The sequence below is a fragment of the Psychrobacter sp. bablab_jr014 genome, from assembly GCF_016464015.1.
In the GTDB taxonomy this organism is placed as follows: Bacteria; Pseudomonadota; Gammaproteobacteria; order Pseudomonadales; family Moraxellaceae; genus Psychrobacter.
In genome coordinates this window covers 1-57,671 of record NZ_JACDXT010000010.1, presented here as the reverse complement: position 1 = coordinate 57,671, position 57,671 = coordinate 1, and the positions used below count along the sequence as shown (strand labels likewise).

The 57,671-nt window shown below is 46.8% G+C and carries 52 protein-coding genes and 2 tRNA genes (1 of these 54 running past the window's edge); 39 read left to right on the top strand and 15 right to left on the bottom strand.

Annotation, left to right across the window (positions count from 1 at the left end):
• A protein-coding gene (locus tag JIE71_RS03070) for a DMT family transporter (RefSeq protein ID WP_199507261.1) crosses the window boundary here: on the top strand, nucleotides 1–784 show its 3' portion. It extends 149 nt beyond the left edge of the window; only the last 784 of its 933 coding nucleotides appear in the window; its start codon lies beyond the left edge, outside the window; its stop codon occupies nucleotides 782–784.
• 39 nt (nucleotides 785–823) lie between these two features.
• Here JIE71_RS03070 and nudC read toward each other — a convergent pair whose 3' ends face one another.
• The 3 genes from nudC to dnaQ form a co-directional block, all read right to left on the bottom strand.
• A complete protein-coding gene (gene nudC / locus JIE71_RS03065; protein ID WP_199507260.1) occupies nucleotides 824–1,726 on the bottom strand; it encodes an NAD(+) diphosphatase in 903 nt (300 codons plus the stop codon).
• 206 nt (nucleotides 1,727–1,932) lie between these two features.
• Nucleotides 1,933–3,615, bottom strand: coding sequence for a hypothetical protein (locus JIE71_RS03060; protein ID WP_199507259.1), 1,683 nt, complete (start codon nucleotides 3,613–3,615; stop codon nucleotides 1,933–1,935).
• 205 nt (nucleotides 3,616–3,820) lie between these two features.
• Nucleotides 3,821–5,368, bottom strand: coding sequence for a DNA polymerase III subunit epsilon (gene dnaQ, locus JIE71_RS03055; protein WP_228284512.1), 1,548 nt, complete (start codon nucleotides 5,366–5,368; stop codon nucleotides 3,821–3,823).
• Between the two features lie 195 nt (nucleotides 5,369–5,563).
• Here dnaQ and JIE71_RS03050 point away from each other — a divergent pair, with 195 nt between their 5' ends.
• From JIE71_RS03050 to JIE71_RS03040, 3 genes are all read left to right on the top strand, one after another.
• Complete coding sequence (locus JIE71_RS03050) at nucleotides 5,564–6,214, top strand: hypothetical protein (RefSeq protein WP_199507258.1); 651 nt, start codon at nucleotides 5,564–5,566, stop codon at nucleotides 6,212–6,214.
• A 144-nt stretch (nucleotides 6,215–6,358) separates the two neighbouring features.
• The gene (locus JIE71_RS03045; protein ID WP_199507257.1) at nucleotides 6,359–6,661 is read left to right on the top strand and encodes a hypothetical protein; all 303 of its coding nucleotides are present in this window, start codon (nucleotides 6,359–6,361) and stop codon (nucleotides 6,659–6,661) included.
• 140 nt (nucleotides 6,662–6,801) lie between these two features.
• Nucleotides 6,802–7,968, top strand: a complete 1,167-nt coding sequence (locus JIE71_RS03040; RefSeq protein WP_228284511.1) for an LD-carboxypeptidase — start codon at nucleotides 6,802–6,804, stop codon at nucleotides 7,966–7,968.
• A gap of 90 nt (nucleotides 7,969–8,058) precedes the next feature.
• On the opposite strand, the gene JIE71_RS03035 is transcribed toward JIE71_RS03040, so the two are convergent.
• The 3 genes from JIE71_RS03035 to JIE71_RS03025 all read right to left on the bottom strand — a co-directional run bounded on the left by JIE71_RS03035 (nucleotide 8,059) and on the right by JIE71_RS03025 (nucleotide 12,889).
• Nucleotides 8,059–9,549: a PepSY-associated TM helix domain-containing protein gene (locus tag JIE71_RS03035; RefSeq protein WP_199507255.1), complete on the bottom strand. Its 1,491-nt coding sequence runs from the start codon at nucleotides 9,547–9,549 to the stop codon at nucleotides 8,059–8,061.
• A 303-nt stretch (nucleotides 9,550–9,852) separates the two neighbouring features.
• Nucleotides 9,853–11,664, bottom strand: coding sequence for an NAD(P)/FAD-dependent oxidoreductase (locus JIE71_RS03030; protein WP_199507254.1), 1,812 nt, complete (start codon nucleotides 11,662–11,664; stop codon nucleotides 9,853–9,855).
• Nucleotides 11,665–11,953: 289 nt separating this feature from the next.
• Complete coding sequence (locus JIE71_RS03025; RefSeq protein WP_199507253.1) at nucleotides 11,954–12,889, bottom strand: LysR family transcriptional regulator; 936 nt, start codon at nucleotides 12,887–12,889, stop codon at nucleotides 11,954–11,956.
• A 109-nt stretch (nucleotides 12,890–12,998) separates the two neighbouring features.
• On the opposite strand from JIE71_RS03025, the gene JIE71_RS03020 reads away from it, so the two are divergent.
• Nucleotides 12,999–13,433 carry a DMT family transporter gene (locus JIE71_RS03020; protein WP_199507252.1) on the top strand — a complete coding sequence of 145 codons (435 nt, stop codon included), beginning with the start codon at nucleotides 12,999–13,001 and terminating at the stop codon, nucleotides 13,431–13,433.
• Nucleotides 13,434–13,438: 5 nt separating this feature from the next.
• Complete coding sequence (locus JIE71_RS03015; RefSeq protein WP_199507251.1) at nucleotides 13,439–13,921, top strand: DMT family transporter; 483 nt, start codon at nucleotides 13,439–13,441, stop codon at nucleotides 13,919–13,921.
• A 122-nt stretch (nucleotides 13,922–14,043) separates the two neighbouring features.
• Here the strand turns inward: JIE71_RS03015 and JIE71_RS03010 are convergent, their stop codons facing one another.
• Nucleotides 14,044–14,841 carry an IclR family transcriptional regulator gene (locus JIE71_RS03010; protein ID WP_199507250.1) on the bottom strand — a complete coding sequence of 266 codons (798 nt, stop codon included), beginning with the start codon at nucleotides 14,839–14,841 and terminating at the stop codon, nucleotides 14,044–14,046.
• A gap of 334 nt (nucleotides 14,842–15,175) precedes the next feature.
• Between JIE71_RS03010 and JIE71_RS03005 the strand changes: the two genes are divergently transcribed.
• From JIE71_RS03005 to JIE71_RS02940, 14 genes are all read left to right on the top strand, one after another.
• Nucleotides 15,176–15,487: a non-heme iron oxygenase ferredoxin subunit gene (locus tag JIE71_RS03005; protein ID WP_199507249.1), complete on the top strand. Its 312-nt coding sequence runs from the start codon at nucleotides 15,176–15,178 to the stop codon at nucleotides 15,485–15,487.
• Nucleotides 15,488–15,525: 38 nt separating this feature from the next.
• Nucleotides 15,526–15,825, top strand: coding sequence for a recombinase-like helix-turn-helix domain-containing protein (locus JIE71_RS03000; protein WP_199507248.1), 300 nt, complete (start codon nucleotides 15,526–15,528; stop codon nucleotides 15,823–15,825).
• Nucleotides 15,826–15,852: 27 nt separating this feature from the next.
• Entirely contained in the window at nucleotides 15,853–16,896 is a 1,044-nt protein-coding gene (locus tag JIE71_RS02995; protein WP_199507247.1) for an aromatic ring-hydroxylating oxygenase subunit alpha, read from the top strand.
• 51 nt (nucleotides 16,897–16,947) lie between these two features.
• Nucleotides 16,948–17,706 (top strand): SDR family oxidoreductase, encoded by a 759-nt coding sequence (locus JIE71_RS02990; RefSeq protein ID WP_199507246.1) that lies wholly within the window; start codon nucleotides 16,948–16,950, stop codon nucleotides 17,704–17,706.
• A 50-nt stretch (nucleotides 17,707–17,756) separates the two neighbouring features.
• Nucleotides 17,757–18,689, top strand: coding sequence for a VOC family protein (locus tag JIE71_RS02985; protein ID WP_199507245.1), 933 nt, complete (start codon nucleotides 17,757–17,759; stop codon nucleotides 18,687–18,689).
• A gap of 50 nt (nucleotides 18,690–18,739) precedes the next feature.
• Complete coding sequence (locus JIE71_RS02980) at nucleotides 18,740–19,969, top strand: NAD(P)/FAD-dependent oxidoreductase (protein WP_199507244.1); 1,230 nt, start codon at nucleotides 18,740–18,742, stop codon at nucleotides 19,967–19,969.
• 131 nt (nucleotides 19,970–20,100) lie between these two features.
• Complete coding sequence (locus JIE71_RS02975) at nucleotides 20,101–21,339, top strand: MFS transporter (protein ID WP_199507243.1); 1,239 nt, start codon at nucleotides 20,101–20,103, stop codon at nucleotides 21,337–21,339.
• 78 nt (nucleotides 21,340–21,417) lie between these two features.
• The gene (locus JIE71_RS02970; protein WP_199507242.1) at nucleotides 21,418–21,939 is read left to right on the top strand and encodes a cupin domain-containing protein; all 522 of its coding nucleotides are present in this window, start codon (nucleotides 21,418–21,420) and stop codon (nucleotides 21,937–21,939) included.
• A gap of 64 nt (nucleotides 21,940–22,003) precedes the next feature.
• Nucleotides 22,004–22,813 (top strand): alpha/beta fold hydrolase, encoded by an 810-nt coding sequence (locus JIE71_RS02965; RefSeq protein ID WP_199507241.1) that lies wholly within the window; start codon nucleotides 22,004–22,006, stop codon nucleotides 22,811–22,813.
• The gene (locus JIE71_RS02960; RefSeq protein WP_199507240.1) at nucleotides 22,810–23,604 is read left to right on the top strand and encodes an SDR family oxidoreductase; all 795 of its coding nucleotides are present in this window, start codon (nucleotides 22,810–22,812) and stop codon (nucleotides 23,602–23,604) included. The genes JIE71_RS02965 and JIE71_RS02960 overlap by 4 nt, the downstream gene beginning before the upstream one ends.
• A 22-nt stretch (nucleotides 23,605–23,626) precedes the next feature.
• Nucleotides 23,627–24,418 (top strand): aspartate dehydrogenase, encoded by a 792-nt coding sequence (locus JIE71_RS02955; protein WP_199507239.1) that lies wholly within the window; start codon nucleotides 23,627–23,629, stop codon nucleotides 24,416–24,418.
• A gap of 24 nt (nucleotides 24,419–24,442) precedes the next feature.
• A complete protein-coding gene (locus JIE71_RS02950; RefSeq protein WP_199507238.1) occupies nucleotides 24,443–25,912 on the top strand; it encodes an aldehyde dehydrogenase in 1,470 nt (489 codons plus the stop codon).
• 96 nt (nucleotides 25,913–26,008) lie between these two features.
• Nucleotides 26,009–27,649 carry a thiamine pyrophosphate-binding protein gene (locus JIE71_RS02945; RefSeq protein ID WP_199507237.1) on the top strand — a complete coding sequence of 547 codons (1,641 nt, stop codon included), beginning with the start codon at nucleotides 26,009–26,011 and terminating at the stop codon, nucleotides 27,647–27,649.
• Between the two features lie 61 nt (nucleotides 27,650–27,710).
• Nucleotides 27,711–28,910, top strand: coding sequence for a hypothetical protein (locus JIE71_RS02940; protein ID WP_199507236.1), 1,200 nt, complete (start codon nucleotides 27,711–27,713; stop codon nucleotides 28,908–28,910).
• Between the two features lie 250 nt (nucleotides 28,911–29,160).
• Here JIE71_RS02940 and JIE71_RS02935 read toward each other — a convergent pair.
• From JIE71_RS02935 to JIE71_RS02925, 4 genes are all read right to left on the bottom strand, one after another.
• Nucleotides 29,161–29,247: transfer RNA gene (locus JIE71_RS02935), tRNA-Leu, on the bottom strand.
• 126 nt (nucleotides 29,248–29,373) lie between these two features.
• Nucleotides 29,374–29,447, bottom strand: a tRNA-Cys gene (locus JIE71_RS02930).
• A gap of 142 nt (nucleotides 29,448–29,589) precedes the next feature.
• Nucleotides 29,590–29,724 carry a putative transporter small subunit gene (locus tag JIE71_RS12390; protein WP_213017893.1) on the bottom strand — a complete coding sequence of 45 codons (135 nt, stop codon included), beginning with the start codon at nucleotides 29,722–29,724 and terminating at the stop codon, nucleotides 29,590–29,592.
• 133 nt (nucleotides 29,725–29,857) lie between these two features.
• Complete coding sequence (locus tag JIE71_RS02925; protein ID WP_199507303.1) at nucleotides 29,858–31,510, bottom strand: sodium:solute symporter family protein; 1,653 nt, start codon at nucleotides 31,508–31,510, stop codon at nucleotides 29,858–29,860.
• Nucleotides 31,511–31,985: 475 nt separating this feature from the next.
• Here JIE71_RS02925 and folD point away from each other — a divergent pair, with 475 nt between their 5' ends.
• Both folD and JIE71_RS02915 read left to right on the top strand, forming a co-directional pair.
• Nucleotides 31,986–32,888 (top strand): bifunctional methylenetetrahydrofolate dehydrogenase/methenyltetrahydrofolate cyclohydrolase FolD, encoded by a 903-nt coding sequence (gene folD / locus JIE71_RS02920; RefSeq protein WP_199507235.1) that lies wholly within the window; start codon nucleotides 31,986–31,988, stop codon nucleotides 32,886–32,888.
• A 92-nt stretch (nucleotides 32,889–32,980) separates the two neighbouring features.
• Entirely contained in the window at nucleotides 32,981–33,481 is a 501-nt protein-coding gene (locus JIE71_RS02915) for a phosphate-starvation-inducible protein PsiE (RefSeq protein ID WP_199507234.1), read from the top strand.
• Between the two features lie 82 nt (nucleotides 33,482–33,563).
• On the opposite strand, the gene corA is transcribed toward JIE71_RS02915, so the two are convergent.
• Both corA and JIE71_RS02905 read right to left on the bottom strand, forming a co-directional pair.
• Nucleotides 33,564–34,610, bottom strand: coding sequence for a magnesium/cobalt transporter CorA (gene corA, locus JIE71_RS02910; RefSeq protein WP_199507302.1), 1,047 nt, complete (start codon nucleotides 34,608–34,610; stop codon nucleotides 33,564–33,566).
• Between the two features lie 264 nt (nucleotides 34,611–34,874).
• Nucleotides 34,875–35,264: a DUF2237 family protein gene (locus JIE71_RS02905; protein WP_199507233.1), complete on the bottom strand. Its 390-nt coding sequence runs from the start codon at nucleotides 35,262–35,264 to the stop codon at nucleotides 34,875–34,877.
• A 520-nt stretch (nucleotides 35,265–35,784) separates the two neighbouring features.
• Here JIE71_RS02905 and JIE71_RS02900 point away from each other — a divergent pair.
• The 12 genes from JIE71_RS02900 (at nucleotide 35,785) to JIE71_RS02845 (ending at nucleotide 51,299) form a co-directional block, all read left to right on the top strand.
• Entirely contained in the window at nucleotides 35,785–37,059 is a 1,275-nt protein-coding gene (locus JIE71_RS02900) for an ATP phosphoribosyltransferase regulatory subunit (RefSeq protein ID WP_323126907.1), read from the top strand.
• A gap of 136 nt (nucleotides 37,060–37,195) precedes the next feature.
• On the top strand, nucleotides 37,196–38,485 hold the full coding sequence (locus JIE71_RS02895; protein WP_199507232.1) for an adenylosuccinate synthase: 1,290 nt from the start codon (nucleotides 37,196–37,198) through the stop codon (nucleotides 38,483–38,485).
• 343 nt (nucleotides 38,486–38,828) lie between these two features.
• Nucleotides 38,829–39,260 (top strand): nucleoside-diphosphate kinase, encoded by a 432-nt coding sequence (gene ndk / locus JIE71_RS02890; protein WP_199507231.1) that lies wholly within the window; start codon nucleotides 38,829–38,831, stop codon nucleotides 39,258–39,260.
• Between the two features lie 337 nt (nucleotides 39,261–39,597).
• Nucleotides 39,598–40,854, top strand: a complete 1,257-nt coding sequence (gene rlmN, locus JIE71_RS02885; RefSeq protein WP_199507230.1) for a 23S rRNA (adenine(2503)-C(2))-methyltransferase RlmN — start codon at nucleotides 39,598–39,600, stop codon at nucleotides 40,852–40,854.
• Between the two features lie 168 nt (nucleotides 40,855–41,022).
• Nucleotides 41,023–41,946 (top strand): type IV pilus biogenesis/stability protein PilW, encoded by a 924-nt coding sequence (pilW, locus tag JIE71_RS02880; RefSeq protein WP_228284509.1) that lies wholly within the window; start codon nucleotides 41,023–41,025, stop codon nucleotides 41,944–41,946.
• A gap of 8 nt (nucleotides 41,947–41,954) precedes the next feature.
• Nucleotides 41,955–42,755 carry a helix-turn-helix domain-containing protein gene (locus JIE71_RS02875; protein WP_199507228.1) on the top strand — a complete coding sequence of 267 codons (801 nt, stop codon included), beginning with the start codon at nucleotides 41,955–41,957 and terminating at the stop codon, nucleotides 42,753–42,755.
• 74 nt (nucleotides 42,756–42,829) lie between these two features.
• Nucleotides 42,830–43,948: a flavodoxin-dependent (E)-4-hydroxy-3-methylbut-2-enyl-diphosphate synthase gene (ispG, locus tag JIE71_RS02870; protein WP_199507227.1), complete on the top strand. Its 1,119-nt coding sequence runs from the start codon at nucleotides 42,830–42,832 to the stop codon at nucleotides 43,946–43,948.
• 166 nt (nucleotides 43,949–44,114) lie between these two features.
• The gene (gene hisS / locus JIE71_RS02865) at nucleotides 44,115–45,392 is read left to right on the top strand and encodes a histidine--tRNA ligase (RefSeq protein WP_199507226.1); all 1,278 of its coding nucleotides are present in this window, start codon (nucleotides 44,115–44,117) and stop codon (nucleotides 45,390–45,392) included.
• 109 nt (nucleotides 45,393–45,501) lie between these two features.
• Nucleotides 45,502–46,290, top strand: a complete 789-nt coding sequence (locus JIE71_RS02860; protein WP_199507225.1) for a YfgM family protein — start codon at nucleotides 45,502–45,504, stop codon at nucleotides 46,288–46,290.
• Nucleotides 46,291–46,382: 92 nt separating this feature from the next.
• A complete protein-coding gene (gene bamB / locus JIE71_RS02855) occupies nucleotides 46,383–47,576 on the top strand; it encodes an outer membrane protein assembly factor BamB (RefSeq protein WP_199507224.1) in 1,194 nt (397 codons plus the stop codon).
• Nucleotides 47,577–47,834: 258 nt separating this feature from the next.
• Complete coding sequence (der, locus tag JIE71_RS02850; protein WP_199507223.1) at nucleotides 47,835–49,262, top strand: ribosome biogenesis GTPase Der; 1,428 nt, start codon at nucleotides 47,835–47,837, stop codon at nucleotides 49,260–49,262.
• A 243-nt stretch (nucleotides 49,263–49,505) separates the two neighbouring features.
• Nucleotides 49,506–51,299 (top strand): sensor histidine kinase, encoded by a 1,794-nt coding sequence (locus JIE71_RS02845; protein WP_199507222.1) that lies wholly within the window; start codon nucleotides 49,506–49,508, stop codon nucleotides 51,297–51,299.
• 43 nt (nucleotides 51,300–51,342) lie between these two features.
• Here the strand turns inward: JIE71_RS02845 and JIE71_RS02840 are convergent, their stop codons facing one another.
• Both JIE71_RS02840 and JIE71_RS02835 read right to left on the bottom strand, forming a co-directional pair.
• Complete coding sequence (locus JIE71_RS02840; protein WP_199507300.1) at nucleotides 51,343–52,449, bottom strand: D-alanyl-D-alanine carboxypeptidase family protein; 1,107 nt, start codon at nucleotides 52,447–52,449, stop codon at nucleotides 51,343–51,345.
• A gap of 378 nt (nucleotides 52,450–52,827) precedes the next feature.
• The gene (locus JIE71_RS02835) at nucleotides 52,828–53,232 is read right to left on the bottom strand and encodes an MCR_0457 family protein (protein WP_228284507.1); all 405 of its coding nucleotides are present in this window, start codon (nucleotides 53,230–53,232) and stop codon (nucleotides 52,828–52,830) included.
• A gap of 371 nt (nucleotides 53,233–53,603) precedes the next feature.
• Between JIE71_RS02835 and surE the strand changes: the two genes are divergently transcribed.
• From surE to JIE71_RS02810, 5 genes are all read left to right on the top strand, one after another.
• Nucleotides 53,604–54,410, top strand: a complete 807-nt coding sequence (gene surE, locus JIE71_RS02830; protein WP_199507220.1) for a 5'/3'-nucleotidase SurE — start codon at nucleotides 53,604–53,606, stop codon at nucleotides 54,408–54,410.
• Between the two features lie 120 nt (nucleotides 54,411–54,530).
• A complete protein-coding gene (locus JIE71_RS02825) occupies nucleotides 54,531–55,307 on the top strand; it encodes a LysM peptidoglycan-binding domain-containing M23 family metallopeptidase (RefSeq protein ID WP_199507219.1) in 777 nt (258 codons plus the stop codon).
• Nucleotides 55,308–55,594: 287 nt separating this feature from the next.
• A complete protein-coding gene (locus JIE71_RS02820; protein WP_199507218.1) occupies nucleotides 55,595–56,200 on the top strand; it encodes a 6-pyruvoyl trahydropterin synthase family protein in 606 nt (201 codons plus the stop codon).
• Nucleotides 56,190–56,693 carry a tRNA (adenosine(37)-N6)-threonylcarbamoyltransferase complex ATPase subunit type 1 TsaE gene (gene tsaE / locus JIE71_RS02815; protein WP_199507217.1) on the top strand — a complete coding sequence of 168 codons (504 nt, stop codon included), beginning with the start codon at nucleotides 56,190–56,192 and terminating at the stop codon, nucleotides 56,691–56,693. The genes JIE71_RS02820 and tsaE overlap by 11 nt, the downstream gene beginning before the upstream one ends.
• Before the next feature lie 380 nt (nucleotides 56,694–57,073).
• Nucleotides 57,074–57,370: a GNAT family N-acetyltransferase gene (locus JIE71_RS02810; RefSeq protein ID WP_199507216.1), complete on the top strand. Its 297-nt coding sequence runs from the start codon at nucleotides 57,074–57,076 to the stop codon at nucleotides 57,368–57,370.
• Nucleotides 57,371–57,671 lie beyond the last annotated feature (301 nt).

The following is a 57,671-nucleotide window of genomic DNA, read 5'->3' as shown; positions in this document are numbered from 1 at the left end:
TATTGGTTTATACATCCTATGGCGGCGCGTACCGATACCGAAACTGAGTGCCAAGCAATGGCTGGCGGCAATCGCGGTATCCATGGTGGGTATTGGCGGGTTAAACCTGTGTCTCTTTACAGGACTTGAGCTGACCAATCCTAATAATGGCGCGCTGATTATGGCGCTCAGCCCGCTGATGACTTCCTTGATTGGTAGTGTGGACAAGCGCCAGCCGCCGAGTATCGCGGTATGCTTGAGTCTGGCAGTCAGTTTATTCGGTGTTGTACTGGTATTAACTCAAGGAGATTTAACTCGTCTATTGGCGTTTGAGTTTAATCGCGGGGACAAGATTATTGTGGTGGGCATGCTGTTTTGGAGCTTTTATACCCATTTTAGTCAGTACATCAGCCGTTTTGTGCCGATGGTGGTTTATATCTTTGTTGGTATGCTCTCTGCGGTCGTGATGACGCTATTGGTTTTGAGCGTTAGCAGTGGCACGCATCCGATACAAGAGAGCCTTGCTATCAGTCCTATGGTGTTTACGGACTTGGTCTTTATCGGTATTTTTGGTACGGTTGCGGGGTACTTTCTTTGGATATCAGGTGTTAATCAATTAGGTGCACCTAAAGCCGCGCTGTTCTTTAACTTTGTGCCTATTTTTGCCGCCTTAGTCGCGCTGGCATACGGTCAACACACCAGCGCATTACAAGTAGTGGGTATGGGCGTGGTCATCGTTGGTTTGCTGCTGCCACAGATTGCAGCCCGCCTTCGCTTTAGTACGCTCAAACCGTGTAACTCATAATAATAGCCTTACCAAGGCCAGTACAAACGCCATCGACTGCTAAGGGTGATGGCGCAAATCAATAGTGTGTTCAGCGGCGACTTGTTCAATCAAGTCGCGCGCGATGCTACCGACAGGCGGTATTTGCGGCATATCACTCACATCAAAAAAGGCCGCTTCGGTCAGCTCTTCTTCTTCAATCACAATATCGCCCTTAACATAAGTGGCGCGAAAACCCAGCATCAGATTGGACGGAAACGGCCACGGCTGGCTACTGACGTAGCGAATGTCGGTTATCTCAATCGCTACTTCTTCGCCCACTTCGCGCACGACCGCGTGCTCTAGACTCTCGCCAACTTCAACAAAGCCTGCAATCAAGCCATAGCGCTTGAACTGACTGTTTTGACCATAGCGGCGATGATGCGCAAGCAAAATCTGTATTGCGCCTGTTTCTGGATTGGGGCGGGTAATGGCGGTAATAACGCATGGCTGAATACGTGGGTATTGATGCAGGTTGCAACTGCCACAGACCATGGCGCGCTCACCTGCTGGGTGCGCGTGTACGCTATGTCCGCAGCGACTACAAAACTGGGTATCTGACTGCCAGCGCAATAACTGCAAAGATTGATTAAGTAGTGCCACATCAGCTGCGGACAAATGGCTGATCAGCTCACGATAGGCGATAAAGGCATATGCATCGCCATACTCGTCACGCGCGTTATCACCAGCGGTCACAATAGAATGGGGCAAAAGATGATGCGCTTTGGAGAACGCGCGACTGAGCGCAGCTGTAGCAATGATGGTTTGCGTATCCTGCTTGTCGTTTGCTAAAGGCACTGCGCCTAAGGTTTCGTAACCCTCAATAGACAGTGACTCAGGCAAATCAAGACAGACAGGCTGCCAGCCTAATTTGGTATGACGACAAAGTAAGGTATCCGCATCAAAAACGAGAGCAGTAGGCATAGTATTAACATCCTGCATGACGTGCCCAGCGCACCGCACGCACAGGTCACACGATAAAAAGTAAAGAAATAAATAGGATCAGAAAAAGACAATAAAAAAGAAGCGATAGGCGACTTCATGCGGGTCATCTATCGCTCTTTTGGTCATCTGGCACTAATATAACGCGCAGGTACGCATCATTCTATAGGCATTAGGCAGATAAACCATTATGCTGCCAATAAATGGCTTAAGCTGTTTTGGGCGACATCCAGTGATTGGTTACTGATAGGACGATTGTGCTCAAAGCTGTCTAGACGATAGTCAACTGACATCATCACGTCAGCAATATAGCCCAAAGTCTTGTCATCAAGCGGAGTATCCATAGTCAGGCGACGGTCAAGATAGACAGACAGCTGACTCAGTAGACTTGCTGCGACAGGCAGATTTAAAAAGCGTATTGCACCAGAGACTTGACGCAGCATCTCTGGAATATTGGTGATGTTAAAAATTTCACGGCTGTCATCAGCAATATAATCAGAAATTGCCTGCTCTGCACTAGCGATAGTGGTACGGCTTTCTTCAACGAGGGTGTCGTAGGCCGTATTTAGCTGATGGAGTGAAATGTTGTTATTGTGCAGCGGTAGACTCACGGCACCTGGTGTGTGCTGGCGTGTCATCGCGATGGTGGCGTTTTCTGCGCCCATCAAGGCGATCAGTAACATATCAAAGTCACTTGGCGTTGGGGTTTGCCAAGTCACAATGGCATGTGCGGCAGATTGTAGCGCGTTTGCTGTTGAACCAAGACCGAGCAGCTGTAGCGTTGACTTTAGGACAATCATCTCATCTGCGATTTGTTTGGCTTGCATTTGTGGATCATGAATGGACTCGCCGCGTGCGTATTCATCGACCTTATCTTTGATCTCATTAATCTGGTGCTGAATCAGCTCGTTTAGGGTATCTGTAATTTGACGATTGGGGCCAAACAAAAAGCTGCGTAGCTTATCACGCTGCTCAGCCTCTAGCTGATTGTGCGCGTACTGGTCACGAATTGCACCTGCAAGTGCGTTACGACGTTGACACGCCAGTGTCACTAAGTCCGCAAAACGTGTGTCCATGACAGGCATATAGTTGTGGAACTGCTGCTCTAAATACACCAGCGTATGCTTTTGGGTCGGCGTTAATGGCAAAATCTGCTCGATGTCCATCACAGCAGCGGCAGCGGCTTGCCAAAATAGACTGCTGGTCTGCGCGGTGACTGCCATACAAGCAGCGCTCATCGCTTTTAGCTGTCGCTGTTCATCATCGCTAAGCGTTTGACCTTTACAGGTGAGCGCAATAAATAGACCACTGCGATAGGCGTGGCTCAATAAGTCACGATCGAGACTCAAATCGTCAAGCGATTGAAAGTTTTGTTCAGGATTGGCAATCACCACACTGCTGCTACCAAAATTAGCAAAGACATCTTTTTCGAGTTCAGGCTGACCAGTCGCTTTATGCAAGGTGTTGATAATCGGCAAAAGTAGTGATGGCTCAATAGTCTCAGTGAGCAGTACAAACTCAACATAACGATCAAGTGTCATGATGGCCTCTGATAAGTCCATAATCAGTGCGCTGTCATTATTGTCGCCATTGTCATATAGCTTTTGTAAGCCGCCAGCAATGGCTTTGCTGAGCATCTGTGCGCCCGTTAGGGATATCAGCTCAAAAATACGTGATAGCTGCATTAAAACGCTGGCAGAATCGAGAAGTAGGCGCGCTTGTTCGCTATCGTCATTAAATTCACTTAAATGCGTTTCAGTGTCTTTTAGGGTAACAACAATCTCATCACGCAAGACATGCAACGATGGCAAGCCAAAATTGGTGATACTTAAGTTTGGAGTGTGTAGAGTAATGGGGTCAAGCTGACTCATAGCGATTCTTCCATAAAGTGCCAATTATAAAGATAGAGTTATTATTAAGCGTGTCTTTTGCCGTCAATAGTAGGCTTTAGGGTAGCAGAAATTTTGTTCAAAGACAGAATTTCTGCAACGCAAACATTTATTTTCGTTGTCTGTCGGCCTTATTGCAACGCAAACGTTTCAAAAATGGTCGTAGAAAACAGATAACATACAACATCTATGAGTCAAGCGCCACTGACCATTGTGGCATTGCTGCTTTTAATTCAGGATAATCGTCTGAAAGTTTGGCAAACCAGTCTTGATGCGCTTTGGTATCGAAGGATGAACGAATCAATTTGTCCGCAAGCGCAGCAAAATGATGGTGGCTGCCTTGTCCTTGTTCGTTTTGGGTGTCGTCCTCGATGGCAAGCGACACCTGTCCGCCTGTCATGGCAAGGTAAACCTCGGCAAGAATCTCCGAATCGAGCAATGCGCCGTGGAAAGTACGGTCTTGCTTGCCCACATCGAGGCGGCGCACTAAGGCATCTAGGGTGTTTTTTTGCCCAGGATACATCTGCTTTGCCATGACCAGCGAATCGGTCACTTTAACGCGCTGCGCAAAGTCGTGCAGACCCACCTTGTCAAACTCCATAGATAAAAAGGTCATATCAAAGGGCGCGTTGTGCGCGATAATCTCTGCGCCGTCCATAAAGTCGTACAAGGCTTGCGCGACATTGGCAAACACAGGCTTGTCCGCCAAAAACGCTTCGCTAATACCGTGAATGCGAATGACTTCTTCATCCATACCGCGCTCAGGGTTGATATAGACGTGTAGCTTTTCGCCCGTAAAGCGGCGTCCGACCAGCTCAACGATACCCACTTCAATCACGCGATCGCCTTTTTGTGCGTCAAGCCCCGTGGTCTCGGTATCCATGATCAGCTGACGGTTGCTCTCATGGCGGTGCTTAGGGTGCGGTAATGATGGCTGAAAGTTGGGGTTGGCGCGGCTCGTGTCACCATCAAAGGGCATGCTGTCGGTGTCGTCATTATGAACATCCACAGGCGCATTATGTATTGGCGTGTCCATCATAGATACCTCTGTGCTGGCAGGTTGGCTGGTTGCTGTGCTGTCTTCGTAGTCGTCTTCGGTGGCAGTGTCCATCGGTATATCATCCATAAAGCTGTCAGACATCACATTGAATCCTAAAGGGTCATTCGCCAGCCAATCATCGGTTGCGGGCGCGTCTATGGCATCAGCAGGCGGTTTTTTTTTAGTATCTGTGGCATCTGCGCTTGAACCGTGTACCCCAAGGTTGGCGAGTGCGTCCGCCTTTTCATTGCCTGCATGTCCTGCGTGCCCTTTGACCCAGTGCCAGCTGACATCGCGTTTGCTGCACAAGTCATCGAGGCGTTGCCACAGGTCTTGGTTGGCAACAGGCTTTTTGCTCGCCGTTTTCCAGCCGCGCGCTTTCCAGCCTGCCACCCATTCGGTAATGCCTTTTTGTACGTAGCTAGAATCCGTCCAAATCTCAAGCGTGTGCGCCGCTGGGCTATTTTCAATCGCCTGAATCGCGCCCATCAACTCCATACGGTTATTGGTGGTGTTCTTTTCGCCGCCGTACACATCTTGGGTGCTGCCATCGCTAAATATCAGATGCGCGCCCCAACCGCCCGCGCCAGGATTGCCTTTACACGCGCCATCGGTGTAGGCAACGGTGGTGGCAGCTTTCGCCGCTAAGGGGTCACGGGATACCGTATTGGCGGGCATATCAGAAATAGAAGACATAAAAAACCGACCTAAAATAGCAAAAGAAAAACGCCATTGTGCAGCCTGATAAGGGTGCACTGCTAGCAAGGACAAATTATAACAAATCTCGCCATCAATAGGGGCAATGTACAAATATCCTTGGTATTTCATCAGCGTAAGCGCGGCGCTTTTCTGTTAAAATAAGCGCGTTTCTGACAGCGATAGGACACTTTGATGACGCGCATGAGCATAAAGGGTACGGGCAAAGGCTTTAAATATTTAATGTTAAGTGTGGTTATGGGCGGCATGCTGAGCGCAGGCTGTAGCGAATCTAAGCAAGTGGTACGCGATGACAGCACGGACTTGTCTGTGTTTGCAGGCTGCTACACCGTCAGTCACGATGAGCCTGCACAAATACGCATCAGCGAACAGGCGGGTAAGTGGGTCATGCAAATGAAAGAGCCTGTAGGCGCAGCCAAGGTGTGGGATGAGCCGACCGAGCTTGAAGAACTTACAAACGGTGATGTGCCAAACTATTTTTCGATTGACCCGCAGCATGTCGATGCCATACTCGCGCGCCCTGATAAAGTAATGGTCATGGCACACGTCAAAACAGCGTATGCCAATATTGACCCGCTACTCGATAGCGAATATCTGGCGTATATCTATCGCGGCGCGAATACCATTTTTAAGGTCGATTGCGACAATGTAAATGTTGATTTGACCAATCCGCACGGCAAGTCCAACATCGTTATTGACCATATCAATGCCCCGCAAAGTGCGACGACAGGGGAGATGCCAAATGATGACATACACCGTCAGCTAAACCAAGACGCCGCGAGCACCGATAATGGGTCGGATATGGCTAGTACACAAAAAACATAAACCAACGCGCCAGCGCAATAATGCGCGCAGCCTATATATCTTGATAGATGATCACTACAAGGGCGCGCGAAAATCAGCGTGCCTTTTCTTATTTTTTATTGTATTTTTTGATGTTGTTTTATCACGTCTTATTGAGTGTTTGTTATGAATTTTTTGAGTTACCTTATCTTGGGCGGACTGTCGTATGCCGCAGGCTGGGCAACGCGTAAGCATATCTTGCCGCCTGCGGATGTGGACGCGCCTTATAGCTTTACCCATCCCAAAATCGTCATGTGTCTACTGGCGTTTTTTATTATCATGCTGGCGATATCGTTTTTGCTCGGTCGCTATGTGCTTGGGCATGGCAGTGTGGATATGCTGTTTATCTTTGTGAATAGCGCGGCGGCGACCTTTGTCTATTCGTTCGGCGTCAATCCTGACCAAAAAAAATACGACTTGCCTGATTAAGCCCTGTCCCAAAGCCGTGCCAATAATATGCTGGCAAATTATATTTTTCCTACAAAGCCGTTAAAGTTGCTATAGCCTGCTGTATAAAAATAACGCTAACGCTGATTTTCGCGCCTCACATATCAATGCTAAGGAATACCATGTCGCAGTCCAACGCCAATACACCCGCCAATCTTACCAATCGCCGCCAGTTTTTGGGGGCGCTTGGTGCGTGTCTTGGCGTCGGTGCGCTGGGCAGTGTGGGCATACGCCGCAGCTATGCTGAAGCCAATAGCAGCACATTGGCGGCAACTTGCCATAACCCAGCGATTGAGACGCGCCTGTTTGCCAGCTCCAATGTCAGTGAGCAGATGGCGCGCAGTACACTGGCGCTGGCACGGATGCGCTGTGCAGGCTTTGATGTCAAAAATCCTGAGATTGTCAGTCGTCAATATTTGCGCTTTGCAGGGACAGATGCCCAGCGCGCTGCCGATTTACAAAACATTGCGACAGGGGCAATCGCTGCGCCCAAGTTGCTGCTCGGGGTGCGCGGCGGCTATGGCGCAATGCGCATTTTGCCCAAGGTCGATTGGCAGACGCTCGGGCGCATCATGCAAGAGCGCGGCACGATATTGGCAGGCTTTAGCGATGTGACCGCCATCCAGTGTGCGCTGCTCGCAAAAGGTGGCATGAGCTCGCTCGCTGCGCCGATGCTGTACAGCGAATTTGGCAAGACGCAGCCTGATACGATTAGTAGTCAAGAATTTGTCAGCGCCTTAACCGATAAGGCATTAACGATTGACGTGCCTGCGCTAGATACGAATAGCGCGCCCGACACCTTACCGCGCATCATGGCAAAACAGACCCGTGATTCCATTACAGGTATACTATGGGGCGGCAATCTGAGCGTAGTGTCTGCGCTGGCAGGTAGCGACTATCTGCCGCGCATGGATGGCGGCATGGTGTTTTTGGAAGACGTGGGCGAGCAGTCGTACCGTGTCGAGCGTATGCTGTATGACTTGTATTTGGCAGGCGCGTTCAAAGGACAGCAAGCGATTGTCTTTGGGGCGCTCTCAGGCACAGGCGAGGACAGCTATGACAAGCGCTTTGACGCGCGAGCGGTCATCGAGCAGCTACACGAATTAACAGGCTTGCCCATTTATACAGGTATGCCGTTCGGTCATGTGGGCAAAAAACGCAGCTTCCCTTTAGGTACCCAGTGTCGTCTGACAACGGACAGCTTAGGTGGCTATCAGCTTAGCTTTAGCGGCTACCCGACGCTTGATGCCTCGCAGATTCACCCGCCTGCACTGTGGCAAAAGGCTTAGCCATGATAGCGCAATAAAAAACGCAGACAGGTGACTGTCCGCGTTTTTTTATTATTTAAATTAGGGACACGCCCTAACATTTTTCAGTGCTTATTTTAATAAACGCTTGAGCGAGGGCACACGCGATATCAGAATAACATCCAGCAGTGTCATCACCACAATCGCAATGATGGCGGTCGGAAAAATACACGCCACGATTAATAATACAGCAAGTAAGGGCTTGCTTATGGCTAGGGGCTGATGGGAGGCAGGCGCAGCCAGTGTGCCTGCTGCCGCGCTTGGACGGCGCTGCCACCACATCACATAGCCGAGCACCGACATGGCAATAACTGCTAAGCAAAAAAGCACGTTCGCGAGCACGCTCCACCAGCCGAGCGTCCCCATATGCAGGGCGATACCTGCCGCCATAAATTTACCAAAAGCATTGTAGTCGGCAAAGCGAATGTCTGCGAGCACTTTACCTGAGTAGCGGTCAAGGTGCAGGGTACGGTCAGCAAAAGGGTTCTTGATATCGTGGCTCATGGAGTCTTGGCTCATGCTCCAAACGCCAGTTGCCCCTTGCGGGAGGCTGAGTTGATAACGCCCGACAAAGCCGCTTTCGCGCGCGAACTTATCGACCGTATCCAGTACAATCGGCACATCTGCTTTGATACCGTCTGTGCCCATCGTTGTACCTGATTGCGGCATCGGCGTCAGCTCTAGCACCCATGGCACATCTTTTGAGCTGCCATGATTGAGTGCTTCGCCGTGCGTTGGCGCTGGCATCGGTGCCGCACCTGCGCCATGAACGTGTGGCGCGGCGGCGCTCATATCCATATCGTGCATATCATGCGCGTTGGGGTCGATTGACATTGGCATCGGCGCGACACCCCATTTTCCCGCAGGGAACTGACTCCACGACTGCACCACTTTACCGCCCCAAATGCCTGCCCACGCCATACCAGAGACGCAAAAAAACAGCAGCACTACAGACACCCAACTGCCGAGCGTCGCGTGTATCAGGCGCAATTTGTGCCGTTTGATGCTTGGCTGCGGGGCAGTGGGCACCAGCATGCGCGCTACCGAACGGCGCTTTTGCCACCATAGATACAGACCGCTTAAAATCAGCAAAATCGTCAACGCTGCCGTGGTCTCTTGAATATAATCGCCCACCGTTCCGAGCAGCAAATCCCCATGAATATCATCAAAAGTATGATACAGATTGCTGTCTGCGGCAAAGGATTTGACCACGCTTGCATCATAGGGATTGACCGCCACCATGTAGCTGACATCGGTATTCTGCACACGAAACAGCGCCACTGTCTTATCATCTCGCGGCGCGATATATTGAATGAGTGTGCTGTCAGGCAGTGCTTGCAGGGCGGCTTTTGCCTGCACAGAGACAGGCTCGGTTTGTGCGGTATCCGTTGGCGCGTCAATCGCCATTCTGTCCAAGTCGCGCCCTGTGGTGTTGGCAGTCAGCAGCATGCCAAGCCCTGTCAGGCTTAAGACAATCAAAAACGGCGCAACGAACATTCCTGCATAAAAGTGCCAGCGCCAAACCTGAAAATATTTGGCATTTTGCTTATCTGATGTTGCCATCGCCCATGCTCCACAGCCCAAAAAAAGTGGCTATTAAAGCACAAGCTTGCCTTATCCGCTAATGGTTGTTATTAAGTGGTTGTTTTTATGGGAAATGAGGTGTAACTATAAAAAGGAATAGAGTAAAAAAAAGATGTTGTTAACAAATACTAAGCTGTGCCTGTAAACAACGTTAGGCAGTACATAAAAATAGCGGTACTCATGGCATCAGTACCGCCATCAAAAATTTTTATATTAATAATGAAGCTAGGGCGTGTCTTCATTTTTATCACCATTTTTGAATTGAAGACACGCCCTAAAACCCTACGTCAAATGATGCACTTCTTGCAGTCCATATACAGGCGTGTCCAAACCCTCCATACGCGCCTTTAATTGCAAGGACAGATACTGCGAGTAGTGCCGCGACTGATGCAAGTTACCGCCATGGAACCATAGCGCCTCCTGCTGCGTGGGCTTCCACATGTTTCTAAGCTCGCCTTCCCATGGACCGGGGTCTTTTTTGGTCTCCGAGCCCATGCCCCAGCATTTACCGACCTTATCCGCGACCTCTTGAGAGATGATTTTGGCCGCCCAGCCATTCATGGAGCCAAAGCCTGTAGCATAAACGATTAAGTCGGCTTCCAGCTCCGTGCCATCGGTCAAGACCACCGAATGCGGCTTGATATGGTCGATACTGACGCCTGATTTTAATTTGATTTTGCCATCGGCGACCAGCTCGGAGGCACCCACATCAATATAGTAGCCTGAGCCGCGGCGCAGATATTTCATGAATAAACCCGTGTAATCATCACCAAAGTCAAGCATAAAGCCTGCGTCTTCTAGGCGCTGATAAAAATCGGCATCCAACTCGGCAACCTTACGGTATACAGGCTCATGAAACTGCGGCATGATTTTAAAAGGAATCGAGGCAAAGGTTAAATCCGCCTTGTAGGTGGTCATGCCGTTCTCAATCGCTTCTTCTGAATACAGCCCGCCCAAGACCTCTTTCATTAAGGTATCCGACTTAATAATATGCGTCGATGAGCGCTGAATCATAGTCACGTCTGCGCCATTTTCCCATAATGCCGCGCAGATATCGTGTGCCGAATTGTTTGCGCCAAGCACCACACATTTTTTACCGCGAAACGCTTCGCCACCTGGATGCTGGCTAGAATGGTGCTGCTCACCCTCAAAGTCTTCCATGCCCTTAATCTTGGGAATGTTGGGCAATCCCGACATACCCGTGGCCAAGACCAACTGCTTAGGATGCAAGGTCAGGCGCTCGCCATCTCTATCGACTTCGACATTCCATTGCTGCGCCTCTTCGTCAAACTCGGCGCTCAAGCACTCAGTCGAGCCCCAATAGTTGATTTCCATAATTTTGGTATACATCTCAAGCCAATCGCCGATTTTGTCTTTGGGTGTGAAGACAGGCCAGTTCTCAGGAAAGGGCAAATAGGGCAGATGGTCATACCACACAGGGTCATGCAGACATAAGGATTTATAGCGGTTGCGCCACGTGTCGCCAGGTCTTGGCTGTTTGTCAATGACGATGGTCGGCACTTCTAATTGACGTAAGCGCGCCCCAAGACCGATGCCGCCTTGACCACCACCAATCACCAGGCAATAAGGCTGCTCACTGTAGCCAAGGGTTTCCGCTTCATTTTCGCGTTTTTCTTTCCACGTTTCGCGATCAGGATTGACGCCGTGCTCTGCACCTTTTGCGCGCAGTTTGTTGCGTTTTTCAGGATAGTCTTTGAGCTCTGTCATGGTCGTCAGCAGCGTCCATGCCTTGCCATCGCGCAACCGCAAATGTCCAAACCCTTTGGCGACTTTGGTCTGAAAGCGAATCCATGCCTCAATCACGCCGCCATTTTCGACTGCATCGTCCACCTCCCAGTGATGCGGCTCGGCAGTCTCCAGCGTATGCGTGAGCATGTCTTTGATATCCTCTTGACCCTCTAACGTCTTAATATTCCACGTAAAGGCAATCAAGTCGCGCCAGTAACCGTCTTTTTCAAAACAGTCTGCCGCTTTGTCGATATCTTTGTCTTTGAGTGCTTGTTCGAAGTTTTGTAGCCAGTCGCTCGCTTGCTGCTGGGCAGCCGATTGCGTCTCTAATGTTTGCGCCGTCATAACACACCTCTCCTTGGTTTTAGGTCATGTTGCAAAAATCCGTGTGCAACAATCGAAGATACCTGACTATTGAGGCGTTACTTATTACTAGTGAATCACTAACGCACAAAAAAGTCGGCAAAAATGAGGTTGATAAGCGAAAAACCTATCAACCACTCACGACTATATATAGCGGGTGGATATAATGTCAACGATAGTTTGTTATTGTAATGAGAGGTTTTGGTTGCTGGCGTGTTGATGGCCGGAATAGACATCTGCTATTGAGTTTATAAACGCATTACAGTAATCGCTAGTGGTACTGCCAATAAGGCGGGCTGCCATAGACCTTGGAAAAGTAGTCAATCAAGACACGCACATTCAATGATAAATGACGGGTGTTGGGATAAATCGCTGCTATCTGTTGCGAGTCGGTATTTACCGTCGCCTGATACTGCGGTAGCAGTTTAATAAGCGCGCCACTTTTTAAATAATCACCGAGCAGCCAATCGGGGAACAAAACAACCCCCATACCTTGGAGCGCCGCCGTTAATAGCGATTCTGCATTGTTCGATATCATCCGAGCAGGGACGGTATAAGACTGCCATGAATGCTCGTCGGTTTTAAATAACCAGCGGTTAGGCCCTGAGCTGCCTTTATACAGTAGGCAGTGGTGCTGAGCCAGCGCTTGCAGGTTATCTATGTCGCCGTAACGCGCCACATAATCGGGCGCGGCGGCGAGATGATAGGTCTGCTCTGCAAATACGCGGGCGTGTAAGCCTGAGTCGTGCAGTCTGCCTATCCGAAAAATTATATCGGTCGCATAGTGATGGGGATCAACAAAATCATCGGTTAAGGTCAAATCAATCTCAAGCGCTGGGTAGCGGTTACAAAATTCAGGCAGCCATGGCGCAATATGCCGTTGCCCAAAAAACACAGGCGCATTAATCCGCAGTAGTCCCGTCGGCGTTTGTGTACGCGCTTGCAGCGCCTTTTGCGCACTGTCCATCTGCTCAGTGATGCTACGCGCATAATCCATAAACACCCGCCCAGCCTCTGTCGGCATCACCGCCCGCGTATTGCGATAAAACAACTGCTGCCCAAGTGTGTCCTCTAGCTGCTTAATAAGGCGTGACACTTTAGACGCGGATACGCCTTCTTTGCGCGCCACCACAGAAAAACTTTGCGCGTCAAAAACGTCAATAAACAAGGCGAGTGTGCTGATGCTGATAGTGGGTGTCTGTTTCATCTATGCCAATTTTGCAAAACTGATTTTTGGATTATAACGTTTTTTAAAACAATATGCTGCGTTAGACTGCCTCCATTTCCATTATTAGTAATCTATTAAAGGCAGCGTTATGCAGATTGTATTGATACTTATCGTCGTTATTGGCGGTATGGGCCTGTCTGTAGAGGCAGGCTTACTTGGACCACTGGGCGCACAGGTCGGCGAGCTGTGGGCCACGCTCAGTATTTTCGGGGTGGGTGCGGCATTGACCTTTTTACTCATGTTGTTTTTTAGTCCGCGGAGCAGTCCCTCGTTTTTCTCCCAGCCGCCGCTCTTGTTAATCGGTGGCATCTTGGGTCCTGTATATGTAGTGACGTTGACCGTCGTCACGCCCGTCATCGGCATTGCACTGACCATGATTGGCATTTTGGCAGGGCAAATCATACAGAGTTTGGTCATCGACCATTATGGCTGGTTCGCCACGCAGACGCGCAAGATTGATAGCAGACGCGTCATTGCGTTGATCTTCATGATTATTGCATTGATATTTATGGCACAGGGGTAATGACGATGACATTGATTTTTATGATTATACTCGCGATGGTCGGCGGTGCAGCACTCAGTATACAAGCGGCGCTTAATGGTCGGCTTGGTAACAATGTCGGCGTGTTTAAAAGTGCATTTTTGACCTTTTCGGTCGGGGCATTGATTACGGCTTTATTAATTTTGTTCTTTGAGCCGCGCCACAGTATCACCTTGCTTGATGTGCCAAAGTGGCAACTGCTAGGCGCATTTTGCGGCGTGCCATACATTATTATTATGGTGGTGGCGGTGCAACGTATCGGTACGGCGGTGGCGACTGTGGCAGTTATCTTTGGTCAGCTGGCGATGAGTGTGCTGATTGATAACTTTGGCTGGTTTGGTAATGAGATGATACCGCTATCGAGCAGCCGCCTGATTGCTATTGCGTGTTTGGCAATCGCGCTGTACTTTATTTACGCCAGTAATAAAGCGGCAACCAAGCGTGCGCAAGTGGCGGAAGAGTCAGCTTGATTTTATCATCAGGCATCTTAGAAGAAAAAAGCGGCTGAGTAACGGCCGCTTTTTTTATACAAAATAATCAGGTAACGCAAATCTGCTTTGAGTTTTTTACGAACTTTTATTTTTTATAACCCTTACCAATTGCTATTAGGTTTATAAATTCTGCTCAGATTGTCCGCTGCCTCAACGATAGCAGGTACGATGTGCTGCTCAAAATGCTCTGGAGTAAACGCATGTGCTGGGAAACTCAAAGACAATGCATAAACCATTTTATTAGAAGAAAGATCCTTGATAGGTGCGGTACAGGCAACCATGTCGTTATTAAACTTTTGCCAGCTTGTTAGGTGTTTTTTACCCCGAGCACGCTGGACAGCTTGTAATAGGGAATCAAGGTTGGTCGGCGTCGCATCAGAATAAGATTCCCATGTAGAAAAGTGCTCGAATCTGCTTTTGACTTCTTCATCTGATAAGTCACTTAACAGCATTTGTCCAATAACGGTAGCGTACGCTGGCCATCTTAAACCAGGCAAAATGTTCGAGGTAAAGCTGCCTAGCGGCTGAATATTTTGTAAGTTGACAATTTCTGTACCATCTAGAGTAAACAAGTGTATCGCTGTTCCTGTATCGTCTCGCAACTGCTCCATGACAGCATAAGCTTCTTGTTTAAAAGAAATGGACTTTAAATACGAGTGCGATAAATCTACCACTTTAAGATCTAACATATAGTTTTTGTTGTGGTCTTTTTTGATATAACCCATCTGTTCTAGAGTAAACAATAATCTATAAGCGCTGGATTTGTTTATCCTTAGCTGTGCTGCAATCTCTGATAATGACATCTCATTAATATCATCTTTATTAAAAAGCTCCATCAGCAAAATGCCATTACGCAAGCTGTTTACTATGTATTTTTCATCAGACAATGTTTTGGTCATTCTTATAATCTCAAAAATTTAATTGGCCGTATTCTATCATAATGACGCACAGTCGCATCTTTGTATTGCTCAACTTCATCTGCTTATCTGCCATTTTAATGACACCAACATACCTCGCTTGCATATCCATACCGTTGAATGATGGCTCTATAATTTTGCATATTTTTATAAAATATATTTTAGACATTATTTAAATTATTGAATATACAAGGTTTTTTAGAGCCGCTTTCTTTTTTAGCCACAAAATCTGCTGTTGACAAGCGCAGAAAGGGTAAGCTATATTAAGTTTTACACATCAAACATTGTTTCATATATAAAACTAAGGACGGTTTACATGGACTGGTTACCCATATGCGATTTATCCGATGTCAACGAAGATGAGCCAAAATCTGTAGAAGTCAATGGCAAAAAGATTGGGGTGTTTCAAATCGAAGACGCTTACTTTGCTGTAGAAAACGTATGTCCGCATGCTTATGCCCTATTGACTGACGGTTTTATTGAAGATGAGACGGTAGAGTGCCCGCTACATGAGGCTATTTTTGATATCAAAAGCGGTAAGTTGTTAAGTGGTCCTGCCGATAGAAACTTATGCACGTATGCCTTAAAAATCGAAGCAGACAAAATTTATCTTCAGGATAAAGCGTAATTCACGTCTAGGTAGGACAATCACTCAGGAGAAAGACGATGCAGCACTACAACGAAGGTTTAATCCGTTGGAAGCAACACAGTCCCAGCAAGGATGCGGGTATCAACAACATTCAAATGCCAGATAAGCCCACGTTAATCGTATGGCAGACCCGCGATCATCAGCCGACCGACTACGAAGTGTCTTTGGCAAACCATCTAATCGAAGCGTTTTCATCAGGGGCTGAAACTTTAGAAGCGGTCGTCAGTGCGCTCAATGCGCAAGGCATGCTGCATAGCGATGGAACCGCATTTACCACAGCGTCATTTGAACAAGAAATGGCACGGCTGGGTCACTAATAATCATCAAGTAGGGAGTACAAGACGATGAGACCGTTTCAATCATTGGAAGAATATTTGTCATTAGGACTTAGAAATCGCTGGCATCCCGTGCTGTCTTCTTGGGAGATAGCGGCCAATCCAGTCGGTATTACCCGTTTGGGCGAGAATCTGGTGTTGTGGCGAGACGACCAAGGTGAGGTACACGCATTAGAAGACCGCTGTCCGCATCGCGGCGCTCGACTGTCATTGGGCTGGAACCTAGGTAATAAGGTGGCTTGCTGGTATCACGGCGTGGAAGTGGACCAAACAGGTACGGTCGTAGATGTGCCTGCTGTTAATAACTGTCCATTAGAAGGTCAATCTTGTGTCCGCAGTTACCCTGTTCAAGAAAAAAATGGCGCTATCTTTGTTTGGTTTGGTTTAGAAGATGGACAGGAACCAACGCCTTTGGTATTGCCTGAACAGCTTGCCAGTGAAGATTGGAGCAGCTTTTTGTGCATGGCGGATTGGAAAGTCAATTATCAATATGCCGTTGATAATGTCATGGACCCCATGCACGGCACCTTTTTGCATGCCACATCTCATTCGATGTCAGAGGGCGATAAGCAGTCGGACATGGCCTTTAATCGTACTGAGAATGGTTTTGTGTTTGAAAAAACAGGTCAAAAAGGTGTGAATTTTGACTGGGTAGAGTATGGCGATACAGGAAGTCCTTGGTTGCGACTGTCCATTCCTTACAAAAAATCGTTTGGCCCAGGCGGTGTGTTTTGGATTGTGGGTTTTGCCACACCCATTGATGAGCATCATACCCGCGTTTTCTTTTGGCGTTGCCGCGAAGTACAAGGCTGGCAGCGTGATACATGGCGCTTTATGTACCGCACGCATCTTGAAAAATTGCACTGGGATGTCTTGGAGCAAGACAGAATCATTTTGGAAAATCTAGCACCGAATGCACAGGCTCATGAATTTTTATATCAGCATGATGTCGGGCTGGCGCGTTTAAGAAGAATATTTCAAAAAGAAGGCAAAAAGCAATTTAGCCAGCTGCAAGATCAAAAGGCAGCAAAAGAAGAGCAAGCCGGCGCTTAATAGTTTTTCTATAGAGCGGGGCAGATGAATCAAAAGGGAGTTTGAGTACCAATGAGCCAGCTATTAAGTGATAAAAGAATTGTGGTATCAGGTGCCGCACGCGGTTTGGGATTATCGTTTGCCGTTGCCTGCGCTAAAGAAGGCGCAGAAGTGGTGATGTTGGATGTTTTAGAAGATGAGGTCACCAAACAAGCTGCGCAACTAAAAGCACAGGGACTAAAGACCAGCGCGTGGCATATCGATTTGGCAAGCGCCTCCAGTATTCAAGCCACCGTAGATAGCGTGGTTGCTCAAAATGCGCAGATTGATGGCCTGATAAACTGCGGCGCGCTGGCAACAGGCGTTGGCGGTAAAAACATGATGGACTATGACGAAAATCTGTGGGATCGCGTGATGCAAATCAATGTCAAAGGCACTTGGCTCTTGAGTAAAGCACTGACCCCGTATCTAAAAGCAGCCAAAGCAGGAAAGATTGTCAATATTGCCTCAGACACCGCGCTTTGGGGCGCACCGAATCTTATGGCATATACCGCAAGCAAAGGCGCCATCATTGCCATGACGCGCTCTATGGCGCGTGAGCTGGGTGAAGACAATATTTGTGTCAATTGTATCGCGCCTGGACTCACTATCGTTGAGGCCACCGCTTATGTTCCGCAGCAGCGCCATGACCACTACGTCAATGGTCGAGCGCTAAACAGAAAACAATACCCTGAAGACATTGATGGTACTGCAATCTACTTGCTGTCTGACCTTGCCTCTTTTGTCACGGGTCAAAATATTCCAGTAAATGGTGGCTTTGTATTCAACTGAGGCGTATGCGCCATCGCCACTGACCAAAGCACTCTCATTAAGGAGCTCACATGATAAACGGAATTAAAACCTTAAAGTTCGGCGTTGAAGACCGAGCTCAGTGTCAAAAGTTTGCTACTGATTTTGGCTTAGAAGAAGTCAGTACCGATATCGACGGCACGACAAAATTTTCTATGGACAATGGCAGCACAATTTATGTCTATGACAAAGACGATGACAGACTGCCGCCTGCATTTGAAGACGGCTCGACGCTCAGAGAAATCACTTGGGCCGTCGATAATCAAGCGAGTTTCGATACCTTAAAAGAGCGTTTAAAAGATGTCGATGGCTATCACGTAACGCCAGAGACTTTGTATTGCCGCGACCCTAATAGATTGACACTCTCTTTTGAGGTGTATGTGCTGCAAACCAATCTTGACAAGGCAAGCGCAGGCATCAACCAATATGGCGCTATCAATCGAGTCAATGAAGCCAGCCCAGTCTATGAAAAAGCCTCGCCACTTGGTGTAGGGCACGTCGTGCTCTTTAGTCCAAATCTTGCTGCCGCGCAAACTTTTTATGAAGACAAGCTGGGCTTTTATTTATCAGACGCTTACAACAACAGAGGCGCCTTTATGCGCTGCGCGGGCGAAGGTTGGCACCACAATCTGTTTTTGTTAAAGCTGCCGCATAAAGAAACGCCGGGGTTAAATCACGTGGCCTTTATTGTGCGAGACATTCATGAAGTCATCGGTGGCGGTCTACACATGAACCGAAAAAAATGGGATTCGTTTATTGGTCCTGGCAGACATCCTGTTTCTTCTGCTTACTTTTGGTATGTACATTCTCCGTTTGGCGGTGCTTTTGAATATTACACCAATGACGACTATCTCACACCCGAATGGCAAGCGCGCCACTATGACTACTCTTTAGATTTATTTACAGAGTGGGCCGTAGAAGGCGGTATCGATGACGCCACCAGACGGCAAATCAATAACATGTAAAGCACTACCGTCATCGGTACAAAGCGTGAACAGCAAACAGGAGGTTTAGCATGAATAAGATTGTCATCGTCGGTGCAGGTCAAGCTGCAATATGGACAGCAAAAACCCTAAGAGAAGAAGGCTATACAGGCAGCCTGATAATCATAGGGAACGAAGACTATGCCTTTTATGAGCGGCCTCCTTTATCTAAGCAAGTGCTGTTGGGTGAAGCCACGCACGACTCTTTAAAAATATTTAAAGATGACGTGGTCGATGCACTTGATATTACGCTATTAAAACCTGTCACTGTGACGCACATTGATCGTCAAAACAAACAGGTGCAGACCAATGACCATCAAAACATTGCTTACGACAAGCTACTGATTGCCACTGGCAGCAAGGCAAAAATTCCTGTTGAGCGATGGTCGTCTTATGACAGCGTGGTAAGCCTACGTAACATTGAAGACAGTCTGCATATTCAAGACAAAATTAAGCACGCAAAGAATGTGGGCATCATTGGTGGGGGCTGGATTGGTTTAGAAGTCGCCGCATCCTTATCCAAACGCAACATCAACGTAACTGTCTATGAGATGAATGACAGATTGTGTGCCAGAAGCGTCAGCCAAGAGGTTTCAGACTATCTTTTTAACCTACATGAGCAGCATGGCGTCCATATCAAATTGTCCTGTAAAAACATTGACCTGACGCAAGATGATGCACACTCATCCGTCAAGGTGCATATCACTGACAACGAGGGCGCCAGCGAGACAATGTCTCATGATGTGGTGTTTTTGGGCACAGGAGCGCACATCAACAAAGAAGTGGCTGAGCTATCAGGCCTTGAAACACAAGATGGCATCATCGTCGATGAGTACTGTCAAACCAATGACCCTGACATTTATGCCGCAGGTGATGTGGCTATCCATCCCAGCTTAGGGTTTTGTATCCAGTCTTGGTCAAACGCGCAGCATCAAGGCGTGACTGCTGCCAAGTCGATGCTGAATCAAAACATACCTTATAAAGAGACACCATGGCTGTGGTCGGATCAATATGACAAAAACATCCAAATATTAGGCACCCCTGTTGATATTGACGTTTGCCAGCGGGTTATCCGAGCCGATGGGTCGGGTGATGATTGTTTCTTTTATCTTGATGATGAAAAAAAACTGCGCTATCTGGTCGCAATTAATAACAACAAAGTTGTCAAAATAGCCAAACGATGGATTAAGGCATCGCTACCATTAGATTCAGAAGTGCTGGCGGATACGTCTTTTAATCTGATGAAAATAAAGCCGAAATAGTCTATGTAAAAAATAAACATATAAAATTCAATTTTTATTTTTTATGGACAGGAAAATGCTAAAGAGTTTGAGTGTTATGTAGTTACGGATTAAGTCATTAAATTTTAAGTTGATTATCAAGGATGATAGACATGGATACAACCATAGACAATGTGGACGCTGTAGGCGTACAAAGAAACAGACCGGGCGGGTTTAAATACTGGCTGCCTGCTATTGTATTAATGATAACTGTAATATTAGCATTTTTTGACAAAATCAGTATTGCTGTCTTGTTTTCAGATCCTGCGTTTTTATCTGACTTTGGTATTGCAGGGGACAAAACCAAACTCGGTTGGTTGATGAGTATTTTCTTATTGGCCTATGGTCTTTCTTCTGTCTTTTTAAGTTTCGTTGGTGATATTTTTGGCCCCAAAAGAATACTGCTCGGCGGTATCGCCAGTTGGGGCATTTTAATGTTGCTTATGGGCTTAACCAATAATTTTTATATGCTGCTATTTTATCGAGTTTTACTTGGTATCGCTGAAGGTCCTTTATTGGCGCTGTGCTATAGCATTGTAAAGCAAAATTATACCGAATCAGAACAGGCACGCGCCTCTACCTTATTTTTACTCGGTACACCACTAGGCGCAGCACTTGGGTTTCCGCTTACCGCGCTCATTTTACAAAACTATCATTGGGAAGCCACGTTTTACTTCATGTCGTTTATCACCATATTCCTATTCATCCTTGTGTTTTTTGGATTAAAGGGTATCACGTATGTGAAAGCGAATAGAAAGAGCGTTGACCATAAAACAAACTTCACAAAACTGCTAAGCAGTAAGCCCTTTTGGTTGGTGACTTTCTTTAATGTGGGCACATTAGCATATCTTTGGGGATTAAACAGCTGGATACCGACTTATCTCATAGAAGCAAAAGGCTTTGATTTAAAACAGTTTGGTACTTTATCTATGATTCCCTTTTTAGCCATGCTGATTGGTGAGGTTGTCGGGGCATTTAATTCAGACAGATTTCCAAATAAACGTGCGCTACAAGTATTCGGTGGATTGTTTGGTGCGGGCATTACTATGTTCTTGCTTATCTATCAACACAGCGTAGTCAATGTACTTATCTTTATGTCGGCAAGTGCTTTTTTATGGGGGTTTAATGTCTCTGCCATTTTTGCGCTGCTTGCCAATACAACAGCAAAAGAAGTCGCAACCACAGCAGGCGGTATTTTCAACGGCTTTGGCAACTTTGGTAGCGCCTTAGCCCCAGTTTTGATTGGTTATATTGTCGTTTATACCGGAAATATTGATTACGGCATTATGTTTTTGGCAGGGGTGGCTATCGTTTCATCTTTCTTTTTATTACCACTACTGAAAAAGTACTAGGAATAAAAGAAAGTTATTTAAAACATGTTTATGCAAGTTATCTAGCAAATAGTGAACCAAACAACAAGGAGTACGGTTATGAATACCAAAAATACCAGCACGTGGCACAGACCAGAAGGCAGCACATTAAAAGATTGGATATCGACCCGTGTGGCCAGATTTGAAAATCGTGAATATGACTTTAGCGCCCTAAAATTCCAAGCGGACTTTGATCCCAAGTACCGCCGCGCCCAAATGCGCTATATGGGCACAGGCGCAACAGGGGTGTCAGGAGACAACAATACGGTGCCCGCTGAAAACTTTACCTTTTCAACCATGCTGTTGCCCGCAGGCTGCGAAGGTCCGCCGCATGTCCATACCGATGCTGAAGAAGTCTTTTTTATGCTGCGCGGCTCGATTGAGTTGACGGTTGAAGACAATGGTGAAGAGACCTCTTTAATTCTTAATTATAGAGATTTGATTTCGATTCCGCCCAATGTGTACAGAGGGCTGCGCAATCATACGCAAGAAGATGCACTGATGTGCGTGATGATTGGCAACCCAAAACCTGTCATTCCAACTTATCCAGAAGATCATCCGCTATCGAAGATTAAGCGTTAAGTCTTTTAGCTCACGCGCTGGCTATATAAAAGGTGGCAGTGATTGTACACAGAAAGGAGTCTGTATGACGCATTTTGACAAACAGTATGACTCAGTCAGTGACATTGAGTTTATTCAAAACGACACGCAAGGTAGTGAGACGACGGTCTTTTTGCATGGTATTAGCTCAGGTTGCGCGTCTTGGACGAACCAAATGGCATTTTTTGCAGGTAAGAGCCCAGCACTGGCATGGAATGCGCCAGGGTATGGAAAAAGTGGACAGATGACACAGCAGGTGCCCACGGCACGTGATTACAGCCGGCGTTTACACTGCCTTTTGGTTGCAAGAAATATCAAGCATATCACTCTTGTTGGGCATTCTTTAGGCGCACTCATCGCGGCAGGCTTTGCCGCGGAGTATCCAGAGATCGTTAATCGTCTGATACTGGTCAATCCTGCGCAAGGTTACGGTGAGTTTGAAGAAGTCAAGCAAGATGAAGTCGCTAAGATGCGTCCAGCACTATTAAAACAGCTCGGCGGTGCAGAAATGGCGCGCCGCCGTAGTAGTGTCTTATTGTTTCATGCCAATGACGACAATGTTGCCTTACTTGAAAGCATCATGACGCAAATTACGCTGACAGGGTTTGAAAAGTCGTCACGATTACTGGCGCATGACAGCATCCATCATTATTTGGCAAAAATAGACAAACCTATCGATTTAATCTATGGCACTGAGGATGGTATTACCCCGCCTAAGATTATGTTTGAGATTGCAAAGCGGCACCAACATATTTCACTGCACGCGATTGAGGATGCCAGTCATTTGTCGTATTTGGATCAGCCAGCGCGTTTTAATCAAGTTTTATTGTCCATCATACAAGGTGATGATTTATGAGTTTTCAAGTAAGAAATAAAGTAGTCATCGTCACTGGTGGTTCCTCTGGTATCGGGCTTGCGTTGGTCAAGCTGTTTTTGGCAGAAGGTGCGCGTGTGGCTTGGTGTGGCAGAGACGATAAAAAACTCCAAGCCACCTTTGACCTACTGAGTAAGGATTACGATTCCAGTCAGATGTTTATTCATCAATGCGATGTCCTAAAAAAAGAGCAAGTGGCCAATTACGTCGCTTTGGTGGTCAAAAAGTTTGGCGCCATTGACATGCTCGTCAATAACGCAGGCCAAGGTAAGGTGGCTGATTTTTTTGCGACCGAGGAACAAGACTGGATAGATGAGTTGCAGCTTAAAGTTTTTAGCGTCGTCAATATGATCCATGCGGCATTGCCTTATCTAAAACAGTCGGATATTGCCTCAATCACCAATGTGAACTCACTTTTAGGTCTTAAGCCAGAGACGCATATGGTTGCCACCTCGGTTGCCAGAGCGGGTCTATTGAACCTCAGCAAAAACCTCGCTAATGAATTGGTCAAAGAGAACATCAGAGTCAACTCAATATTGATTGGTCTGGTGGAGTCTGGACAGTGGCGTAGACGTTTTGAAGCGCGCTCTGATAAAACCAAAGATTGGGTAGGGTGGACAGCTGGCGTTGCCAACAAAAAACAGATTCCTATGGGGCGCTTAGGTAAACCTGAAGAGGCCGCTTACGCTTTGATGTTTTTGGCGTCACCATTGTCTTCTTACACTACAGGCTCAGTGATTGATGTCTCTGGTGGATTAAGCAAAGAAATATAAAAGAGATGAACAGGAGTAAGGCATGAAAAGCGTGATGTTTATAGGCTATGGCTCGATGGCAAGGAAGGTACATGAAATGCTGCCTAAAAATATCGTTTTATCAACGGTAGTTGCCACCCCAGAGGGCGCAGATGATATCAAGGCAGAAGTGGGCGACGCTGTCGAAGTAATCACTTGCGTTGATGATTTGCACAACATGCCTGATTTGGCCATTGAAATGGCGGGTCAAGCGGGACTCAAGGAACATGCGCTCAAAATATTAGAAAAATGTATTCCGCTCGGCATCGTTTCTGTTGGTGCCTTTACCGATGAAGCGTTCGCAGCTGCCCTGGCAGATACCGCAATCAAAAATGGGGTAAAAATTCATATCCTAGCAGGCGCTGTCGCTGGTGTTGATGGTATCAACGCGGCCAGTTTGGCAGGGCTGAATAAAGTAGTGTACCAAGGCCGAAAACAGCCAGACAGCTGGCGTGGCAGTCACGCTGACCAGCTTATTGATTATGACACGCTACAAGAGGCGACGGTATTTTTTACAGGAACGGCGCGAGAAGCTGCCGCTTTGTTTCCAGCCAATTCTAACGTTGCAGCGACGATTGCGCTGGCGGGCGTGGGTCTTGATAACACGCAAGTTGAGCTCATTGCTGACCCAACGCTTGAGCACAATATTCATCATATAACCGCTGAGGGCGTGTTTGGCAAGCTTGAGATTAGCATGACGGGTCTGCCACTGGCCGAAAACCCTAAAACATCAAGTTTGGCTGCGTTTAGTGCATTGCGCTTGTGTTGTCAGCTTGATCAAACCTTACAACTATAAATCCCTATATATGCGAGACATCTTATGAAAAAAATATTTATCGCAGGTCAATGGAAGCTTGGGCGTGGGAAACCAACAAAGAGCCATTATCCTGCCGATTACTCACAAAACGCAGAAATCTCTACCGCCAGTGTGGATGATGTTAATGACGCCATTTTAGCGGCTGAAGCGGCTTGGCGAGACCCCGCTTGGCGCAACTCGCTGCCATCAGAAAAGGCTGCCATTTTATTTAAAGCTGCCAATCTTTTAGAAGAGAAAAAAACATTTTTGGCAAAGCTGCAAACCCGAGACAATGGCAAACCCATTTCAGAAACCACAGGTCTGGTCAACAGCGCAATCGCCACGACCCGTTATATTGCCAGCTGCCTTGAGACATTAGATAGCGAGCTGACCAATCAGCGTATTCAGTCTGTCTTAACCTTTACCACGTACGAACCAATAGGGGTGGTCGCTGCCATTACGCCGTGGAATTCGCCCATCGCGTCCGAAATCCAAAAAATCGTACCTGCGCTTGCAGGTGGTAACGCTGTAATTTTAAAGCCTGCCGAAGCCACCTCGCTGATTGCGCTTGAGCTTGCCGCTATCTTTGAAGAAGCTGGTTTGCCTGCTGGGTTGTTGAGCGTACTCACAGGTAAAGGCTCTGTGGTTGGCGAAGCCATTGTCCACCATCCACTGGTACAAAAAATTTCTTTCACAGGCAGTACCAGTACAGGCAAGCATCTGGCACATGTGGCTGCGGATAAGCTCATTTCTACGGCGTTAGAGCTGGGCGGCAAGTCTCCGACGATTGTGTTTGCAGATGCCAACATCGACATGGCGGTAAATGGTGTTATCTACGGTATTTTTAGTTCATCAGGGCAGGCGTGTATTGCAGGCTCAAGACTGTTTGTTCACCAACATATTTATGATGAATTTTTAGACGCCCTAGTTAAGAAAACCAAAAACATTATTGTCGGTGACCCAGAAGCACCCGATACCCAAATGGGACCTTTAATCAGCGAAAGTCATCTTAAGAGTGTGGATGACTACGTCAATATGGCCAAAGCCGAAGGTGGCAAGGTGATGGCTGGCGGTGAGCGATTGATGAGTGATGGTCGTGACCAAGGATCTTACTATGCCCCAACCATCATCACAGGTCTAAGTAATGAGGCGCAAGTTTGTCAAGAAGAAATCTTTGGTCCGGTGTTGGTTGTGATGCCATTTAGTGATGAAGAAGCATTAGTCGCTGAGGCGAACAATAGTATTTATGGGCTTGCGGCGGGTATATGGACAGAGGATTACCGTAAAGCCTTAACGACAGCAAAGCGCCTTGAGGCAGGAACCATATGGATTAATACGTATAAGAAATTCTCTATCGCAACGCCTTTTAGTGGTCATAAAGAAAGTGGGGTCGGTAAAGAAAAGGGCAGGCTGGGTATTTTGGATTATATGCAAACCAAAAGCATATTTTTAAATCTCGATGACACACCAAATCCATGGTGCGAAGTTAAATAACGATAAGCAAGCATATATGTCAGGAAGATGGCAAATCGTCATGTTCGACACACTTATTAAGTAACCAAATGATAGACATACACAGGGATGAAGAGGATGACAGTCAAAGTAACCGTTGGTGAATTGGTCGCAAGAGTCTTAGAAGCGCATGGCGTGAACGATGTTTTTGGTCTGATTTCTATTCATAATTTACCAATTGCTGACGCCATTGGTAGAAGAAATAAAATCAGATTTGTTTGCTCACGTGGCGAGGCGGGCTGCGTCAATATGGCAGACGCTTATGCCCGATTTAAAGGATTGGGCGTTGCTATTACCAGTACAGGGGCAGGGTCGGGCAATGCGATTGGCTCTTTAGTTGAAGCTTGTAATGCCGGCAGCCCTGTCATTCATATCACAGGACAAGTAGAAAAAGAATACCTAGATCGTGATGCCAGCTTTATTCATGAAGCGGCGGACCAACTGGGCTATCTAAAATCTAGCAGCAAAGCCGCTTTTAGAATTGTTAGCCCAGAGCATGCTGTTGGTATGCTTAGAGAAGCCATACGCGTAGCGACAACCGTACCCAAAGGTCCAGTGAGTATCGAAATACCCATTGATGTACAAGCCGCTACTATTGATTTGCCGAGCGACTTGTCTTATGTCGGTGCTATGGCGCTGCCGAAGTCGCCTGAACAAGCTGTTTTATTTGTAGCAGAACAAATAAAATCAGCCAGTCGTCCTATTGTTTGGATTGGTGGCGGCTGCCTTGAGGCAAGCGAAGAGGTTAAAGCCTTAGCCGATATGGGTATACCGATTGTTTCTTCCACGCATGCACGCGGTGTATTGCCTGACACCCATCCAAGAAGCTTAAACGCATTTCATAACTCATCGGCGGTCGAAGAACTGATTGCTCAAAGTGATGCTTGCTTTGTCGTCGGTTCAAGGCTGCGCAGTAATGAGACCAAAACCTATTCGTTACCTTTTCCAGAAAATCTGATACAGATAGACGCAAGTCCGATGGCGCAGCAAAGAAACTATGCGGTCAAACACTTTTTTTGTGCTGAAGCCAAAACCTTTTTGCGCGCTGTCATTCAAGAGCTACAAGGTACAGATAAAACAGATAGTGACTATGATGAGCGTATTAAAGCCGCCAAAGAGTTTGCTATCGATGCACTAGAAACGCAGCTAGGGCCATATGCCAAACTTTGCTATTCATTGCGTGACGCCCTGCCTGAGGACGGTATTTTAGTCAGAGACATCACGATGTCAGGCAGCACGTGGGGCAGCCGCCTATTTCCAGTTAACCAGCCGTTAAAAAACATTCACTCGCTGGCAGGTGCGATTGGCTTAGGTCTGGCGCATGGTATTGGTACGGCTATCGCCAACCCAGATAAAAAAACAGTGGCGTTGGTCGGCGATGGCGGTCTGATGCTGGGTGTGGGCGAGATTGCCACAGCGGTACAAGAAAACGTCAATATGGTCTTGATGGTCATGAATGACGGCGGTTATGGCGTCATGCGCGGCATTCAAAAACAATACTTTGATGGCCGACAATACTACAACGAGCTACACACGCCTTCTTTTGTGGCGCTGGGTGAGGCGATGGGTTGTACGTCTTATCTGGCAAGCTCTTTAGAGGAGTTTGACACAACCATCAAAGAAGCCATGAAACAAGAAGGCATGTGTTTGGTCGAAGTCAATATGAATGCCATTGGTCCACTGAATTTTGCAGGGCCGCCGCAAAAGAAATTGTATTAAAAATAGAGGTTCGTTGGTTTTATAAACAGGATGTTTACGCATTGGATAATAGGAAGTTATCATGATCAAATTTATTTTAAAACCCTTAATCGTATTGGCGCCACTGCTATGGCTGACAACCATCACAGGGGCACAAGCCAAAGTGATTGAACTAAAAAGTGAGGATGGTTCAAAAGCGCTTAATGTGGGCGGCGTCATTCGATTCAATCAGCGCTATCAAAGCTGGAGCGATGATAAATACAATTCAGGTTTGGGCGACGCTGATTTTGATATTCTGCGTTTAGATGTGGATGGAAAGTATGATGATTTTTACTTGAACGGCAGCTACATTTTTCAAGACGATGACAAGACCTCGATTGAAAAAGCGTATATTGGTTATAACATTGATGATGTAAACAGCGTTGAGGCGGGTTTGGTCTACAAGCCTTTTGCCATTTACCCTTATCCGCAAAACGGCTGGACATACCATCTGCCTTTCTTTTTGGGCTATGGTAACAACATCGCGCCAGGCGTAAACATCAATCATAACAGTAATGACTGGGACATCAAGCTTGGCTATTATCCTGAAATGTTGGCAGAAGACTTAAGATACTCGCCTGAAAGTGGGGCTTATAGTGAGTTGGACAATACGTTTCCCTTTATGAGCCAATATGAGAACGAAAAGAAGAATCAAGTCAACGCCCGCGTTGCGCGTAAATTTGAAACTGCAGCGGGCAAGCAAGAGCTTGGGGTATCAGGGGCTTATTCGCAGTTGGAAAACAATTTGACCAACGATGATGGTAGCTACTATGCCGTCGGTCTACACACCAATAACAACTTTGATAAGTTTAATGTGCAAAGCTCGCTGATACATTATGACTATGATGCCAAAAATCCTAGCGGTGTTGATGACAGTATGACGCTGATGGGCGCAAATGGTTTAACGCCAGCCTACTTTATTGCTTCAGAGGGTACGGTAGGCAGTCTAAATGTAGCGTATACCATTCCTATGCAAGATAAGGGGCCGTTAAAAGCCGTCAAGGTCTATAACGACTACAGTTATCTCAAAAAGCACCATGATGATTGGTCTGATTCACAAATGAACACCACAGGTGTGATGTTTATTGCGCCACCATTTTTGGTTTGGTTGGATCATACTTATGGAAAGAATTCTAATATTATTGGTGGTGCAACTAATGGTACGGGCTTTACATCAACCACATCAGAAAACAGCGATGAATGGTTGTCACGAATCAACCTAAATGTTGGATTTAGCTTTTAATACTGCTGTAATGACGCTATCGCGTGCCTCTGTGAATATTGAAATGTTTTCGCTAGCAGTGGGCACACGGTATTTAAGGTAGACAAAGCGCAGACAGCCACAGTCAGAACGCCATATATCACGGTTTCTAACAGTATCAAAACAATATCAAAATAGGTTTTTCGAGGAGACAAGAGAGCAGTCGCTTTGTTAAATCGCAGACAATAAAAAAACCCTTACAGCGCTGATGCTGTAAGGGTTTTTCATATAATGGTACCCGGAGCCGGACTTGAACCGGCACGCTATTGCTAGCGAGGGATTTTAAATCCCTTGTGTCTACCAATTTCACCACCCGGGCAAAACTTGTGTTATCTATACATTAAAAAGCGTTGATAGTGCTTTTCGCTGGTAAGATAAGTGGTCGCTATTATAAGCGGTTATGCTGATAATGCAAGCCTAAATTAACATGACGTTAATAAATAATTGGAGGCTGGAGTCGGAATCGAACCGGCGTTAACGGAGTTGCAGTCCGCTGCATGACCACTCTGCCATCCAGCCAATCAAGGTGGACTATATTAGCAAAAATAATTTAAATTACAAGTCATTTTTTGGCTAAATTTGTGCTTATTTATCGTCGCACGCATGCAAGTGTTAATTAATAGAGCGAATACAAGCAGTTAGCTTGCTTTAATAATATTGATTAGACGATATCTTTGTTATCGCGTTTGGCTCGTTTGATATCACGATAGGTTGCAGTGCAAATTAAGACTAGCACGGCTAAAGTGATAGCGGGCCAAATCAGGATATACAAGCCGTAAATAAAAGTGTTATCCATGTTATCTCCTTTTTATGGCTAATAAATAGGGTTTCAGTCATAGCCACTAAATCAGTTTTCAATAGTGGCTATAGACTCAAGACCATCCTAAATTAAGCTAAGTTATATCAAGCTAAGTTTTATAGCCTACCTCTTACGGGTTCTTAGAGGCGGAGGCGACCTTAGCTTTTTTATCATAGTTGCCGACGCGTTGTTTGATTAAATCAAAGTCGAAGCGCTCATTACCCATTAAGCTCACTAGCGTACAGACGATCGCACTAACGCCATAAGCCGTTAGGGAAGCGACTAACACCATATAATCACGCAAGAAGCCAGTGGCAAAGATCAACATCAAGATTAGCGTTATCAGGGCTGCACCCATACCTGCCTTACGGCCTAAGAAACCAAAGACCATCAGACCAATAACTACAGCTGCGCCAACACTCGCCATCGCCTCGAAGAATAGAGCGGTAACACCTGTGATAGGGATTAGCTCAAAACGAGCGATACAGAAGAGTATCAAGGAGACAATCACCGCAGAGGTAAACGCGACATTGGTAACGCGGTTCCAAAACACGCTTGCGATGACCGGGAAGACGACCGCGCCCCATAATGCACCGACGAATACGAGCATCACTAAGATATCGAGCTTAAAGCTTGCAAATATCAGACCAGCAGCGGTGGCGACAATCATCGTACCACGGCCGACTAGCATCATCGTTCTTGGTTTGACTTGACCTTTTTTGGCGATGTTTTTACCGTAGACGTCCGCCATCATAATCGTCGATAATGCAGACAAATCAGAATCTGCCGTTGAAGATAATGAGCCGATAACTAAAATAAAGAACAGTGCAATAAATATCGGATGCAAATAAGTGCTGACCATTTGCGGAATCAGATTATTCATATCGCCATTTAGCGGCTCGACACCGATGGTCAAAGCCATTAGACCTATCATACCTAGACCGATGACGATACCTGCGTAACCGATAGTGGCAGTAACAAAGGTGGGTTTGATCTTGTCTTGATCAATGGCGAATAGCCTTTGGGTAATCGTCTGGTTACCGATAGCATATGCCAATACCGCGACGAAGAAAGGTGCACCTTGCTGCAAGAAAGCTTCTGATGAAAAGAAGTCTTGCTGCTCAAGAGTTAAATTGGACAGCCCTTCTACCATGACGCTAGGACCACCCATAGAGAACAATACAGCCGGAATAATTACCACGCCGATAGCCATTAAGGCGACAAGCTGAGCGAAATCGGTAAAGACAGATGCTCGAAAGCCTGAGGTTAGCGTATAGCTTAAGACGCCGATACCCGCGATAAGTACACCGGTCTGAAACGATAACGGTGAGAGTACGGAAACTAAGGCGCCGGCGGCGGTGAAGTTGACCATCAAGCTAATTAAGCTGCCCATAAGGTTAGATACGGCTAAAATCAATTGGCTTGATGAGCCATGGCGGGCGTGAATAAGCTCGCCTAAAGTGTGACCGTTAGGGGCCAGTTCGCGAAAGCGCATGCCAAATGGGTAGATGAATAAAATCATCAATGCGCCCCAAAAGCCATAATGAATCGGACCGGACACACCGTATTTATAACCAGAAGTGGCCGCAGCATAAAAGGAGGCTGCCCAAATCCAAGTGGCGGTCATACTAGCGGCGCCCATGCCGAAACCAACGCCGTGCCCTGCGACCATAAACCCACTGGTCGATTCTTTGTCTTTTTTGATCAGTAAAGAGAGTAAGTAAGTACCTCCATAAAAAGCGACTAACAGTAAAATAACAGTTAGTGCCGAAAATTGAAACAGTGACTCGTTTTGCAAGTTCGCACCTCACTATATTTATCATTGACGTCATAAACTGACATGGGATAGAAACGTAAAAAAGATAAATACCAAAGGAGTAGACCATTAGTATTTGATTTTTGTGTCAATAACCTAACACAGATGTAACTTCAAATCTATTGACCGCCCAGTTAACCTTTCTTCGCTTAACTTTGTGAGAATGCAAGAATCGCAAGCTCAGCTCTTACTGCAAATCTTAATATATGCACTATTACTTATACTATTAGTAAGTAATGTGAGAAGTGATAAAAAGGCTTAATGCATTTTAAATAAGCTTCAATGTAACTTGGATATAACTTGGATATAAAAAAGCAGCTAAGCTTATGAAAGGCATTTAATAGGTATAAGTGGGTAGGCTTTTGGCTGTAACAGAGGTACAATATCACGCGTGAATTATACGGGTTTCCTTTCTGTTCATCGCCAAAACTTTGGAGTTATCATGTCAAGTGCGTCAAACACTACTGAGCCATCAACTGAGCAAAAATCCGCTACGCTGTTAGACGGCAAAGCGCTCGCAAAACAAATTGAGCAGTCATTAAGTGCGCGTGTAGACGCCATCAAAACCAAGACCGACCGTACGCCGAGCCTTGCGACCATTTTGGTCGGTGATGACCCAGCGTCAGCGACGTATGTGCGTATGAAGGGCAATGCTTGCAAGCGTATCGGTATGGACTCTATCCGTGTCGAGATGCCAGAGGCAACCACCACAGAAGAGCTGCTGGCAAAAATAGATGAGCTAAATAACAATCCTGACGTACACGGCATTTTGCTTCAGCATCCTGTGCCTGCGCAGATCGATGAGCGTGCGTGCTTTGATCGTATCGCGCTGACCAAAGACGTGGATGGGGTGACCTGCCTTGGCTTTGGGCGTATGAGCATGGGCGAGCCTGCATATGGCTCTTGCACCCCACAAGGCATCATGCACTTGTTAAACCATTACGGCATTGAGCTTGCAGGCAAAGAAGCAGTGGTCGTTGGTCGCAGTGCGATTTTGGGCAAACCAATGGCGCAAATGCTATTAAACGCCAACTGCACGGTGACCATCTGCCATTCAAAAACCAAAAACCTAGCCGACCACGTCAAGCGTGCAGACATCATCGTCGGCGCGGTAGGTGTGCCTGAGCTGATTAAAGCGGCATGGATTAAAGACGGTGCGGTCGTGGTCGATGCAGGCTTTCACCCAACCGACAATGGCGGTGTGGGCGATATTGAGCTGAGCGGCGTCGAGAATATCGCAAGCGCCTACACGCCTGTACCAGGTGGCGTCGGTCCAATGACCATCAATACCCTAATTCGTCAGACCGTAGAAGCAGCAGAAAAAGCAGCAGGCATCGAGGCATAATGTCTCGAACGTTGCTCGCTGATAGCACAGGCAGGTACTGATTGTATTAGGCATCAGTGCCAATCTACCAACATGTCTTGATAGGTTCTCAAATGTCTAATAAATATGATGATATTCATGAGCGATTACAGTACATTGGCAGAGAGATTGTCGATATTTTTCACTACATCATTCTATTTTTGATTGGTCTGGTGGTGATTTGGACGGCGGGCAAAGAGTTTTTGGTCATTATTTATAAAGGCTCGGCAGAATTAAAAGACATTTTAATGCTGTTCATTTATCTTGAGCTTTTGGCAATGATTGGTATATATTTTAAAACCCATCGCTTGCCTGTGCAGTTTTTGATATTTATTGCCATTACCGCCTTATCGCGTCACTTGGTGGTAGATGTGCAGGCCGTGTCTGATTATTTTCATCTGTGGCTGCTTGCGACCATTGCTGTCGCTATTATGGCGCTCAGTGCGTCAATTGTGATACTGACATGGACAGCGCGTATGTTTGGTCGTCCTGAAGATTATTTGGATGATCATCATGCCAGCCATCAAGCGGGCACGTATTCTAGTGATGACAATACCAAGCGCCGCCGTGAGTAGGGCAAGTGTATAGCAATATAATCTTTAAATAAAAAAGGGCGCTGACAGTTAGCGCCTTTTTTTATGGTTGTTTCTCTCTCATCTATAACCAATGCGCTTTTTTAAACTTATAATATAAATAGCTACACAAGAGCGCTATCAACACCAAAATCACAAAATACGCATAGTGCCAATGCAGCTCAGGCATAAAGTCAAAGTTCATACCATAGATACCCGCCACAGCCGTTGGCACAGCGAGGATACCTGCCCAAGCGGCCAGTTTACGTACCACCTCGTTCTGTCCCATATTGACCATGGCCATATAGGTGTCCATCGCCACGCTCAGCATCTCGTTAATACCGTTGACCGCGTCTAGCGCTCGCAATAGATGGTCATTGACGTCACGAAAGTAGGGTTTTGCCGCATAAGGAAAAGACGACAATAAGTCGTTTTTCTTATGGTTAATAAAAAAGTTACAGATGTCTTGTACAGGCGAAATCACAGCACGCATATGTACGAGCTGCGACTTTAATTCATATAAATGCTTAAGCGTGTCTTTGCTAAATTCATACGTAAAAATATTGCGCTCTTGCTCACGCAAATAGCTGCCCAAACGGTCGGTAATCGGCAAATAGTTATCGACAATAAAATCAAGAATGGCGTGCAAAATAAAAATCGGCCCCATACGCAATTTTTCGGGGCGACGATGACAATGCTCACGCACAGGCGCATAAGAGTTTGAAGGGCCTGTGCGGATGGTAATGATATAATTTTTGCCCATAAAAATGGCGGTCGTACCATAGCGAATCAGATTGCCTTCAAGCTTGGCGGTACGGACAACCACGAAAATGGTGTCGTTATTGTAGTTTTCGACCTTGGGACGCTGATGGTCACCGAACGCATCTTCAATCGCCAGCTCGTGTAAGTCAAAGGCACTTTGCACATCAGAGATGGTTTGAAAGCTGGGGTTGTACAGCCCTAGCCAAATAAACTGATTGTTATTGCTGAGCGCCTTACTGACATCATCGAGCGCTAGCGCGCCAATTTGCTGTCCTGTCTTACGCGAATAGGCGTAGCAATTGACCACTTCATTGGGATTGGCGATATGAATGTCCTCATAACGCTCCGATTCAGGATCATAGATGGTCATGGTCTCTAGTGCATCCGCATCTGAGGTGCTGGCATCGCCATAAATATAACTGTCTGGACTATAAGGCTGCTCGCTTAAGTGGCTATCGCTTAATTGCTCAATATTTGAATCAGGTGCAATACGGTTGGCCGTGGCAGGGGATTGCTGATGATCATATTCTGTGCTCACGCCGATACCTCAATCTAAAAATGTCTAACCATGCCATCTATCCAGCCATCCTAGCTGTATGTCATGTATGGATAAGGCGCCTCTGCGCCGTTACGGTTATAGCGCGTATTGTTTGAGCGTGTCCATATCGACCAACGCCAGCAAGCTCTCATGGCAAGCTTCAAGTTTGAGTGGCGGCGCAACATCAAAATCAAGAGCCTCTACCCAGCGCAGGGCACAGATACACCAATAATCGCCAGGCTGTAGTCCTGCAAAGTTGTATTCAGGCAGCGGCGTAATCAAATCATTACCACGCGCTGCCGAAAAATTTAAAAACTCGCTGGTCATTTTGGCGCATACCGTATGCTGACCGACATCATTCATGCCTGTATGACAAAAACCATTGCGATAATACCCCGTAATGGGGTCAAAACAGCAGCTGGCAAGCGCTGTACCTAAGACATTGGCTTGGTTGAGTTCTGGAATTGGATGATGGTCAAATGGCATAGCGCCTCCAAAATGCATAGCAAAAAAACGCCTAGACTGCGCTTATTTGATGATATTTATAAAAAATAAAAATTAGCGATAAGTATAAATACATATGATTGTCTAAGTGCTTGCTAGTGTAACATGACCTATTGGTATAGATATGCAAAGTTGCTCAGAAAAGTAGAGCAAAAAAGACGATGCTATACCTCATGTGATGATAGTAACGACGCATTAAAAATTGTGTCCAATTGTGACTAGGAGAAATCAGACGGCTATGCTAAACTGCATCATAAAGTGCCTAGGAACATAGTCACTATTCATATCGTCGTTTTTAGCATCCCGCATACTTAAGCATCATATCCCTTTTGGGTTACCTGATTTTATAATAATTGGGTCAGTAATGCTGCGTGCCAAAAATATACCAACATGCACATTATGGTGTGTTGTAGCGCAAGGCGCAAAAGATAGTGCCCGATAGCGACGACTCTCTTATTACGCCACGTTTTTTGGCAAACGATACGCCAAACAAGGATTTATTGTGTCTGCCAGTTCTGATTTTGCTGATTCTGCCTCGTTAACCGCCGCCAATCCTACTCAACAGGCGCATAAAAGCTTGCCTTTGATGAGCAACTTTGCTGCTGAAGTTGCCAACAGCTGGTTGCTGCCTGATGGGGTGGTGGATGTTTTGTTTGAAGACGCACAAAAGCAAGAGCTGCTGCGCTATCAGTTGACCCAGCATTTGATTTTGCATGGCTATCGCTTGGTCAGCCCGCCGATGATTGAGTATACCGAATCATTGTTAAGCGACGCCTCAGAAGATTTAAAGCGCCAAACTTTTAAAATCATCGACCAGTTAACAGGTCGTCTGATGGGGGTGCGCGCAGACATTACGCCGCAGATTTTACGTATTGATGCTCATCATGGCGGTGACGCTATTGCCCGCTATTGCTACGCAGGTCACGTCATTCATACGCTGCCATCAGGTTTGTTTGGCTCGCGTACACCATTACAGTTGGGTGCGGAGATTTTTGGTTGCGGCTCAATGAGCGCTGATATTGAGCTGATTGATGTCCTGTTTAGTATGCTCGGTCAGCTTGAGCTGAATGACGCTTTGCACATTGATTTGGGTCATGTGGCTATCTTTAAGCGCTTATCGATGCTTGCGGAAGTATCAGAAACAGATACTGAGCAATTGATGCACCTTTATGCCAATAAAAACCTTCCTGAGCTAAAACGTGTGTGCCAAAGCATCACTATGGGCAGTGACTTTTACGCGCTGGCGCGTCATGGTCATGATGTCAGTAGCCTGCTTGAAAAGTTATCTGCCACTGCACAAGCCGATAGCAAGATTACGACGGCTATTGACGAGCTTGAACGTATGAAAGCTTATCTAGAGAGTCAATGGCAATGTCCTGTAAGTATCGATATTACCGAGCTGTCAGGGTATCACTATCATACAGGCCTTATCTTTAACGGCTATATCCATAACGAAACACAGCCGCTAGTGCGTGGTGGTCGCTTTGATGGTATGCAGCGTCATAGCGAAGGCACTCGCGAGGCCACAGGCTTTAGTATGGACATCAGCCGCTTGCTGGCGCATATCGGCCTAGTCACGCCGCGTATTGCAGTGGTGGATTTTGAGGCGCTTAGCCAAGCAAATAACGCACACAAAGAGGCGCTCAAAACTTATGTACAAGAGCTGCGCCGCTCAGGTGTGCGCGTGACCATACCGCTCGGTGCCGATGATACGCCAACCAACGCCACACATCGTATCGTGTGCGCTGATAACGCTTGGCAGCTTACTGCGCTATAACGGATAAGGGCGCGTATCGTGGTCTGCTGTGCGCTGCCCATTTTTTCTTTATTAAAGACAGCACTAACTTTGATGCATGTTTTCGGCATCATTTTTTTTGAGTACACACCTTAATACACAATCGTAAGGATTTAACATGGGTAAAAATGTCGTAGTTTTAGGTAGCCAATGGGGCGACGAAGGAAAAGGCAAAATCGTTGATTTGTTAACCGAAAAAGCTTCTGCGGTCGCACGCTTTCAAGGTGGACACAATGCAGGTCACACCCTTGTCGTTGATGGCAAAACCACCGTGCTCCATTTGATTCCTTCAGGTATTCTACGCGGTGATGTAACTTGCTTTATCGGTAACGGCGTGGTGCTCGCACCAGACGCGCTACTAAAAGAGATTAAAAATCTAGAAGAAACTCAAGTGCCTGTACGTGAGCGCCTGCGTATTTCGCCAAATTGCCCACTTATCATGCCTTATCACGTTGCCCTTGACCAAGCTCGCGAAGCCAAGCGTGGCACTGGCAAAATCGGCACGACAGGTCGCGGTATCGGTCCTGCTTATGAAGACAAAGTTGCGCGCCGTGCGATTAAACTGGCTGATTTGTTCCGCCATGACCTAGAAGAAAAGCTACGTAACCTGATTGAGTATCACAACTTCCAATTGACCGAATATTACAAAGTAGACGGCATTGATTTTGATGAAACCTTTGCGCTTTGCCAAGAATGGAAGAACGAGCTACAGGGCCTTGTGACCGACGTGACTGAAGAGTTGGATCAAATGCGCCGCGCAGGTAAAAATCTCATGTTCGAGGGTGCGCAAGGCACGCTACTTGACATCGACCACGGTACTTATCCGTTTGTGACCAGCTCAAGCACCACGGCTGGCGGCGTATCAACAGGTACCGGTATTGGCCCATTGTATCTAGACTACGTGCTTGGCATTACCAAAGCCTATACCACGCGTGTAGGTAGTGGTCCATTCCCAACCGAATTGTTTGATGATGTGGGCGCACACCTTGCCAAAGTCGGTCACGAGTTTGGTGCGACCACAGGCCGCGCACGTCGCTGCGGTTGGTTCGATGCTGAAGCGCTACGTCGTTCAGTGGTCTTAAACTCACTATCAGGCATCTGCCTAACCAAGCTTGACGTACTAGATGGCTTGGATGAGATTCGTATCGGTGTGGGCTATGATTTGCCAGAAACCGAATGCGAAGGCGCACATGACGCTGAGTTTTATGAAACCGTTACGCCAAAATACGAAACCCTACCAGGCTGGAGCGAGTCTACCGTTGGCGTGACCAACTATGACGACCTACCAGAAAACGCCAAAGCATACATCAAGCGTATCGAAGCGCTGATTGACTGCCCTGTCGATATTATCTCAACGGGCCCTGACCGTGCTGAGACCATCGTATTGCGCGACCCATACGACGCGTAATCAGATACGCGCTGCTCGGTGGGACATCGCCGAGCGTCGCCAATAATACAAAAGCCCTGATGGAAACATTGGGGCTTTTTATAGCTTTATTTACAACCTTGCTTATCGTCTTGCTGATAACCTTACAGGCGCGTCCATTAAGCGTAAATTGCCCCTATCATTTATAAACGTAATCGTTATAATAGGCAGCAAGCGCACTTGGGCAACCTATTGCCAAGCTTATGGGTCATGGCAGGCGCAGTAAAATAATAGGCTGCACCCTGAGCACTGACATATAACGATCATAATTTTGCGCGATAATGATTTTATCATTGGTTTATTTTATTTGGATTAGGAGTCTTTCATGGCTATCGAACGTACGCTATCTATCATCAAGCCTGACGCTGTTGGCGGCAACCACATCGGTGCAATCTACGACCGTTTTGAAAAAGCAGGTCTACGCATTGTTGGCGCAAAAATGCTGCAACTGGACGACGAAAAGGCGGGTGGTTTTTACGCTGAGCACGCTGAGCGTCCATTTTACAACGACCTAAAATCTTTCATGACCTCAGGCCCTGTATTGGTATCAGTACTAGAAGGCGAAGACGCGATTGCTAAGCACCGTGACATCATGGGCGCAACCAATCCAAAAGAAGCGGCTGAAGGCACGATTCGTGCAGACTTCGCGAGCAGCATCGACGAAAACGCGGTACATGGATCAGATTCTGCAGCATCTGCAGAGCGCGAAATCAGCTACTTCTTCGCTGATAACGAAGTATGCCCACGTACACGTTAAGGGATTAGCAAATATTAGCCTAAGCTGTAAGAGTAAGCTCATGTTTACGCACTGCTGATGCAGGCACGCGCTTATGCGGCAATACGGTTGATATTTGTCATAATGCCACCATCAAACGGCTTATATCCTTAGGGTATAAGCCGTTTGAGTTATGATTTATCATTATTTTACGCCGATAAGTCATTGTTTTTGTTATCATAGACCCCTATGAATGAGTACGCCTTATTCGTAATTCTTGATTAGATACCTCATATTTTTCTTTGTTATTGTCTTTTGGCAGTCGATAGTCCAAATGCGATAGCCCCTCTTTATAGTTTATGTCGATAGGTTCTTGCTTATGTCAACTGCACCCACGCCCGTCTCATCACAGCCTGCCCGTACTGCTAAGGGCGAGAGCATTCGTCTCGTTGATGAAGCACAAGCCAAAACCAATTTACTGGGTATGACGCCTGAAGAGCTCGCAGCCTACTTTAAAGAGATTGGCGAAAAGCCATTTCGAGCGACTCAGGTCATTAAGTGGATTTATCAATATGGCGTGACTGATTTTGCACAAATGACCAATTTAAGCAAATCACTGCGTGAAAAATTAAGCGCGCATGCATGCGTGACACCGCCGAAAGTCTTGCACCGCAAATACAGTGATGACGGCACGCGTAAGTGGATTTTTGAAGTGACGGGCGGTTCCTTGGTAGAGACGGTACTGATTCCTGCCGATGACAATAAGGCAAATGGACGTAAGACCTTATGCATCTCATCGCAGGTCGGCTGTGCACTTGATTGCAGCTTTTGTAGCACGGGCAAGCAGGGCTTTGAGCGTGACTTGAGCGCCGCCGAAATTATTGGTCAGCTGTGGGTGGCGAACGCCTCGTACATGACCGATGAAAACGAAAGCCTTGAGCACGTTGATCATAGCGAATGGCAAAATAATGTCACCAACGTGGTGATGATGGGTATGGGCGAGCCGCTACTGAACTATAAGCCAGTAGTAAGCTCGATGGAGCTGATGCTGAGCGATCATGCGTATGGTTTATCCAAGCGCCGTGTTACTCTGTCCACCTCAGGCGTTGTGCCGAAAATGTATGACTTGGCAAAAGACATTGACGTGGCACTTGCCATCTCTTTACACGCGCCTAATGACGAGCTGCGTAATGAGCTGGTACCGATTAATAAAAAGTACCCGCTAAGCGAGCTGATAGCAGCAGCGAAGCATTATGTCAACGACATCAACCCACGCCATAAGAAGCACGTGACTATTGAATATGTCATGCTAGAGGGTGTCAATGACAGTGACAAACACGCGCATGAACTGGTCGCGCTTTTGGACGATTTGCCCAGCAAAATCAATTTGATTCCATTTAACCCGTTCCCGCACGCGCCATATGGTCGCTCAAGCAACAACCGTATCCATGCGTTTAGCAATATTTTAAGCCAAGCGGGCTTTGTGTGTACGGTGCGCCAGACACGCGGTGATGATATTGATGCCGCCTGTGGGCAACTCGTGGGACAAGTCGCCGACCGTACACGTCGTCAAGCGGCGTGGCAAAAAAGTATCGCTGAACGCCAGCAAAACGCGGTACAAGCAGACGCACAATAATAAGTAGGATTTGAAACCCCAACTTATAAAGTTGTCATTTTTGCGTCAGAATGGTAACAAAAGTGTAGCGACACTCACTAAACTGTACTTATGGGCAAAAAATCTATTAAACTTAAGGCTCGTTGAATCAGATATTTGTTCAATTACAGTTTTACGATGGCGGCTCCGATGACTTTTATGACAAGCAATCAAAAAAACAACAAGCAAATCAGCAATCAGCAACCAGCGCCCACCTTGACGCAATCGCGACAGGTGGGTTTGCTGTGTGCGGCATTACTGGGGACAGTGGTGCTATCAGGGTGTCAAAGCAGCAGTAGCGACGCGCTGGTGATGGAGCCTGTGTACGCACAGAGCATGACTCAAGCCAGTAACAAGGGTGATGTTGATAAGAATGAGGTGGCAAAAGTGCGTACGGCACTGGCGGCGCAATACATCCGCGAAAACGGCTTAGATGCCGCGCAGCAGCAGCTCGAAAAAGCCTTTGCCGCCAATAGCCGATACGCGCCTGCCTATGATATGATGGGCGTTTTGTTACAAAAAGAAGGCAGCGCTCGCAATCTAAAAAAGGCAGAAGGCTACTTTAAAAAAGCCATTGAATATGACCCTGAATTTGAGCAGGCACGTAATAACTATGGTGTGTATCTGTCACAGATGAAGCGCTATCGTGAGGCAGCTGAGCAATTTGAGATTGCAGGTACGGCGCTTGGCTACGATGGACGAATTGGTGCTCTAGAAAACTTAGGTCGCACTTATCTACAGCTGAATGACCGTCCTGCTGCTACGAAGGCATTCTTGCGTGCGCTTGAAGGCAATCGTAACAGCTTAATTGCGCATATTGAACTGGTTGATTTGCTGCTCGATGCCAAGCGTATTATGCAGGCGCAAAGTCTATATGATGAGACGCAGCTATTGATTCGCGGACAAGGCACGACGCCGCGCTTACTCATGCAAGGTATCCGTCTGGCAGCTGCCCAAAACGACAATCGCGCTCGGCAACAGCTGGCACAGCAGCTGCTTTCTGCTTATCCGCTCAGTGAAGAGGCAAAGCAGGTTAAAGTATGGCTGAAAAATCCAGAGGCTTCATGGCAATGACCCCATCTATGACATCTACAGACAGTGCCGCTGAGCCCGATACATTAGCATTTGGCGCGCCTTTACGTCACGTACGAGAAGAAAAAGGACTGAGCGTACAAGCCGTATCGGACGAGCTGTATATCGTGACGCCGTATCTGACAGCGCTCGAAGCTGAAGACTTTAGCGCCATGCCACCAGTAGTATACGCACGCGGATTTTTGGTGAACTATGCAAGGTTTTTGGGACTCGATGCCAAGATGCTCGCCAGCCGTTTTGACGCTGCCTGTCCGAGCGACTACCGTAAACCGCCCGAAAACATCAGTGCGTTACCCATACAATCAAACAAGACACGCAGCGCGCGCCGTATGCGTTTTAATCCATGGCTACTTTTAGCGCTCATTGCACTGATTATAGGCGCAGTAGCGCTTTGGTTACTGGTGAGTAGCAGTACAGATGACGATAAGCCAACCACCACACCGACGGTTATCAATATGGACAGTGCTGACCAACAAGCTGGCGCAGCCTTAAATGCGACAGGTAGCGCAATTGGTGCCAGTGGTTCAGCGCTCGACGTCACCAGCACTGCACCTGCCAGTTTAGACCTTGTGGTCACAGAGGACACAATGGTCTCAATCACTGACGCCGATAGCAATACATTGGTGTCCAAGCGTCTACCCGCAGGCAGCTATCATTTTGAGGGCGCGCCGCCATTTGCTATCCAGATTGCTACGGTTGACAGCGTGACCCTACAAATGAACGGATCGCCTGTGGATATGCGTGAATACACACAAGACAACCGCGCTGATTTTACATTAATGCCTGAATAATACAGACGCGATAATGCTATATTGCGCGCACGGCATGATTTTTTGCCTGCTTACTTTGTCGATAAGGATTTTATATGTCAACAGCATCGCCAATCAAACGCCGCTTAACCAAACAAATTCATGTCGGTGATGTCGCTATCGGCGGTGATGCACCGATTAGCGTACAAAGCATGACCAACACTGATACTTGTGACGTGGCAGCCACAGTTGCTCAGATTGAGCGCTGTGTGGACGCAGGCGCGGACTTGATGCGTGTATCGACGCCAACGATGGCGTCGGTCGCCGCCTTTGCCGAGATTCGTAAACAAGTTAATATCCCATTGATTGCGGACGTGCATTTTGACCACAAAATTGCTTTGGCGGTTGCCGAGGCGGGTGCAGATTGCTTGCGTATTAACCCAGGCAATATTGGTAATGATGCCAAGGTGCGCGAGGTGGTCGCTTGTGCGCGTCATCACAATATTCCTATTCGTATCGGGGTTAACGCAGGCTCATTAGAAAAAGACATCCAGCGTAAGTACAGCGAGCCGACAGGCGAGGCGATGCTCGAATCGGCCATGCGTCACATTGACATCTTAGACCGCTTAAACTTTGACCAGTATAAAGTCTCAGTAAAGGCCTCTAACGTATTTTTGACGATGGATGCGTATCGCTTGTTGTCAGCGCAGATTGACAACCCGTTACATCTTGGCGTGACTGAAGCGGGCGTATATCGTACAGGCACGGTCAAATCAGCGATTGCACTGGGCGGCTTGTTATTAGAAGGGATTGGCGATACCATGCGTATTTCGCTCGCCGCTGAGCCTGAAGAAGAGATTAAAATTGGCTTTGATATTCTAAAGTCATTAAACATCCGCTCAAATGGCGTCAACTTTATTGCGTGCCCCAGCTGCTCGCGTCAAGAGTTTGATGTGATTAAAGTCATGATGGCATTAGAAGCACGCCTTGAAGATATTCGTGAACCGATGGACTTATCGGTTATTGGCTGTAAAGTCAATGGACCAGGTGAGGCCAAAGAAGCCGATATTGGGGTCGTGGGGGCGGCACCAAAATCGCTGGTCTACCGTATGGGACAAAAAAGCCATCTGATTGATACCAATGACTTGGTAGATGAAATTGAAAGTATGGTACGCGCCCGCGCTGCAGAATTAGAAAAAGCCCGCGAAAATGAAATTTTACGTGTAAAAGGCTAAGGCGTATTTTAATATAAGACGCACTTTAGTGAAGTTGATACAAATTTAATATTGGCTTCACTTTACATTAAAGTGTTAGGCGCTGGCTTGCCGCCGCTACAAAACACTATTTAAGATAATAAGCATAACGCACCGTCATCGTTAGTATTGAGGATCAGACCGTATCATGATTAAAGCAATCAAAGGATTTAATGACATTTTACCCAACCAATCGGCACAGTGGCTAAAGCTGGAGTCGATACTGGCGAACGTGCTTGGTAGATACGGTTTTGAGCATATTCGCTTGCCCATCGTGGAGCAGACCGATTTGTTTGCGCGCGCGATTGGCGGGGCGACGGATATCGTTGAAAAAGAAATGTATAGCTTTGCGGACAAGTCTGAGCCGCCAACGCCATTAACGCTACGTCCAGAGGGCACCGCAGGTGCGGTACGTGCAGTGATTGAGCACAACATGCTGCGCGGCGATACCCCAAAGCTGTGGTACATCGGACCGATGTTCCGCTATGAGCGTCCGCAAAAAGGCCGCTATCGTCAGTTTCACCAACTGGGTGTGGAGAGCTTTGGCAGTGCGCTGCCAGACGCCGATGCCGAGCTGATCGCCATGACGGCGATGATGTGGAAGGCGCTGGGCATCCAAGACGAGCTGACGCTGGAGCTGAACAGTCTTGGTGAGATTGACGAGCGCCGCGCATATCGTGATGCCTTGGTTGCTTATTTGACCGATAAAAAATCTGAGCTGGACGCGGATAGTCAGCGCCGCCTAGACACCAATCCGCTACGTATCCTCGACAGTAAAGAAGCGAGCACGCAAGCACTATTGCAAGACGCGCCAAAATTGGCAGATTTTTTGGGTGAAGACAGCCGCGCGCATTTTGCCCAAGTACAGGCGTATTTGACGGCGCTGGGTATCGCGTTCCGTATCAATCCGCATCTGGTACGCGGTCTGGATTATTATAACAAGACCGTGTTTGAGTGGGTGACGGACAAGCTGGGTAGTCAAGCCACAGTATGTGCTGGCGGGCGTTACGATGGGCTGATTGGTCAGCTTAAATCTATGGGCGGCAAGGAGGCCAAGTCTGAGCCAGCGGTTGGCTTTGCTATGGGTCTGGAACGCTTGTTGTTATTGATTGAAGCGGTTGCACCTTTTGAAGAGCAACACGCTTGTGATGTATTTATCGCTGCGCACCCTGATGTGTATGATGCGGGCATGCGTTACGCGCATGAATTGCGTCAAAATCGCCCTGATTTGCGTGTGAAAATGGCAAGCGCTACCAGCTTAAAGGCACAAATGAAAAAGGCAGACAAGTCAGGTGCCGCAGTGACGGTGATTTTGGCCCAGCAAGAGTTAGAGGACGGCACGGTCAGCCTAAAAGACATGCACAGTGGTGAGCAGCGCAGCGTCTCTCGCGATTGGCTACTGCAAGCGGGTAACCTGCGCCCTTAACCGCGGTTTTATATGATAACGGTACAACGTGGTTTTGCTTAGCATTATCGGTTTTGTACCGTTTGATTTTGATTGGTTCTTTAGTGATTGGTTTTATCAGGATACAGTTATGGTTCAGACCCCAAACTCGCCATCAGAAAGCAATATGGATGCGCTAAAACAATACGGCAGTTACATCATTACTGTCATTTTACTTGTGCTGGCAGGTTATTTTGGCTGGACCTACTGGCAAAACAATCACGCGCGCGTTGATACAGTGGCGGCTGATCACTATGCGGACATCCAAAATTTAAACCAAGAAATTAATCTTGCAGCGCAAAATCCAGACCTAAACGCCGAAGCAACTGCTGCACTAGACAAAAGCCGCAGCGAGCTTGATAAAAACATCGATGCCTTGGTTGCCACGCATGGCGACTCGGTATACGCATGGCAAGCGTTGATGATTAAAGCGCGTAGTGAAGCAGATGCCAACGACTTTGCGGCAGCGAGCGAGAGTTTAAAACAAGCTGCGGCGATTGATTTGGGCGATGCAGGATTAAGCGCCATTACTCGTCTGCGTTACGCCGAGACCTTGCTGGCGGCAGGTGATGCGGATGCCGCACTCTCAGAAGCCAAGAGCGATATGCCAAGCCCCTTTGAAGCCAGTCAGCAAGAGCTGCTGGGTGATATCTATATGGCACAAAAAGATGAAGACGCTGCAAAGCAGGCATACAACAATGCGTGGGAGCTTTTGCGTAAGCGTCAAGAAAGCCGTGCCGTGTTGGCACTAAAGATGGAAAGTCTTGGCATGACCGTCGAGCCTATTGAAGCTGCGCCTGAGCTGATTCAGCAAGCGCCAGCGACGAGCGCGCCTGCAGTGGAACAAAGTGCAAGCAACGCTGCCGAGCCTGCAGCATAATAAAAACAACAAAGGCGTAGCCTTGCAACAACAAAGTCATCCTATAGTTGCAGACTTGTTGATTGTCCCTTTATATGTAGTGAGAGTACACAATGACCCAATCTATTCGCGCTAATAATCGCCTAAAAGCGACCTTGATGCCTGTTGCTGTGTTGGCTATTGCCGCAACAGCACTGGTGGGCTGTAATCGTGGTATCAAGCCTGAGGTGCATGAGCCTGTTAAGTTAGTGGCTTTGTCGCAATCAATACAGCTGTTACAGCCAGTTTTTAGCACGGATGCAGGCAGCAGTCGTGCCAGCAGCAAAGACCCTCTTGATTTACAAGTCGGTTATGACAACGGTCAGATGGTTACAGCCTCTCGCGGCGGCGAGGTTACAGGTTACAATGCGCAAGGTCAGCGTCTGTGGTCAGTAAAAGTTGACGAAGCCATCACAGGTGGCGTGGCGCTGGATGCCTTTAGTCAGACAGCGATTGTCAGTACCCGCTCAGGTCGTGTGATTGCCTTTGATAGTACTACAGGCGAGCAGCGCTGGACACAGCAACTGTCAGGCTCAGTACTGACACCTGCATTGATTCATAATAACCGCGTAGTACTTTCTGCCAACGATGGGTTTTTACATGGCCTGTCGCTACAAACAGGTCAGTCGATTTGGAAATTTGCCACGCAAGTGCCTGCAATTAGCGTCCGTGGTAGTGCAGCGCCAACCTTACTTGATGACGAAACGGCACTGCTTGCTACCGCAGATGGCCGCTTACATGCGTTGACGGTGGATAATGGTCTGCCACTATGGTCGCGCCGCGTCGGTGTGGGCAATGGTAGCAGCGAGGTTGAGCGCATGAGCGATGTTGATGGCCAGCCTATTATTGATAATAACCAACTGTTTGCGGTCAGCTATAGCGGTCAACTGATTGGTATTGATTTGACCTCACGCCAAGTCATGTACATGAACGAGCTTGCCAGCTTAAAATCATTGGCGGTCAATCCGCGTCAAGTCATTGGTACCAGTCTTGATGGTAAAGTCGTCGCTTATGACCGTCAAAATGGCCAAGTCTTGTGGGAAAATGACTCGCTCATGTATCGTGAGCTGACCAATCCTGTGATGATTGACGGTTATATTGCTGTAGGTGATTTGGATGGTGTGGTACATCTGTTTGACCCTGCCAATGGTAATATTGTGAGCCGCGTCAGCACCAAAGGCGCACTCAGCAGCCTGCAAGTGGTTGGCAATCGTCTGCTGACCCAAAGCCAAAGCGGCCAAGTCTCCGTCTGGCAGTCGGTACGCTAGCCAGTGACGGGTTAGGCGTTAGGTATTTATTAAGCAGATACCTACAATGTAAGAGATAAAACAAGAAACGCTGCATGGTCAGCGTTTCTTGCCTTGTGAAAAGCGCGCATTTGACGTAATCTATGCGCCCATAATATGCACCTGCGTATAATGTCCTATTATTCTCGCTGGTCTGTTATCATAGAGCAGCGTTTATTGCTATTTATCTATAAAAACAGCGCCTCTGCTGTCATTATCGTCTGTCACTGAGAGTATCACATGAGTATCAAGCCCGTGGTTGCCTTAATTGGTCGTCCAAATGTTGGTAAATCCACTTTATTTAACCAGTTCACCAAAAGCCGTCAGGCCTTGGTGGCAGACATGTCAGGACTGACGCGCGACCGTCAGTATGGTGATGCCGAATATGAAGGCAAGTCATTTATCGTCGTTGATACGGGAGGTATCGGGGAAGCAGACGATGGTAGTGGCAACATTGACGACTATATGTCAGAGCAGTCGCATACCGCTATTCATGAAGCTGACATTATCGTGTTTGTGACTGACGCACGCTCAGGACTGATTGGTGCAGATGAAGAGATTGGCAAGTTTTTGCACACGTTGGGCAAGCCTGTTTATTTGGTTGCCAATAAAATTGACGGTGTCCATGATGCTGCGCCTGCCGAATTTTATGCGCTGGGTCTAGGCGAGCCGTACCCAATGGCAGCCAGTCACGGTCGCGGTTTGGGCAATTTGCTTGAGGACATTACCGCGGATATGCCAGAGCAAGTCACAACTGAAGATCCAGACGGTTTAAAGCTTGCCATTATTGGTCGTCCAAACGTGGGCAAATCGACTCTGGTCAATCGCTTACTTGGCGAAGAGCGCGTGGTGGTCTATGATATGCCAGGCACGACTCGCGACAGTATCTATATTCCTTATGAGCGTGATGGTAAAAACTACGTCTTGATTGATACCGCAGGTGTGCGTCGCCGCGGACGTATCAATGAAAAGGTCGAAAAATTCTCAGTCATTAAAACCTTGCAAGCGATTGAAGACTCAAACGTGACCGTCATCGTTATTGATGCCAAAGAGGGTATCGTAGATCAAGATTTGCACATGATTGGTTATGCACTGGATAAAGGCCGTGCGCTCGTCGTTGCTATTAATAAATGGGATGGTCTAAGCCAAGACCAAAAAGACTTTATTAAGCTTGAGATGGATCGTCGTTTTAGCTTTATTCCTTTTGTCAAAGTGCATCTGATTTCTGCTTTGCATGGTACAGGGGTAGGTAATTTGTACCCATCGATTCGCCGTGCTTATGATTCATCGATGTTTAATGTCTCAACCAACCGCTTGACGCAAATCTTGCAAGATGCTGTTACTGCCAACCCGCCACCTGCTGTGGCAGGCCGCCGTATCAAGCTACGCTACGCGCATATTGGAGGACATAATCCGCCTGTCATTGTGATTCACGGTAATCAAACAGGCTCGTTGCCAAAGAGCTATCAGCGCTATTTAGAAAACCAGTTTCGCGGTGTTTTCAAACTCGAAGGCACGCCACTCAATGTGGTCTTTAAGCTCAATGAAAACCCCTATGCCAATCGTAACGACACGCCAGTAAAAGCAAAAAATCAGCAGCTGCGTAAACGCAAATGGGCTCAAGATGTCAAAAAAGGCACGAAAAAAGCCAGCAAAAAAAACAAGTAAAGACAAAAGGCGTGTTTATCACGCTTTTTTCGTTATAAAGAACAGCAAAAGCACATAATATAAATGCTTTTATCTTATACGCAACCTTATAGTTATCCTGTACTATAGTACACAGTCATTTTAGCTTCATTAACGAATATGCGCCCATACAAGACCGTATCGACCTTCGTCAACCGCACGATTATTCGAATTGTTGTGGTAACATCGCTGATAATCACCATATTCTCTTTGGTGTATGGTTGTGTGTATAACTATCAAAAAAAACGTGCATATATTCAAGAACTGGCAAGCTTGCTTGCTATCAGTGCCGCAGCAGAAAACGGCGCAGACATCGTCGCGGAACAAGTCGAGTTTTTGCTGCAAGATGAGCCAAGTATTCAAAGTATTGTTTTTTATTCTACCGATTATCCTGTCACCACCTCAGAAGCCGAAGACAGCCTGCCTAGTACCAATGATTGGTCGACGGCTTTATTCGCTCACAATATCAGTTTTAACCGTCCCGTAACTGACAGTCGTTACAACCAAATAAATGCTTTAAACAGCGCAGCCAATGTGGAGCCCAGTACGGACAATGATCAAGCACAGCTGGTCGGCTATATCAATATCACTATAGATGTTGAGCGCATACGTATTGAGTGGATATGCTATGACTTGCTGATTTGGTTGTCCGTGGTCAGTATTGGTATTTTTATGCTTTGGTTGGTGCTGCGACAACTGGGATGGCCTTCACAAAATATCAGTGAGCTTGCTAAGGTATGCGAGACTGTAAATGCCAACCCTGATTTAAGACAGCTGCCCGTTATACAACAGAGTATTGAATTTGAAGACCTACGTGAGATTCGCCGTGCATTTGTCAACGTCTTTAGTCGTCTGCAAGAGGCACAACAGAAAAACGATGAACTGGCAGCGTTAGAAGAAAATTTGCGTAGCAAGGATTTGTCTTTAGAAGTGCAGCGTCACAATTTTCAAAGCATGATTACTCATGAATTAAAAACCTCACTAAATGCGATTTCAGGAGGCTTACAACTGCTTAATCCGCAGCAGTTAAGCGTTGAGCAGAAAGACATTTTAAATATAATTCGTAAGGGCAGTCAGCAATTAGATACCACACTTGAGCAAATCATTCAGTTAAACAAAATTGAGCGCGGTCAAGTGGTCATTCGTTTAAGCACCTTTAATCCCTTACAGCTCCTATCTGACGTATTTGCCGAATATGAGCCAATGGCAAAACGTAAGCAATTAGAAATTATCAGTAAAGTGAACCATGTCGATTATGCGCTAGAAGGTGACGTGGATAAGATCAAGCAAGTCTTGGGTACCTTAATAGAAAATGCGATTAAATTCACGCATACAGGTGAGATTGTCGTAGAGTCACAGCTGAGCCATTTTGACCAAGTCATTCGCTGGCAGGTCAGTATCACAGACACAGGTATCGGTATTGAAGATAAATACCTAGATGACATTTTTACCCCATTTTTTCAGGTCGACCCGACGCATACGCGTGAGCATGAAGGTGCAGGGGTAGGATTACCTGTTATCAAGCAGATTTTACATCTGCTAGGCGCTTCTATTGATGTTAAAAGTGTCTTGGGTGTCGGTAGTGAGTTTACCGTGGTCATGCCTCTTCGCAACACATACCGTCCTGCGCACTTACAGCAGCGTTTTTCTGGCTTAGATATCAGCTATTACTATCATGATATCGACAGCTTAAATGTTGCTGAAGCATTAAAAAGACTGGGCGCTAAAGTTAGCCTAAATAGTCAGCAACAAGGTTTATCCACCATCGACAATGCAGAAATTATCATGATTGCCGAAGACGTCAGACCTGAGCGTGCCATACAAATTGCACGCTTTGTCCGTGAGCAAGAAACCACCCATCGCTCACTGCTGGTCTACTGGTATCCTGAGCATCAAATTCATACGTTTAACGATATTGAGCATGAGCTAAAAGCTAAAGGTATTGATTACTGTCATGTCTCGACCGAAGATACGCAAGAGCTGTATACGCTATTACAAGCATGGTTGGGATGGTTGTAAGTGAGCTGTCTTGTACTTTATGCGTAACGTATAGCGCCATTTTTTATTGGTTGACTTTGTCCTTTAGCCAGTAAACAAAACGCTGCCAAAGCCGCTTTATAATACCTGTTTCTGCAACAGCATTACTAGCAATGACAGGCACTGCGGCGACGGGCTTACCGTCCATCACAGCCACCAACTGTCCCACTTGCTGACCCTTGACAATAGGTGCATCAATATACGCAGGCACGTCTAAGACGGTTGTAATGTTATCCTGCATGGCTTTAGTCGTCAGTACTTGTAATGTGTCACTGATTATGATGTTTACCTGTTCAATGTCAGCATAGCGCACAGGCACATCCGTCACCGTCTGTCCCTTAGGCGCTTTGACCACGGTTGCAAAATGACCAAACCCCCAGTTCAGTAAAGCACGTGAGTCATCCGCACGGCTCTGCGCACTTTTGCTGCCCAAAATCACAGAAATCAGACGCATATTCTGCCGCTGACTTGAGGCGACCAAACAGTAACCTGCAGCACTGGTATGACCTGTTTTTAACCCATCGACCGTGGGGTCAGTGGTGAGTAGCGCGTTGCGGTTGCCTTGAGTGATGCCATTGTAGGTAAAGGACGGCTCAGAATATAGGCTATAATAGTTGCCACTATTTTGGATAATAGCGCGGGCAAGGACAGCCAAGTCGCGCGCCGATGCCACATGACCATCAGCAGGCATACCTGTGGCATTGACAAAATGACTGCGTGTCATGCCCAGCTTTTGTGCCTCTGTGTTCATAAGGGCGGCAAATGACGCTTCATCACCAGCAAGATGCTCGGCCATTGCCTTTGACGCGTCGTTACCTGATTGAATGATAATACCGCGCAGCATGTCTATAACAGGCGCAGTGCTGTTCACAGGTACATACATACACGATTGGCTACTGCTACCACGGCACCAAGCATTTTCACTCATGCGCACAGGCTCATTTTCGCTTAAACTGCCGTCGTTTAAACGTTGCTCAATCAGATAGCTGGTCATCATTTTGGTTAAAGAGGCAGGCGGTAAGGCGGCACCGGCGTTTTTTTGTGCCAATATCTCGCCTGTATTATAGTCCATCAATACATAAGCGCTCGCCTCAATGGTCGGCGCAGTCGCCACAGCTTGCGCATTGGCCATATATCCAACATAAAAGCAAATCCCCAGTGCTACAGCTGGCAAGCATCGTGCGGAAGAAAACACAGTCAAGGCAGATAAAGTCATAGTCCCGCACTTATTATAGAAATAATAGGGTATCAAAGCACAAAAGGCTTAATATGGCGATGGGTTGTCACCTTATCAGCTTATCTGAGCCATCGATAAAACACAAATAGATTGGCATAAGAAAAGCCCATAACATTCACATGCTATGGGCTTTTCTTATCAGCGCTGTGGCGCTTAACAATCATTCGCGTAAGACGGTCATCACTCAAAAAACCAGTAATAAAAATCATGAGTGTAAGTAGCGGATGGTTTTTATGGTGGTGATTGACTGTGCGTATTTAATAATAAAAAGTCTTAAACTTCAGCATTAGCCAAATCAACACACAGTGCTTTATTGTCTTGTTTAGAAAAGCTCATGGTCCAACTACGGATGCTTTGTAAAATCTGGCGATAATCTTGCTGCGTAGACAAATACTGAATCGCCGCTTTTGGATCTTCAAGTGTCGGCATTAAGTCATGCAACTGCGTGTTGTAAGACTTATAAAAACGTTGACGCTGATTACCACTGAGCATAGATGGACAAATCTCAGACAATACCTGCATTACCGCAATCTCATGCTTGGTAATATTCATACCTGACATGTCTAAAGGAATTGTCGTCGATGCATTGTTGCTGGCTGCATTGGCAGTGTGCGACATCATTGCTATTGCGGTCACCAAGCCTGCCGTACCGATTTTACCCACAGTGTTTTTTGTCATAGAAACCACAGAAGAAATTGATGAATTGGTCATTCGGTATCACACTCGCTTTACATGATTTAATACGCTAATGGTAATGGGAAAGAAATTAAATGTCACATAAAATATTGAGGTCTGTGTAGAGGTCTTGTGATTGAATTTTGCGCGACAGAAACATAACTGGTCAATTTGTATAAAGCTTGCTAGAGTCTCAAATGATTCTCGCAACCTGTTCAGGATTTGTATCTGCTGTCTGAGTATTGCACGGTCGAATAACTTAGTTTAAGGTAGAAGCCTTCTATTATACTAATTAAGCGAAAGTTATACTCAATATAGTGAAACTATGAATATTCATTATGTTTTTGACTCATCATAACGAAAATTGAGTGATTATGCGATTTTTAATCAGTAATGACGATGGGGTGGCAGCACCTGGCTTGCAAGCGTTGTATAATGCGCTATCGCGCATCGGTGAAGTGATCGTGGTTGCACCTACGCTTGAGCAAAGCGGTACAGCAAGCGCGCTACATATTTCATCTCCAGTGTATGTGCATGAGTTGGACTCTGGCTTTGTATCTGTCAATGGTACACCTGCCGATTGCGTGTATTTGGCATTAAATGAGCTGTATAAAGACACGTCTTTTGACTGTGTGATTACGGGTATCAATTCTGGCGCGAATTTGGGTCAAGATGTGATGTATTCAGGGACGTTCGGCGCTGCGTTGACCGCGCAACTTTTTGGTGTTCCTGCCATCGCAACCTCTTTAGTCGGCGCGGCTATTGACAGTAAAGGTCAAGATAGGGGCAGTAACTATGCGCTGGCTGCTGAAAAAATCGCCGCCATTGTCAGTAATGCTGCGCTACTAAAGATGCTTAAAGATATGCCCTATCATGTGTTAAATATCAATGCACCCAATGTCCGCTATGCTGATGAGATCAAAGGACAGCGTATTACGCACCTCGGTCATCGTGATATTAAAAAGCCTATACATACCATTACCGACCCACGCGGACGCGATGCGTATTGGTTGTCGCTGCGTAAATCGGCAGACGACATCGTGCGCACACAAACGGATGATGCTGATATCATGAGCGATTACGATGCCATTGCCGCAGGGTATACCAGTGTGTCTTTGGTCAGATTGCATCACGCCTCAGCAGCGGGTATTCGCGCGCTGCAAGCGTTAGATTTTGAATGACACTCTTAATATGCGTTATTTTTAGCGCGTAGGGGATAAGACGCTGCTGGCGAATTATCCTGATTGTACTATTTGCTAGCATTTATATTTGCTCATCGCATTAACGACAGGAACTTTTGTATGAACCGACTCAATGCCACCGCCAAATTTGCTGCTGCCTGTGCTGCTTGTACGGTATTTATGGGACTTGCAGGTTGCGCTACCAAGCCAACCTACCAAACACAAAACATGTCTGCAGGCCCAACCATCGTAACCAATGCGCAGGGCGTGCCCAATTACTACCAAGTCAAACGTGGTGATACGGTGAGCCAAATTGCCTCACGTTATAACTTAAACTATCGTCAAATCGGTGCGCTGAATAATTTAGACAGTCAGTATACGATTTATAGCGGTCAGATGCTCAAGCTCTGGCAAGGTGATGAGCGTGCCGTTCAGCAAACCCAGAGTACGCCGCGCTACACGCCAAGACCTACGCAAACCACGCCGCCTGTCACTAATACGCCAAGTGCGCAAACCCCAAGCAACAATGCCACAGGTTATGATTACCCAACGCGCAATCCTGTGATTCGTAACTTTGATGCGCAAAGCAATAATTTGGGGATGTGGTTCAGTGGTCAAGCGGGCGACCCTGTCTATGCCAGCCAATCAGGCACGGTATTGTATGCAGGCAACGGGCTACAAGAATACGGCAATCTGATTATGGTTCGCCACAGCAATGACTATATCACTGCCTATGCGCACAACAGCGAATTGCTGGTAAAAGAAGGGGATAGCGTTCAGCGTGGTCAGCGTATCGCCAACATGGGCAATACAGGTCAAACCAACCAAGTGGCGTTAGAATTCCAAGTACGCTTGGGCGGCAGTCCAATTGATCCGCGTACCGTTTTAGGCCGCTAGACCGCCGTTAACTGCAGCAGCTAAGTAATGTAGCAATATCAATGTAAGTTCAAGTGATAAGAAGGGCATCGCCATGAGGGGTGTCCTTTTTGCGTTCTTAACTACCGCCAAGTGCTTTTAAGACAGTATGTCTGCCTGTTTGCTTGGTATCACTACTGGTTTTGTGTATTCGCTGCGTTGATGCATACAGGATTACGGCGGCGGGCAGGTTTGCTATACTATGTCTTAATGATTTAACAAAACACAATAAGAGGAAGCCGTGCGCGACACGGTGTTGGTTGAATGATATGCGTATTCGTAAACTGTTTAAATTTGAAAATGCCCACATCGTGCGTAACTGTAGCTCTGATCGCTGCAAGCGCTCGATTCATGGGCATAGCTATCAGATTGAGCTGATTTTAGAGGCCCATCGCCTTGATCATGGGCAGATGGTGTATGACTTTGGCTTACTAAAATCCTCTATCAAAGACATGATTGACAGCTTTGACCATGCCATCTGTTTTTGGCAAGACGATGATCCTGAGTATATCGCCGCCTGTAAAAAGTTCAGCGCACGCTGGATAGCACTGCCTGTATCACCATCAGCAGAGCAGTTTTCGCGCGTGATTTTCTTTTGGGCGCAAGAGATCTTGGCGCAGACTCAAATGCAAAATGGTGAAGCCGATGTGAGCATGTATTCGGTCATTGCGCATGAGACTGCCACAGGATACGCCCAGTGCTTTGCCGATGATGTCAGTAACGCACAAATGGGCGAATTGCGCTTACAAGATTTTGAGTTCAGCCCGCAAGTATGCGCTGAGTGGCATGACCCTGAGATGTACGCCAAGTTACTGCGCGGCGAGCGTTTTATCAACCCTGAAGTGACTCTGCAGGTGACCCCCAATGGTCAGTAATGCCAATGACAATCCAGCGCAAACCCAGCATTATGTGCTGCATTCAGAAAATGACACCGAGGCCTTAGCCCATATGCTGGCAGATTTGCCGCTATCAGGCAGCGTGTGGCTGTCAGGTGACCTAGGCGCTGGCAAGACGACTTTGACGCGCTATTGGTTGCGTGCACTCGGGCACAAAGGCGCGGTAAAAAGCCCCACCTATACCTTAGTTGAGCCGTATCAAATTGCCCACGCGGGACAATATATTTCGGTCTATCACGCCGATTTGTATCGCCTGCAAGACCCTGAAGAGCTGTCGTTTATCGGCTTTGATGATTATTTGGATGAGCCGCATGCCTTGGTATTGATTGAGTGGGCGAGCCGCGCTGAGGGCTATTTACCGCCGCCGATGTTAAGTATTAAGATGCGGCAACAAGACGACGGCAGCCGCGCAGTGACGCTAATCCTGTCTGACGCGGCAATCGAGCAAGGCGTGTGCTTACCGACGGCATAAGTTTTTATTTATTCAAACTATTAGGGCGTGTTGAACATTCGACCATGGCACTGACAGCGACTATTTTTTAGGCGATTCGAGGTTAAAAATAATAAGTTTAGTCATTCTAAGCGTTTATTTTTAACGATGAAGCGGCAAAAAAGAGTCCTGTCCCTGCGGGCTGATGCTAAAATTGCCCCATACTGCGTTACAAATCTCGCTAAGGCATTTGCATTATCGTCGCTTTGTGCCTTGTCTGGAACAATTTTAGCAATCAGCAGTGCCTATTTGCGAATGTTCAACACGCCCTAATTAAGCTGTGTCAATAAAAATAAGAACTACTGATAACCGCTTAAAATCACTAGAAGCATTCATAGAAAATACCATTCATAGGAAGTATCATGTCAAATAACACAAAAGATAACGCACTAGATATCACGCATAATTTAAACAAACACCGTTTTGAAACCAACATCGATGGCGAGCTTGCCTACATCAGCTACCAAAAACAAGGCGACTATTTGGTTTATGACCATACCATTGTCCCTGATGCGATCGGCGGGCGTGGCATTGGCTCTGCCCTTGTTGAGCATGCGTTGAACTATGCCCAAGACGAGCAAAAAAAGGTCATTCCGCAGTGTCCATTTGTGGCATCATATATTGAAAAACACCCAAAATATAAAGAACTGACCCATTAATCACAGCGCAGTAGATTACGGTCAACAAAGATTACTGCTATAAACGAGGCCATTTGCCTGCACCTCAAAACCAATGCTAAATGACCAATCCTTTTGGATTGATTATTGCAAGCAACTGGTATGAGATGTGGGCTTTTTTTCCCGAAGTCATGAATTATTATAGGGCGTGTTGAACATTCGACCATAGCACTGACAGCGACTATTTTTTAGGCGATTCGAGGTTAAAAATAATAAGTTTAGTCATTCTAAGCGTTTATTTTTAACGATGAAGCGGCAAAAAAGAGTCCTGTCCCTGCGGGCT

Excerpts from the sequence above, each read along its gene's own strand:
- nudC (WP_199507260.1), bottom strand. The coding sequence starts at position 1,726 with ATGCCTACTGCTCTCGTTTTTGATGCGGATACCTTACTTTGTCGTCAT.
- JIE71_RS03060 (WP_199507259.1), bottom strand. The coding sequence starts at position 3,615 with ATGAGTCAGCTTGACCCCATTACTCTACACACTCCAAACTTAAGTATC.
- dnaQ (WP_228284512.1), bottom strand. The coding sequence starts at position 5,368 with ATGTCTTCTATTTCTGATATGCCCGCCAATACGGTATCCCGTGACCCC.
- JIE71_RS03050 (WP_199507258.1), top strand. The coding sequence starts at position 5,564 with ATGACGCGCATGAGCATAAAGGGTACGGGCAAAGGCTTTAAATATTTA.
- JIE71_RS03045 (WP_199507257.1), top strand. The coding sequence starts at position 6,359 with ATGAATTTTTTGAGTTACCTTATCTTGGGCGGACTGTCGTATGCCGCA.
- JIE71_RS03040 (WP_228284511.1), top strand. The coding sequence starts at position 6,802 with ATGTCGCAGTCCAACGCCAATACACCCGCCAATCTTACCAATCGCCGC.
- JIE71_RS03035 (WP_199507255.1), bottom strand. The coding sequence starts at position 9,549 with ATGGCAACATCAGATAAGCAAAATGCCAAATATTTTCAGGTTTGGCGC.
- JIE71_RS03030 (WP_199507254.1), bottom strand. The coding sequence starts at position 11,664 with ATGACGGCGCAAACATTAGAGACGCAATCGGCTGCCCAGCAGCAAGCG.
- JIE71_RS03025 (WP_199507253.1), bottom strand. The coding sequence starts at position 12,889 with ATGAAACAGACACCCACTATCAGCATCAGCACACTCGCCTTGTTTATT.
- JIE71_RS03020 (WP_199507252.1), top strand. The coding sequence starts at position 12,999 with ATGCAGATTGTATTGATACTTATCGTCGTTATTGGCGGTATGGGCCTG.
- JIE71_RS03015 (WP_199507251.1), top strand. The coding sequence starts at position 13,439 with ATGACATTGATTTTTATGATTATACTCGCGATGGTCGGCGGTGCAGCA.
- JIE71_RS03010 (WP_199507250.1), bottom strand. The coding sequence starts at position 14,841 with ATGACCAAAACATTGTCTGATGAAAAATACATAGTAAACAGCTTGCGT.
- JIE71_RS03005 (WP_199507249.1), top strand. The coding sequence starts at position 15,176 with ATGGACTGGTTACCCATATGCGATTTATCCGATGTCAACGAAGATGAG.
- JIE71_RS03000 (WP_199507248.1), top strand. The coding sequence starts at position 15,526 with ATGCAGCACTACAACGAAGGTTTAATCCGTTGGAAGCAACACAGTCCC.
- JIE71_RS02995 (WP_199507247.1), top strand. The coding sequence starts at position 15,853 with ATGAGACCGTTTCAATCATTGGAAGAATATTTGTCATTAGGACTTAGA.
- JIE71_RS02990 (WP_199507246.1), top strand. The coding sequence starts at position 16,948 with ATGAGCCAGCTATTAAGTGATAAAAGAATTGTGGTATCAGGTGCCGCA.
- JIE71_RS02985 (WP_199507245.1), top strand. The coding sequence starts at position 17,757 with ATGATAAACGGAATTAAAACCTTAAAGTTCGGCGTTGAAGACCGAGCT.
- JIE71_RS02980 (WP_199507244.1), top strand. The coding sequence starts at position 18,740 with ATGAATAAGATTGTCATCGTCGGTGCAGGTCAAGCTGCAATATGGACA.
- JIE71_RS02975 (WP_199507243.1), top strand. The coding sequence starts at position 20,101 with ATGGATACAACCATAGACAATGTGGACGCTGTAGGCGTACAAAGAAAC.
- JIE71_RS02970 (WP_199507242.1), top strand. The coding sequence starts at position 21,418 with ATGAATACCAAAAATACCAGCACGTGGCACAGACCAGAAGGCAGCACA.
- JIE71_RS02965 (WP_199507241.1), top strand. The coding sequence starts at position 22,004 with ATGACGCATTTTGACAAACAGTATGACTCAGTCAGTGACATTGAGTTT.
- JIE71_RS02960 (WP_199507240.1), top strand. The coding sequence starts at position 22,810 with ATGAGTTTTCAAGTAAGAAATAAAGTAGTCATCGTCACTGGTGGTTCC.
- JIE71_RS02955 (WP_199507239.1), top strand. The coding sequence starts at position 23,627 with ATGAAAAGCGTGATGTTTATAGGCTATGGCTCGATGGCAAGGAAGGTA.
- JIE71_RS02950 (WP_199507238.1), top strand. The coding sequence starts at position 24,443 with ATGAAAAAAATATTTATCGCAGGTCAATGGAAGCTTGGGCGTGGGAAA.
- JIE71_RS02945 (WP_199507237.1), top strand. The coding sequence starts at position 26,009 with ATGACAGTCAAAGTAACCGTTGGTGAATTGGTCGCAAGAGTCTTAGAA.
- JIE71_RS02940 (WP_199507236.1), top strand. The coding sequence starts at position 27,711 with ATGATCAAATTTATTTTAAAACCCTTAATCGTATTGGCGCCACTGCTA.
- JIE71_RS12390 (WP_213017893.1), bottom strand. The coding sequence starts at position 29,724 with ATGGATAACACTTTTATTTACGGCTTGTATATCCTGATTTGGCCCGCT.
- folD (WP_199507235.1), top strand. The coding sequence starts at position 31,986 with ATGTCAAGTGCGTCAAACACTACTGAGCCATCAACTGAGCAAAAATCC.
- JIE71_RS02915 (WP_199507234.1), top strand. The coding sequence starts at position 32,981 with ATGTCTAATAAATATGATGATATTCATGAGCGATTACAGTACATTGGC.
- corA (WP_199507302.1), bottom strand. The coding sequence starts at position 34,610 with ATGACCATCTATGATCCTGAATCGGAGCGTTATGAGGACATTCATATC.
- JIE71_RS02905 (WP_199507233.1), bottom strand. The coding sequence starts at position 35,264 with ATGCCATTTGACCATCATCCAATTCCAGAACTCAACCAAGCCAATGTC.
- JIE71_RS02895 (WP_199507232.1), top strand. The coding sequence starts at position 37,196 with ATGGGTAAAAATGTCGTAGTTTTAGGTAGCCAATGGGGCGACGAAGGA.
- ndk (WP_199507231.1), top strand. The coding sequence starts at position 38,829 with ATGGCTATCGAACGTACGCTATCTATCATCAAGCCTGACGCTGTTGGC.
- rlmN (WP_199507230.1), top strand. The coding sequence starts at position 39,598 with ATGTCAACTGCACCCACGCCCGTCTCATCACAGCCTGCCCGTACTGCT.
- pilW (WP_228284509.1), top strand. The coding sequence starts at position 41,023 with ATGACTTTTATGACAAGCAATCAAAAAAACAACAAGCAAATCAGCAAT.
- JIE71_RS02875 (WP_199507228.1), top strand. The coding sequence starts at position 41,955 with ATGACATCTACAGACAGTGCCGCTGAGCCCGATACATTAGCATTTGGC.
- ispG (WP_199507227.1), top strand. The coding sequence starts at position 42,830 with ATGTCAACAGCATCGCCAATCAAACGCCGCTTAACCAAACAAATTCAT.
- hisS (WP_199507226.1), top strand. The coding sequence starts at position 44,115 with ATGATTAAAGCAATCAAAGGATTTAATGACATTTTACCCAACCAATCG.
- JIE71_RS02860 (WP_199507225.1), top strand. The coding sequence starts at position 45,502 with ATGGTTCAGACCCCAAACTCGCCATCAGAAAGCAATATGGATGCGCTA.
- bamB (WP_199507224.1), top strand. The coding sequence starts at position 46,383 with ATGACCCAATCTATTCGCGCTAATAATCGCCTAAAAGCGACCTTGATG.
- der (WP_199507223.1), top strand. The coding sequence starts at position 47,835 with ATGAGTATCAAGCCCGTGGTTGCCTTAATTGGTCGTCCAAATGTTGGT.
- JIE71_RS02840 (WP_199507300.1), bottom strand. The coding sequence starts at position 52,449 with ATGGCCAATGCGCAAGCTGTGGCGACTGCGCCGACCATTGAGGCGAGC.
- JIE71_RS02835 (WP_228284507.1), bottom strand. The coding sequence starts at position 53,232 with ATGACAAAAAACACTGTGGGTAAAATCGGTACGGCAGGCTTGGTGACC.
- surE (WP_199507220.1), top strand. The coding sequence starts at position 53,604 with ATGCGATTTTTAATCAGTAATGACGATGGGGTGGCAGCACCTGGCTTG.
- JIE71_RS02825 (WP_199507219.1), top strand. The coding sequence starts at position 54,531 with ATGAACCGACTCAATGCCACCGCCAAATTTGCTGCTGCCTGTGCTGCT.
- JIE71_RS02820 (WP_199507218.1), top strand. The coding sequence starts at position 55,595 with ATGCGTATTCGTAAACTGTTTAAATTTGAAAATGCCCACATCGTGCGT.
- tsaE (WP_199507217.1), top strand. The coding sequence starts at position 56,190 with ATGGTCAGTAATGCCAATGACAATCCAGCGCAAACCCAGCATTATGTG.
- JIE71_RS02810 (WP_199507216.1), top strand. The coding sequence starts at position 57,074 with ATGTCAAATAACACAAAAGATAACGCACTAGATATCACGCATAATTTA.